Source organism: Saccharopolyspora indica, from assembly GCF_027853965.1.
GTDB lineage: Bacteria > Actinomycetota > Actinomycetes > Mycobacteriales > Pseudonocardiaceae > Saccharopolyspora > Saccharopolyspora indica.
Genome location: NZ_JAQGLB010000001.1, coordinates 1 through 57132 on the forward strand (window position 1 = coordinate 1; position 57132 = coordinate 57132).

Consider the following 57132-nt stretch of genomic DNA (forward strand, 5'->3'; position numbering starts at 1 on the left):
GTCCGGATGTCAAGCCTGAAACCCCGAAGGGGCGGCCGCCAGGCCGGGCTTGACATCCGGACCACAGCCCCCACAATCCACCAAACCACGGGGATGACCCCCACCACAACACAACCGTCAAAAGCCCCAACCACCCCCACCACCACAACACCAGCCACCAAAGCCCAAACCCGCCGATCACGACGAACCCAACCAAAGACCAACCCGAACGACTACGCCCCGGCGCAGGCCGCCCCGACCGGCACCAGAGCCTGCGTGAACGACACCGCCATCTCCGGCCGGAGCTCCAGGTCCGCCCCGCTCACGGGAACCTCGGCGCTGATCAGGATGTTGTAGTGGTTCGGAAAGTGACAGGCGTCGAACCCGAGCACGGTCCCGACGCGCTGGTCACCGACCCAGAACTCGTCGCCGCGGTCGATCACCCCGGCGCAGTCGATCTCGGCGAAGCCGAGGAAGCCGACCCGGTCGATCCGCGCTCCGGGCTCGGTGTCCCGGTGGTCGGTGGTCACCAGCTCGTGCACCTCGCCGCGCCGCACGCAGCGGCTGGCGTGCGGTTCGAGTTCCATGCCGCGCTGGTCGCGGTGGTGCACCAGCACCTTCACCAGCGTGCCGGTCAGCGCCCGCTTGGGGCCGTCCTCTGCCAGGTTCACTTCGTCTCCTCCGCGGTCAGGGCCGGTTCGGGCAGTTCTGCTCGGTATGTGGCGTCGACCAGCTCCAGTGCGGCCAGGCCGCCGGTGGTGGTCGCGGGTGGTGCCGTGATGGTCGCGGCGAAGTCGTCGAGGATGCCGAAGTACTCGTGCCACAGCGAGGACTTGAACTCCTCGTGCCCGGCCAGCATGTCGGCTGAGAGCCGGGTTCCGTCGGTGAAGAGGACCTCGACGTCCTTGGTCTCGCCGGGGTGCGCCCAGTCGAGCTCGACGGTTGCCGGGATGCCGGAGGCCGAGCGCAGCTTGATGGTGGCCTGGCGGTCGGTGCCGTGCGCATCGCGCGCGATGTTCGCGCGAGCCACCTCGACCTCGCCGAGGAACAGCCGGACCAGGTCGAACGCGTTCGGGCCGTTGTCGGCCACGCATCCGCCGCCGCACCGCTGCGGGTCCAGGTACCACGTGTCGCCGCCGATGTGCTCCTCGATGAGTTCGAGGTAGCGGACTCGCAGCGCGATGATGTCGCTGCGGCGCTGCGCCTGCTCGAGCAGGTGCAGCACGTTGTTGTTGTAGCGGCGGTGGAACGCGGTGAACAGCGGCGCTCCCGCGGTCTGGGACAGCCGCACCAGGTCGTGCCCGTCGTCGACCGACACGGCCAGCGGCTTCTCCACGCACACCGGGATTCCCCGGCGCAGCGCGTCGCCGCACACTGCGGCGTGCACGTCGTTGGGCACCGTGACCACCACCGCGTCGAGCTCGGATTCGCTCAGCATCGTGCGGTGGTCCTGGAAGCAAGGCGTGCGGCCGCGGTGCGGGGCGAGTGCGGCGTCGCGGACGTCGCAGACCGCCGCGAGTTCCCAGTCGGGCAGTTCGGTGATGGCGTGCAGGTAGTACTTCGAGATCGCGCCGAGGCCGACGACTCCGACCCGGCGGCTCATCGTCCGGCCACCGGCTGCCGGCCGCGGAGTCCCAGTTCGAGGAGTTCGCGGTGGACGTGCTCGCGGATCGGGACGCCGTTCTGCAGGCGTTCGGCGGCTCGCTCCGCCTCCCACCAGCCGGGGTAGCGGACGTCCTGGCCCGTGGCCGGGCAGTCGAGGAGGGTGCTGAACATCGTCTGCGCGTCGAGGTCGAACCGGCCGGGTTCGCGGAGCAGGTCCGGGGCGATGGCCAGGACGAAGTAGCCGATGTCGTCGTCCCGCCCGTGCGGCCCGCCATCGCCGCTCAGGGCGTCGGGGGCGGGGCCGAACGCGGCTCCGGGCAGCAGCGCGGAGAGGATCTCCACCACGAGCCCGAGGCCGAAGCCCTTGTGGACGCCGTTGTCCGGGGTGCCGCCGAGCCAGCGCAGGTGCGCGTTGCGGCGGTCGAACTCGGCCGGATCGGTCACCGGGTTCCCGGCGTCGTCGGCCAGCCAGCCCTCCGGGATCGGTTCGCCGCTGCTGGCGGCGGTGCGGATCTTCCCGGTGGGCACCACCGTGGTGCTCATGTCGAGGACGAACGGGCGGTCGGGCAGTGCCGGGGCCGCGACGCTGATCGGGTTGGTGCCCAGCATCGTCAGGGCGCCGAACGGCGGGCGGGCGATGCGCTGGCCGCCGCAGTTGCTCGCGATGATGCCGACCATCCCGTGCATGGCCGCGCGAGCGGCGTGGAAGCCCGCGCAGCCGAAGTGGGTGGCGCCGCGGACCGACACCAGGCCGATGCCGTACCGGCCTGCGCGCGCGACGGCGTCGTCCATCGCTTCGGAGGCCGACCACAGGCCCAGCGCCCGGCGCGCGTCCACGACCGCGCACGCCCCGAGGTCGGTCGTGGTCTGCGGCTCGGCGGCGGGATCGACCCGGTCGGTGGCGAAGAGCCGCAGGTACAGGCGGGTCAGGTTGAACACGCCGTGCGAGTCGAACCCGCAGAGGTCGCCGTGGCAGAGCGCGGCGGCCGCGGTGATCGCGCGTTCCAGCGGCACACCTCGTTCGGTGAACAACCGGGTGACGAACGAGTGCAGCTCGTCGTAGGGCACGCGGACGCGTGCATCATGCGGTGACATCGAGATTCCCCTTTCTCGGAGCGGTATCGCGGTGGTGCTCGGCAAATCCGGTGAGCAGTGCGGACACGGCGGCGGCGAAGTCCCGCAGCTCGTCCAGCTCGGCGTGCTCGCCATCGGCGTGCGCGTTGTTGCCGTCCAGCGAGCCGGGCCCCAGCACCGCCGTGTAGGTGTCGGGCTGCCCGGCCATCCAGATGGCGTCGCAGGTGAAGGCGGGTTCGTCGTCGGGCCAGCGGGTCGTGCCCGCGCGGGTGAGCAGTTCCTCGGCCCACGGGTCCGAGTTGTCCAGGCTCGGCAGGCCGCGCTTGAGCCACTCCACCTCGGTGCGGGCGATCGCCTCCGCCGCGGTGCGCCCGAATTCCCTGGTCCCGGTGAACAGTTCGGTGAACCGACGCAGGCCGCCGCGGACGGATTCGTCCAACGCCGCCTCGGCGGCGGCCCCTTCGGCCGGTGAGCAGTAGGAGAGGTTGAGCAGCAGTTCGCCGCTGCCGTACACCCTGTTGTGCAGGTGGCCGGTGTGCAGCCCCGCGACGCAGAGCCTGCCGGGCCGGTCCTGCGGGTCGAGCTCGGCGGCGAGGTGCTGGGCGAGGAAGCCGAGCAGAACCGTGGCGTTGTGCCCGGCGTCGGGCCGGTCGTCGATCGCGCCACGGCCGTCAACCCGCACGCGGGCGGTCATCGACGCGGTGCTGCGGGGCAGGTAGCGCATCCCGGTCGGCTCGCAGAAGATGTTCAGCCGTCCGACGTGACCGGCCTCGACGAGCGGACGCGTGCCGAAGGTGCCCATCGCACCGCCCTCCTCGCCGGACACGGCCTGCACGAGCACCGCCACGTCCCGGCCCACCGCAGGGTCGCGTCGCACTGCGTCCCGGATCCCGGAGAGCAGCGCCACCGCCGGACCCTTCGCATCGATCGCGCCGCGGCCGGTGATCCGCCCTCCGATCAGACCGACGGGCTCCAGCCCGGCGACGGTGTCGAGGTGGACGTTGAACATCACGGTGGCCGAGCGCGGCAGTTCCGGGCCGAGCCGCAGCAGCAGGCTCGGCTGCGCAGCGAGGAATTCCGGGTCCTCGGCGGCGCGGCGCACGGTCAGCGGCACGTCCTCGCGGACCAGGACGTCGGGACTCGGGCTCGCGTGGTGCACCGTTCGGAACCCGATGGCCGCCGCAGCGCGGGCGTAGGCGCGTTGTGCCGTCCAGAGCTGCGGTGGCGGATCGCCTGCGGCGGCTTCCAGCGGGCCGATGGTGGGGGTGGACAGCAGGTGCAGCAGCAGTTCTTCGTCGATGCGCATCAGGAGGCGACCGCTTCCGGACAGGTTCGCAGCAGCTGTTCGAGGCGTTGCCCGGCCTGGACGAACAGCTGCGCCGCCGAGCCGTGCGCGCGCAGGCCTTCGTGCGGGCGGGTCGCGAAGTGCGGCTCGATGGACAGCGGTCCGGTGTACCCGGCGGTCAGCAGTTCCCGCAGGCAGTCGGTGACCCGGGCGTGCCCGTCGCCGGGCAGCACGTACTCGGCGTTGCCGGGCGTCCCGACCGCGTCCTTGACGTGGACGTGCACCACGTGCGGCAGGATCCGCACCAGCAGCTCGTGGGCGTCGTAGCCGTGGTCGATGCCGTTGCCGATGTCGAAGAGCAGCCGGAGCGACGGGCTGTTCACCTCGCTGATCAGGTGGAGCATCCGCTCGGCGTCGTCACCGGCCCACCCCGCGCAGTTCTCGTGCACCAGGACGACACCGTGCCCGGCGGCGCGCTCGGTCAGCCGCGCGATCCGGTCCAGCACCCGGTCGCGCCAGTCGGCTTCGGGCAGACCGTCGTTCGGGTAGGACATGATCCTGATGAGCCGGGTCCCCAGCTCGGCGCACTGCCCGGCGAGCACGTCGAGTTCGCGCAGGTCGTCGGCGAAGGGGGCGGTGATCGGGCGCGCCCAGTTGCCGATCCGGGACGCCAGGCACACCACGTCGAGCCCGGCCGCGCTGAGGGCCGAGCGCATCGCGGCGAACTGCGATGCGTCGAGGTCGCCGAGCGGGACGCCGTCCACGGTCCGCAGTTCGACGGCGGACCAGCCCAGTTCGCGGATCGCGGCGATCTGGCCGCTCAGGCCGACCGCAGCCTCGTCGCCGATCCCGGCGAGCCGGTTGCCCGCGGGTTCACCGCGCATGGCTGGAACTCCTCTCGGCTGCCGCGGCGCAGCTCTGCTTGGCCTCGGCGAGCAGGCGGACGACCTCGCGGTGCACCTGCAGCGTGGGGTGCTCGATCGGGGACGGGTCCTGGAAGTGGTGGTAGGCGCGCAGCACGAACCGGGTCAGCGCGTCGTCGCGGAAGACCTGCCGCTGCCCGTCGACCAGCAGCTGCGCGTGGTCGTCCTGGTCGCTGATCGGATAGTGGCCGGTGACCTCGCCACCGGTGAGCTCCAGCGCGATCCGCCGTTGCTGGACCGGGGCGGTGAGGTCGGACGAGAGCTCGCTGGTGACCCCGCCCGCGTGGCGCAGCACCAGGTGCGCGCTGCCCATGGCGGGCAGCACGGCGTCCGGGCCGTGCATGTCGGTGCACGCAGCGCGCTCCACCTCCGCAGGGCCGGCCAGCTGGAGCACCACGCCGAGCGAGTGCGGCAGCTCGACGTCGAAGGCGGTCGGGTGCCCGTGCGTCGCCGCGGAACGGGTGAACCGGGGCTTGTCCTGGGTGAACCGGATCGACCGGAGGTCGCCGAGTGCGCCGCCGCGGACCAGCGCGGTGATCCGCTCGGTGAGCTCGGCCGCCATCCAGTGCGACACCACCACGAGGTCGAGCCCGTGGCGGCGGCGCAGGTCGTCGATCTCGCGGAGGTCGTCGGTCCCGGTGGCGAGGGGTTTTTCCACGATGGCCCGGCGAAAGCCGTGTTGGGCCAATCGGGTGAGCACGGCGGCGCGGCTCGTCGGCGGTGTGCAGACGTGCACGACGGTGCGCTGCGGGTCCAGCAGTTCCGCTGCGGCTGCGAGGGAATCGGTGGTGATCGCGCCGGGCAGGTCCTGGCGCGCGCCCGGTGCGGGATCGCAGCCGATCACGGGGCCGGGGTGGAAGAGCTCGGGGGCCGTGGCCCGTGCCTTGGTCAGGACCCGCAGGTGCAGGCCGGCGCCCGCGCGGCCGAGGCCGAGCACGAGTGCGTGCAGCATGAACGTCCTTTGTGGAGTGAAGGGGATCGCGATCGTTCGTCTACATAGGACTGATCGTCGTTGATCGCGACCGGAACCTTACCGATCGACGAAACCGGTTCGAAGACTGGGGATAATGTCCGCGACATACGTAACCGGTATGGGTGAAAAAGCGGAGTGATCAACCGATGAGTTGGTGATCCGAGTTGCTCCTCGGCTAGTTTCGTGCCTGTCTCGATCAGTTCAGCACCCAGTCAGGAGTGTGGTCTTCTTGTCCCGCGGGACGCAAACCCCCGGGCTCCGGCAGGAGGGCGCGGCGGATCCGATCCCGTTCTTCTCGCAGGCCCGCACGTTCGACCGGCTCTGGCCGGACATCGGCGCGCGGGTCGAGGGGGTCTTCGACAACGGGAAGTTCTCCCACGGCCGCCAGGTCGCCGAGTTCGAGCGGAGCCTCGCCGACTACACCGGCGCCCGCTTCGCGGTGGGCGTCAACAGCGGAACCGACGCGCTCGTCCTGCTGCTGCGCGCCGCGGGCCTGCGGCCGGGCGACGAGGTGATCGTCCCGGTCTACTCGTTCGTCGCCACCGCGACCTCGGTCGTGCTGGCCGGCGGCCGCCCGGTGTTCGCCGACGTCGACCCGGTCAGCTACGCGCTGGACCCGGCCGAGGTCGACCGCGTCGCCGGGCCGCGCACCCGGTTCGTGCTGCCCGCGCACCTGTTCTGCCAGATGGCCGACATGGCCGCGCTGTCCGAGGTCGCCGAGCGGCGGGGGCTGACCGTGCTGGAGGACAGCGCGGAAGGCATCGGCATGCGGCAGCGCGGCGTCCACGCCGGGCTGCACGGCGCGGGCGGAGTCCTGTCGTTCTTCCCCTCGAAGACGCTGGGCGCGCTGGGCGACGCGGGCGCGGTGCTCACCGACGACCCGCGGATCGCCGAGCTGGTGTCCGGGCTGCGCCACCACGGGCGCTTCGGCCGCACCATCGACAACTTCCCCGGCATCGCCACCGAAACCGGGCTGGCCGGTACCAACAGCAAGATGGACGACATCCAGGCCGCCGTGCTGTCGGCCAAGCTGACCTGCCTGGACGCCGACATCGCCCGCCGCGCCGAGCTGGCCGCGGCCTACCGGCAGCAGCTGGCCGGAGCACCGGGCGTCGTCCGGCTGCCGGAGATCGCCGACACCGCGCCGGATTCCGCCGGGGTCTGGTACGTGTTCCTGATCGAGGTCGAGCACCGCGACGAGCTGGTGGCCCACCTGGACCGGTGCGGGATCGGCACCGAGAGCTACTACCCGGTGCCGTTCCACCTGCAGCCGTGCTTCGCCGGGCACGGCCACCGGCGCGGCGACTTCCCGCGCGCGGAGGCCGCGAGCGAGCGGGCGGTGGCGCTCCCGCTGTACCCGGACCTCACCCTCGGCCAGCTGGACCGGGTGTGCGCGGCGATCAGCGACTTCGGTGCCCGGAGGTGCGCCTGATGGAACCCGGGATCCCCTTCTTCCCACCGGACCTGTTCGAGGGCGACCGCAAGGTCATGCTCGACCTGATCCGCGAGATCGCGACCGCGCCCGAGCAGAAGTTCATCCTCGGTGAGCACACCCGGCGCTTCGAGGAGGTGCTGCGCGATTCGCTCGGCGCTGCCGACGTGGTGGCCTGCGGCAGCGGCACCGCCGCGCTCGGCCTGGTGCTGCGCGCGATGGAGATCGGTCCGGGCGACGAGGTCGTGGTGCCCGCGTTCGGGTGCGCGCCGCTGGCCTCGGCGGTGCTGGAGGTCGGTGCGCAGCCCGCGTTCGCCGACATCGACCGGCGCACCATGGTCGTCGATCCGGATTCCGTCGAGCAGCAGATCAACCACCGCACCAAGGCGATCATGCCGGCGCACATGTTCTCGGTGATGGCCGACATGCCGCGCCTGGCGGCGGTGGCCGAGCGGCACGACGTGCGGCTGCTGGAGGACTCCGCGGTCGCGCAGGGCGCGGTGCTGGACGGCACGCCCGCCGGGATGTGGGGCGAGGCCGGCGTCTTCTCCTTCGTGCAGGTGAAGTCATTCGGCATGCCCGGCGAGGGCGGCGCGGTGGTGACCGGGGACGCCGAGCTCGGGCACCGGGTGCGGGTGCTGCGCAACCACGGCCAGGACGGGCAGCGGTTCGTGCACCAGGTCATCGGCACCAACAGCCGGTTCGACGAGATCCAGGCGGCCTTCCAGCTGCACCGGTTCGCGGGCTTCCCGGAGCGGCTGGAACGCCGGGCCGCGATCGCCGACCACTACACCGCGCGGTTCGCGCCGCTGGCCGACCGCGGCATCGTCGCACCACCGCCGGGCCGCAACGGGCGCTGCTACTACGTGTACTGCCTGCAGGTGGAGCAGCGCGATGAACTGCGCGACCACCTCGCGGAGCGCGGCATCGCCTCGCACGTCTACTACCCGCAGCCCCTCCCGCGCCAATCCGCGTTCGCCCCGCACGCCCCGGCCGACGGGCGCTGGCCGAACGCCGAGCACGCGAGCGCGCGGATCCTGGCGCTGCCGATCTACCCGCACCTCACCGACGCGGACGTGGCGGGCATCGCCGACGCCGTCTGCGAGTTCGGCGACCGACGGAGGAACGCTCACCATGACCAGTGACGTCAACATCGCCCGCGGTGCGGGCCCGCAGACCCGCCAGGAGAGCAAGTTCCGCAGCTACCTCCGGCTGGGCAAGCTCGACGTGTTCGACTACTACATCGGCATCCTGGTGGTCTCCGCCGCGGTGCTGCTGCCGGTCGCCGCGGTGGAGCCCGGGACCGTGCCGATGCTGCTGCTGTTCCTGGCGGGCGAGGTCTGCACCATCGTCGCGATGGTCGCGCTCGACGACGTGACCGGCTACCGCGACGGCAGCGACATCGAGAACTACGGGCCCAACAACCCGCTGCGCAAGAAGCTGCGCAAGCCGCTGGTGGCCGGGACGCTGACCGAGGCGGAGGCGATGCGGTTCGCCTGGATCACCGCCTGCGCCGGAGCGCTGCTGTGGACCGGGGCGATCGCGGTGGCACCGCATCGTCCGATGTGGACCGTGGTGCTCATCGCCGCCACCTACGTGATCTCGCTGCAGTACTCCTACGGGGTGAAGCTGAGCTACCACGGGTTCCAGGAGGCGTTCCTGGTCGCGCTCGGGGTGGCGCTGGTGTTCGGCCCCTACGGCCTGGCGACCGGGGAGTTCTCCGGGTTCCTGCTGGTGCAGGCGGTGCTGTTTGGCATGGGGCCGCTGATGTTCGGGGTGTACTCCAACACCAACGACGTCGAGGGCGACCGCGCGGTCGGGCGGCCGACGGTGGCCGCGCTGACCTCGCCGCGCGGCAACGCGATCTTCATCGGCGCGCTGTCGGCTGGCGAGTTCGTGCTCGTCGCGGCCGCATCGCTGACCGCAGTGGCGCCTGAGTGGTTCGTCGTGCTGATGCTGCCCGCGACGATCCTGCGCGCCCGCCAGTACTACCTGGGCTTCGGCCGCGGCGACATCATGCGCGCCCGCAAGCTCGGCTTCACCGTGCACCGCACGTACGTGGCACTGCTGGTCCTGGCGAACCTGCTGATCGGAACGGGGATCCTCGCGTGAGCCGGGACCTTGACGTCGCGGTCGTCGGTGCCGGTATCGCCGGGCTGACCGCGGCGCACGAGCTGCGGCGCGCTGGTCTGTCGGTGCGGGTCTTCGAAGCGGCACCGCAGGTCGGCGGGCGGATGGCCAGCGCGCGTCACGACGGCTGGACCATCGACACCGGGGCCGAGCAGATCTCGCCGAGCGGCTACCGGGCGACCTGGGAGCTGATCTCCCGGCTCGGGCTGACCGACGACGAGGTGCCGCGCATCGGCCGGCCGCTGGCGGTGTGGCGCGACGGGCGGGCGCACGCCGGTGTCGCCGAGGCACGGGCGCTGCTCAGCGGTGCGGGCCTGTCCCGCCGCGCCCAGCTCGACCTGATCCGCTTCCAGGCGTGGGCGTTCCGGCACCGCGAGGGCTTCGACGACGATCGCCCGGAGCGCAGCCTGCTGGCGGCCGAGACCGTCGCCGACTTCGCCCGCCGCTACCACCCGGACCTGCACGACTACCTCCTCCAGCCGGTCGCCGGGAGCTTCTTCGGCTGGAACACGGAGCGATCGGCCGCAGCGGTCATGGTGAGCCTGCTGCTGTCGGTGGGCAGCGCGGGCACTTGGCGCACCTACCGCGACGGCATGGACACCCCGGCGCGCCTGCTGGCCGCGGAGCTGGACGTCGCGACCGGGCAGCCGGTGCACCAGGTCATCGCCGACGACGGTGGCGCCCGCCTGCAGATCGGCGAGGACGTCGCCACCGCGCGCTCGGTGCTGCTGTGCGTACCCGCGCCCGTCGCCGCCGAGCTGCACGCGAATCCACCGGCGGAGGACGCGGAGTTCCTCGCCGCGTGCACCTTCACCCCGGCGCTGAAGGTGAGCTGCCTGCTGGACGCACCGCTGTCCGCGCCCGGCGGCGACCGGCCGTACGTGCTGCTCACGCCCGCGGTGGAGGAGCAGGTGCTGTCGGCGATCATCCTCGACCACGAGAAGCACCCCGGCCGGGCGCCCGCGGGCAAGGGCCTGCTGACGCTGATGGCCAACGCCGCGACGATCCCGGACCTGCTGTCGGCCCCGGACGCGGAGATCGTCGACCGGCTGACCCGGGCGGTGCCGCGCTACCTCCCGGGTTTCGACGCGGTGAACCGGCGGAACTTCGTGCACCGCCACCGGTTCGGGCTGCCCGAGGCGACACCCGCCGCCTTGCACCGGCGGGCCCGGTTCATGAATCGCCCGGTCGGCCCGGTCGACTACGCGGGCGACTGGGTGATGCTGCGCCCAGCCAGCGAAGGAGCGGTGCGCGCCGGAGCGCTCGCCGCGTCGCGGGTCCTCAGCGGGCTCCGCCCGCTGGTGCGACCGGCGTTCAGCAAGCGACTGCCGATCCGGACCGAGGACCTGGAGAACTCCCGTTGAGACCGCATGACATGGGTGTGCTCTTCGACGAGTGCGCCGCGCGAGGCACCGCCACCACCGCGCACCTGGACCGGCCGTTCGACATCGCCCCGGACGGCGGCGCGGAGTACGGCGCGGCAGCGCTGGCCGGGCTCGTCCGGGACGCCGCCGGCTGGTTGTCGGCCGCCGGTGCGGGACGCGGTGACCGGGTGGCGATCCTGAAGGACAACCACTGGGACTACGACCTGCTCGCCTGCGCCGCGGCGCGGGTCGGCGCGGTTCCGGCGCAGCTGTCCGCCCAGCTGTCCCCGGACTCGCTGGCGATCCTGCTCGAACGGCTCAAGCCCGCGGTGCTGATGACCACCTCCGGTCAGCTGGAGCGGTGCCGCGCGGTGGGGATCGACCTGACGGCCTTCGCCGGTGCCACCGTGACCACGGACGTCACGGCCCCCGGTGCGGTGCACCTCGACCAGCTGCGCGGTGGCCGGGTTCCGGCTCCGCAGCGGCGCGGGGAGGACGAGCCGCTGGTGATCGACCACACCTCCGGCACCACCGGGGTCCCGAAGCTCGTGGTGCACTCGACCCGCACGATCATCGGTGAGCTGGCCCGGTTCGAGGCGCGGCGGATGCCCAAGATCGGCGTCCGCGGCGATGACGTGGTGGCCACGGCCAGCTCCTACGCGCACGGCCGCACCTTCTGCTGGACCGCCGTGGTGATGAGCATGGCGCCCCGCGAGGTCGTGATCCTGACCGGCCAGGACCCGAACCGCGCCGACCCGGTGCTGCGGGCGCACCCGCCCACGATCATGGAGGGACTGCCCGCGTCCTACGTGCGGTTCCGGCCGCTGACCGAACGCCTGGACAACCCCTTCCGCCGGGTCAGGCTCTACATCAGCACCTACGACGCGGTGCACCCGCCGATGATCCGCGCCTACCTGAACGCCAGTCGGCAGCGGAATCCGCTGTGGATGGACGGCTGGGGGCAGACCGAGACCGGGCCGCTCACCTTCCGCTTCCACACCCGCCGGTCGCTGGCCCGCCGCCCGGCGGGGCACGACGTCGGGCGGCCGATCCCGGTCAAGACCAGGCTGCGGCTGGTCGACCCGGACACCTTCCGCCCGGTGCGGCCCGGACAGCCCGGGCTGGTGCTGGCCCGCACCGCGGCTCGCTGCCTGGACTACCTCGGCGAGTCCCGGCGCTGGTCGGACAAGCAGGTGGGGCAGTGGTGGATCACCGGTGACCTCGGCGTCCGCCGGTGGGACGGCAGCGTGCGGCTGCTGGACCGCGAGGTCGACCGCACGCCCGAGGGCAGCTGCCTGGAGGTCGAGGACGTCCTCGAGGACCGGCTGCCGGAGGCGCTGGAGTGCGTGCTGCTCGCCGAACCGGGCAAGCCGCCGCTGCCCGTGATCATCACCGCCGACGGGACTCTTTCGACCGCCGCGTGGCGGCGCGCGTGCCGACGACTGCCGCGGATGCAGGAACCGGTGTCGTTGCGGTGGGACGACGTGCCCCGCACCGGCACCGCCAAGGTGCGCCGCATGGACCTGCGCGAACAGCTGACCGGCAGCACCGCCACGTGCGGCACCGGCCGATGGACTTGAGAGCACTGCCCGTCCGCGATCGTGCTCGGGCCTCCTGCGCAGATCGACCACCGAGCAGGCCATTGACCAACAGGTTCTGAGGGGGAACTGAAGTGACGCACGTCCAGACCGCCCCGGGCGGTTACGTCTTCGACAACCACAACCCGCACAGCGGTGAGCAGCACCGGTGCCTCGCCGCCGCGTATGACCCGCTGACGACCGAGCGGCTCGCCGCCACCGGTGTCGGCGAGGGCTGGCACTGCCTGGAGGTGGGCTGCGGCGGCGGGAGCGTCGCGCGGTGGCTCGCCGACCGCGTCGGGCCGACCGGGAGCGTGCTGGCCACCGACGTGAAGCTGACCGACATCCCGCCGCACCCCCGCATGACCACCGCGGAGCACGACATCACCGCCGAGCCGCTGCCGGAGGACCACTTCGACCTGATCGTGGCCCGGCTCGTCCTGCAGCACCTCGCCGAGCGGGACGCGGTGCTGGCCAAGCTGGTCCGGGCGCTCAAGCCCGGTGGCTGGCTGCAGATCGACGAGTTCGACACCTCCTACGAGCCGGTGCTGCTCGCGCCCGACGACGAATCCGCGCGGCTGTACGAGAAGTTCCTCGCGGCCAAGAGCGAGCTCATGCGCCGCAACGGCGGCGACCCGTCGTGGGGGCGGCAGGTGGCCCGCGCGATGCGCGCCGCCGGGCTCGTCGACGTCGATCCGGTGCCCAGCGCCCGGCCGAGGCACGCGGGCTCGCCGGACATCGGGCTCCAGCTGCACCACACCTACCACCTGTGGGACGGGTTGCTGTCGGTCGGCATGACCGGCGATGAGCTGCACGCGGTCCGGGAGGTGATGCGCGATCCGTCGTTCCGCGCGTCCTCCAGCGTCATCTACTCGGTGCAGGGACGGAAGGATCAGCACCGTTGACCGCGGTGCGGACGGGGCCGGAGGTGGCGGCCCGCGTCGCGGCCGAACAGCTGAGGGCCTTGCCCGGAGATCCCGAACCGCTGGCGTTCGACATCGACTGGGCCGGGCCGGTCGAGCACGAGCTGCCCGATGAGCCTGCCGTGCAGGCCGCGTGCGGGATCATGCACGTCCACGGGCGCGCGGCAGGCCGTCCGCAGCGCCTCGGTGTCGACTACGCCAGCACCTTGGCCGGAGTTCTTGCCGCGCAAGGTGTTCTGGCCGCGTCGCTGGCGCGGGCACGCGGTGCGTGGTTCACCTCCGTGCGGACCTCGGTGGCCGAGGCCGCGCTGCTGTCCGTGCAGCAGTACCTCGCGGTCGCCACCGCCGACGACGACTGGGCGGAGCACTGGCAGTCCGGTGGTCGCCCGCCGTTCACCAGCCGGGACGGCGTCCGCTTCGAGCTGGAAGTGCTGCACGCCGAGGGCTGGCTCCGGTTCTGGGCGGAGCTCGGCGCGGAGTCGGGCGCGGTGGCGGACGGCTGGTGGCCGTTCCAGCAGCGCTTCGCGACCGCCGCGGCGAATCTGCCTGAAGCGCTGCACCGGGCCGTGCGCGAGGTGGACTACGACACCGTGGTGTCGGTGGCCGCACTCGCCGGGGTGAGCGTGCTGCCGGTGCGGGACGATCCGGTGCCGCCTGCCGAAGCGCCCGCGTGCACGTTCCGCGCCCTGCCCGGCACTGCGCGGTTCGCTGAGCGGCGTGGTGTTGCACCGCTGGACGGCATCGTCGTGGTGGAGTCCACCAGGCGGATCCAGGGGCCGCTGGCCGGGCACCTGCTGCGGATGCTGGGAGCCGAGGTCATCCGCGTCGAACCGCCGGGCGGCGATGCGATGCGCGGCGTTGCGCCGATGTCCGGCGACTGCTCGGCGCGGTTCCGGGCGCTCAACGACGGCAAGCGGGCCGTCGAACTCGACGTCAAGAGCGCGAGCGGTCGCCGGGAGCTGTGCGAACTCGTCGCCGACGCGGACGCCTTCGTGCACAACTGGGCGCCGGGCAAGGCCGCGCAGCTGGGTCTCGACGCCGAGGACCTGTCCCGGGTCGCCCCCGGCCTGGTCTACGCGTGGTCGTCGGGCTGGGAACCCCTGCGGTGGCCGGATCCACCGCTGGGCACGGACTTCCTGGTGCAGGCGCACAGCGGGCTGGCCGCCGCGGTGCAGCCCGCGGGCGAGCCGAGTGCGCCGTCGTTGATGACGTTGACCGACGTGCTCGGTGGCGCGGTGAGCGCGATGGGCGTCCTGGCCGCGCTGCTGCACCGGCAGCGCACCGGGGAGGGAGTGCGGGTGGACAGCTCGCTGTTCTCCAGCGCCGGTGTCCTGCCCCGGCCACCGCGACGCCCGGTGCTGGATCAGCCGCTGCGGACTTCGGACGGTTTCGCGGTGCTCTCCGGGACAGCTCCGGAACAGCTCGCCGCCATTCTGGGCGTCGCGCCCGAGGCCGTTGCCGAGCGCATCCGCGAACGGCCCAGCGGCTTCTGGTCGGCGGAGCTCTCCGCCGCGGACGTGGTGGTGACCCCGGTGTGCACCGACCTGCGCGAGCTGGCCGCCGACCCGCGCTTCGCCGCCGTGCTCGGCCGCGGCACCCACGTGTTCCCCCTCGCTCCCTGGGAGTTCTCGTGACCTGGATTTCCCGCAACGGCGTCGAGATCCGCGACCTGGTGCCCGCGGAGCTGCGCCGCCGGTGGGTCGAGCGCGGCGATTGCCCCGACCGCGACCTCTACGCGCTGCTGCGCGAACGCGTTCGCGCCCATCCCGGGCGGGAAGCGGTCATCGACGGCGAACGCGCGCTCGACTACGCCGGACTGGACCGCGAGGTGCGCCGGATCGCCGCCGCACTGTCCCGCGCGGGGCTCGGGCCCGGCGACATCATCGGGATCAGGCTGCCCAACGGCTGGCGCGCGCTGGTGGCCGAACTCGCGGTCGTGGCCATCGGCGCGGTCGCGCTCCCGTACCCGGCGGGGCCGGGCAGCCGCGACACCAGGAGCCTGCTCGGCCGGTCCCGCGCCACCGCGGCGATCTTCGCCGACCGGGCGGACGCTGCGGTGGCCGCCGAACTGCCGCACCTGCGCGAGGTCTTCACCTTCGGCTCGGGCTCGCTGGACGAAGCCCCGGAGGAGCACGGCTGGGAGCCGTCGCCGATCGATCCCGAGGCCCCGGCGCGCATCCTGGTGACCTCCGGCTCGCAGGCGGAGCCGAAGATGATCGCCTACTCGCACAACGCCATGGGCGGCGGCCGGGCGAACTACGTCCGCGCCCTGCACCGCGGCGACGGCCCGATGCGCGGTCTCCTGCTGGTGAAAACCGCCACGTCCTACGGTTCGTGCGCCGTGGTGAGCCTCACCGCGCTCGGCTCGACGCTGATCCTGGCCGACCGCTTCGACGCCGCCGAAACGCTGCGCACGGTCGCGCGGCACCGCCCGTCGCACCTGTTCGGAGTGCCGACCATGCTGCGGCGGCTGGCCGAACACCCCGCAGCACCGGAGGAGGATCTCTCCAGCCTCCAGGCCGTCGTGTCCAGCGGCGCGCCACTGCCCGAGGTGACCGCCGCCGCCTGCCGGCAGCGCTTCGGGTGCCAGGTGATCACCATCTACGGCTCGTCGGACGGCATCAACTGCCACACCGCCAGGACCGGCGAGCTCCCCGGAACCGGCACACCGGATCCGGCGGTCGCCGACATCCGCACCGTCGACGAGCACGGGGCCGACGCGCCGACCGGCGAGATCTGGGCGCGAGGCCCGATGACACCGCTGAGCTACGTCGCCGACGCCGAGCTCGACGCCCGCTACCGCACCGCGGACGGCTGGGTCCGCAGCGGCGACCTCGGCACGTTCGACCAGCACGGCAGGCTGCACGTGCTCGGCAGGCTCAAGCAGGTGGTGTCCCGGGGCGGGTACCAGATCAGCCCGGCGGAGGTCGAACGAGAGCTCAGCGCGCACCCCGCGATCGTGGACGTGGCGTGCGTTGCCGTGCCGGACGCGGATCTGGGGGAGCGGATGTGCGCGTGCATCAGCCAGGCCGCGGCCACGCCCGAGCTCACGCTGACCGACATCACCGACTTCCTGGCGGCCGAACGCGGCCTGGAACGCCGGAAGCTGCCGGAATACCTGCTCAGACTCCCGGAACTGCCGCTCGCTCCGACCGGCAAGGTGTGCCGCCGCACGGTGACCGCGATGGCGGCCGAACTCGAGAAGGAGACCGCACGATGACAGATGTGACCAGCCTCCGGTTCGACATCGGCGGTACGACGCCGACGACGTTCACCGCGCTGCACCAGCTCAGCCGCGACGCCGAGGACCTCGCCCGGCAGTCCGGGCTGGACGCCCGGCTGATCGAGCTGGTGCGGCTGCGCGCCTCGCAGATCAACGGCTGCGGGTACTGCCAGCAGCTGCACTCGAAGCAGGCGCTCGACAGCGGGGAGTCCGAACTCCGGTTGCGCGAGCTGGCGGACTGGGCGGAATCGGAGCACTTCACCGGGGCGGAGCGGGCCGCGCTGCGGCTGGCGGAGTCGATCACCCGGCTCGACGGCGGCGTGCCCGACGCGGACTACCTCCCGGCGACCGAGCACTTCGACCGCACCCAGTTGGTCTGCCTGGTGTGGACGGTCTCGTTGATCAACACCTACAACCGGCTGGCGGTCTCGATGGTGCCCACCGCGTGATGAGAGGGGCTACGCCGGCAGGGTCAGGCAAACCCGGCTGCTGCCCTCGTCCGCGATGAAGGACCAGCTGGGCGTGTGGGGGCAGCTCTCCGAGGCCTCGCGGACGCTGGTGACCAGGAGGGTGCTGCTGTATCCCTCGGGAAGGTCGCTGCCGTCGCACTCGACCGCGTAGTCCTTGCCGTAGTAGAAGGTGTTGTCGCTGTTGAACGTGACCGGGATGCAGTAGCGCGGCACCCAGACCCGGTCCAGGCACAGCGTCGTCGTACCGGAGCTCCCCGTGTAGCTCCACCAGGTGTAGTCGTCCGATGCGGACTCGCAGTCGTCGGCGCTCATGGTGGTGCTCACGACGAGGAAGACCCCGGCGCGGTCGTCGTTGCAGGCGACGGGGTCGGGCGGCGTCGTCGCGGACCACTCCCCGTCGGTGTCCACGTAGATCGGCAGGCACGTGTCGGCCTGGACGGCCTCGAACGCCTCCTCCGTGGGATCGGCCTCCGCGGTGGTCTCCTCCGCCGAGACCGTCTCCTCCTCGCTGGACTCGGATTCGGAGCTGTCGCTGGTGGTCTCCTCCTCGCTGGAGGTGCTTTCCGCGCTCGTACCGGATCCCGCGTCGCTGGAGGACTCGGACTGGCCGAGGCCGATGATGACCGCGATGAGCACGCCGACGGCCAGGACGAGCCCCACCACAGGCGCCATCGAGTACGGCTTCGCCGGGCCGGGTGTCGGTGGTGCGATGTGCTGGACGGGTGGCGGGGGAGGTTCGAGCAGCTCCAGTGCTCGGGCCGCGGTCGGCCGCTGCGACGGATCTTCGGCGAGCAGTCGCGCGATCAGCGACCTGAGCTCACCGACGTCTCCCGCCGCGCTGCCGGGACGCACCGGTGGAGTGCCCGTGAGCGCAAAGTGCAGCGTCGCGCCCAGCGAGAAGAGGTCTCCGTGCTGCCCGTGGTCTCGCTCCGGCGCGAGGTAGTGCTCATCGGCAGGTGCGCCGAAACCGGTGAGCAGGGCCTCGCCGTCGCCGGTCAGCCGCACGGTGGCGGGGGAGAGCGCGCCGTGGACGATCCCGGCTCCGTGCGCGGCGGCCAGCGCCTCGAGGAGATCACGCGCCACCGGTTCGACGCTCTCGGCCGTCATCGGCCCGTAGGCCGACACGTCTTCGGAGAGCGTGCGGCCCTCGACCAGCCGGGTCACCGACCAGAGGACGTCCTCCTCGGCGACGACGTCATCGACGAAGACGAGGTTCGGGCAGGCACGCAGCGCGGCGTCCTGGCGCTGCTCGCGTTCGGTGCGCTCCCGCTCGAACCGCGCGGCGTGCTCGGCCGCTTCCTGCGCCGAGGGCGACCGGGCCCACTCCAGGGACACCTCCGCGCCGGTGTCCTCGGCGCGCGCCTGCCAGCGGCGTCCGGAGCCGAGCACGAGCCGGTAGCGCCCACCGATGAGCTCACCCGCCTGGTGCGCCATGCTGCCCCTTCCCGGTCAGGCCGACAACGAGCTCACGGCGTCCTGCGTGGCCCGCACCGCGGTGGCGAGGTCGCCGACCTGCGTCACGGCCGAGGAGATCTTGCTCAGCAGTCCCAAGACCTTCGACTTGTCGGGACTGCCGTCGTTGACCTCCGCGTCGAGGAGCTCGGCGTCGGCCACCACGTCGTCGCCGTCGAGCCGACCGTCCTCGCTCGCGGTCCGCAGCACCGCGAGCAGCTCGCGCACCTGTTCCCGCAATTCCTGCGAGCTGCCCGCGGAAATGGCCTGCGCCCCTTGGCCGACGGCCACCGACTCGGCCTGGAAGCTGCCCTTGCCGCTGACGTTGATCCCGTAGTTGTCGCCCATCGCTCATCCCTGCCTGCTGTTCGGCGTCGCGTTCCGGACGGCCTGGGCCGTCCTGGCGATGGCGCCCGCGCCCGCGGCCACGCTCATCGCGTTCAGCTTCCCCTGCCCCGTCACGTAAACGCCGTTGTTCAGGATCGTGGTCTGGCGCTCGCTGAGATCGCTGGTGTCGACGTTGTGGTCGGCCAGGAACTGCTCCAGCGTGTCCATCACCCGGCGCTCGGCGAGCTTGGCGTACATCTCCTTGTCCAGCTGCTGGAAGTACCGGTGGTAGCGGTTGTCGGCGGCCGCTTCGCGCAGGCTCATCGCCGCCCCGTAGTTGAAGGTCCGCTCCTGCGTGATCTCGCGCCGCTCGCGCATCGACTTGACGGCCTGCGCCAGCGGTGAACCGAGAATCCCGAAAACGCGCTGCACGCCCTCGAAGACCGCGGGAACGAGCCTGACCAGGCTCAGCACCGCGATCCGGCCCAGCTGCCTGGGGGTCGGGCTGCGCAGCAGCTGGTCGACCTGCTGGTAGCGCCGCTTCACCGGCGGCAGCAGCGAGTAGTTGGCCTCGACGAACAGCAGGTCCTTCTGCGGCGAGAGCACGAACCGCAGGAACATCGTCACCACCAGGTCACCGTTCCAGCCGGTCACGCGCACGGTCAGGTAGGGACGCGCCCGGCACTCGGCGTCCTCGCGCAACCGGGCGAGCAAGGTGTCGTCGACGTGCGAAGCCGGGGCGGCCAGTTCCTCGGGCAGGATCGCCTGGCGCACCGGCGGTTCGAGCTCGTGCAGCAGGTCGAGGCCGCTGACGAACACCCGGTCCTCGACCAGCACGCCGGGCAGGCCGAGTTGGCGGACCGAGCCCGCGATGAAGTCGTGCAACTCCTGCACGGTGAACTCGACGACGTCCTCGCCCTCCACGGCCTTGGCCACGTTGAGGGTGAACGACCAGTTGTCGATGGTGATCCCGTAACCGGCGAACGGCGCGTAGTCGGCGAAGACCGTGAGGTTTCCCCGGTCCTGGTCGGCGACCTCGGCCAGCCGCGCCGCGGCGCGCCGGTTGGCCGGTGCGGGCGCGTTCGCCGGGTCGAAGGCGTTGCGCCGAAGCTGCGAGGAGAGGAGCCCGTAGTGGGTCGACATGGCTTCGACGAACATGACCGCCCACCCGGCGAAGAGCACCAGCGGGAACCACTCCGGCTCCTCGCCGAAGAGGATCCCGAGGCCGATCAGCGCGAGGAGCACGATCAGCACGTCGCGGATCCGCTGCCTCCGCCGGGCGGCCAGCCCGTACTTGAGCACCGTGGCGAGGTCGACGCCGGGGGAGGACACCACCGCCCGGTACTCCTCACCGAGGATGTTCTCGAGGGCCTTGTCGTTGAGCCCCGCATCCAGCTGCAGCGCGGCGCAGAGGTAGCGCGTCGCATCCGTCCCGGGTGCGGCGGCCGGTGCCGTCCCGGGCCCGGCGGCCGTCGGCTGGGCGCCGCCGGAGAGGTCGATGACCCGCTTGTGGCCGCAGTGCGCGCACAGCAGGAAGTTGGCGTCGTTGTCGCCGCCGCAGCGATGGCACTTCACCTGGGCACCTCCGTGTCGGGGACTTGCGGCGCGTGCTGCTGCACGTCGCGGCCGGGCGGTGGTTCCTCGGTGGCGGGCAGCCGCGCGGCGATCGACACGACGGCCGCGGCGGCCACGCAGAGCGATGCCGCGCCGAGCAGCACGGCGGAGCGGTCCCAGCTGGTCATCGGCATCAGTCCATGTACTCGACGGGAATGGACCGGTATCCCTCGGCCACCACCGGGATCTGCATCTCCTCGCTGCGCGAGGAGGCCACCAGCGAGTTCAGCAGGCTGTTGATCGCCTGGCCGAGGGCTTCGTCGTTGCGCGTGCCCGGCTCGGCGTAGAAGGCGGCCTTGGTGGCGACCTTGCTCAGCACCTCGCTCTGCACCGAGCCGAACCCGTAGGTGATCACGTGCGGATGCCGCTTCCAGCCGGGGTCCACGAGCTCGCGGAAGGCGGCCTCCCAGCCCGGTTCGGTGGGCTGGCCGTCGGTGAGGAAGAACATCGCGGGCCGCAGCACCGCCTTGCCCTGCGCGTTGAGCGCGGGGACGTCCACCTCGATCCGCTCCCGCACCAGGTCGAACGCCGCGCGGTAGTCGGTCTTGCCGTTGCACACCACGTCGGGCATGACCGGGATCCGCTCCATGTCGGTCATCTCGATCACGACCTGAGCCGACGTGGAGAACGCGATGATCGACATCAGCGCGAACTCGGACACCCGGGGGCTGCCCGCCAGCTTCCGGTGCAGCTGCGCGAGCGTCTGGTTCAGGGTGTCCTGGTACGGGGTCATCGAGTAGGAGGCGTCGACCACGACGTAGGTCGGCAGGCACTTCTGCTTCATCGTGCGGGGGCCATCGGCCATGGACGTCTCCTCCTACGCGTTGTTCGCGATGATCACGACCAGGAGCACCAGCACCACCACGCCGAAGAAGATCCCGATGAGCGCGGTTTCCCGCTGGGGTGTGCCGCTGCTCGGGCTCGACGTCGTGGCGGGGGTCTTCCAGTCGACGTTCGTTCCAGGGGCAGCGCTCGCGACGGTGACCGGGGGCGCCGGCGCGGGCCGGTCCGGGATCTGGCTCCGCGCTGGAGGAGCGCCGAAGCGGGCGTAGAGACCGCCTGCGAGGACGGTGCCGAGCTCGGCCAGCGAGGGCCGCCGCGCGCGATCCTCGCTGAGCAGCATGTCGAGCAGGACCTCCCGCAGCCCGCGGTTGCCCAGACCGTCCGACTCGGCCAGATCGTTGAGCGCGACGGTCAGATCCCGTTGCCCGGTGAGGCAGCGGGTGACGAGCAGCGCGACGCGGAACCGGTCGGTGCAGGCGTCGGCGTCCTCCGGCCGCGGGGTGAGCGGGTCGTCCCAGTTGGGCTGGGCGATGTTCGGGACCGAGCCGGTGCCGCAGCCGTCGATGTCGATCACGAACACCGATGCGTCGGCGTGGCACCAGAAGGCGTTGGAGTAGGACCAGTCGGAGTAGACGAGCTCGTGGCGCTCCAGCACCTCGGCCACGCGCACCAGGTTCCGGCAGACCCGGAGCCGGTCCGCTCTGCTCGGCGTCCGGAGGCCGTGCCGCGCGAACGACTCGGCGGTCCTGGCCAGCGTGTCGATCTCGCGGAAGTCCTGGTCGCCGTCCTGGCGGAATCTGTCCGGGGCGGCCGGGATCACGCAACCGCGCACGAGGTCGTCGCCGTCGGTGATGCGGGCCACCGGCCACGACGTGCTGGTGCTCAGCGTCGCGGAGTCCTCGGCGCCGATGGTTCCGGGCAGCGCGATCAGCTCGTCGAGCCGGGTCGCCTCGCTGCGGTCGCCGGGAGTTCGGTAGAGCTTGGCCAGCCAGCCGGGGTGGTCGCCGATGGGGTGGATTCCCGTGCTCTGGCCCGCTCCGTCGCTGATCGTCCGCTGCAGCGGTGCCAGCTCGTCGAGGCCCACCACGGTGGACAGCGGCCAGGAGCTCGTCATCGCGCCTCCCGGATGCCCACCCAGACCGCCACCGCGGTGCGGTCGTCGATGAACCGCTCCGCGTCGTAGCCGACGTCGTCGGCGAACGCGGTCGCCGGCGGCGGAGCGGCCCACCTCCTCGCGAAGTGCTCGTTCGCCTCGCCGAGCGTGGCCAGCGCGTCGCCGACACCGTCGGTCATCAGGCCCACCACGTCGCCGTTGCGCAGCCGGATCCTCCTGCTGGTGACCGTCATCGGGTCGTCCGGCAGGACGTGCGCCACCGCGTTGGACTCCACGCCGTCGGTGGTGCGCTTGTCGTCGCCCGCAGCGAAGGACCACGCGCCGTCCCGGAGCGTCCACACCGAGGAGTCACCGACCCACGCGACCCACATCTCCCGCTCACCGGGTGCCGGTCGAGCCGGGATCACGGCGATCACCAGGGCGGCGCAGATGTCGGAGCCGCGCAGGTTCCGGGACGCGGCGGTGTCCGCCATCTGCGCGGCCACCCCGCTGAAGATCTCCGTCGCGGCCAGGGCTTCAGGACCCGGCGCGGTGTTCAGCCGCTCGCGCAGGATCGTGATGGCCGTGCTGACCGCCACGGTCGCGCCCAGCTCCGCGGACCGGCTGCTGGACACCCCGTCGGCGACCGCGGCGATGAGGTACCGGCCGTCGTCGTCCCGGCCGAGCCGGTAGGCGTCCTGGCGGGGCACCACGGGCTCTTCGCAGCGGTGCCCCGGGCCGACGACGGAGGCCGCGCGCACCGCGAGGTCGCCGAGCTGGGCCTCGTCCGCGGCGATCCCGGGGTACACCGCGTGCGCGGGCAGCAACCACGGCAGTGCCTGGGCCTTCGAACCCCTGCCGAACCTCGGCGGCCCCGGCTCGCCGGGGAACCGCGCCGGTGGCGGCTCGCGCACCGGGACGGGCGGTGCCGGGGGAATCCGCTCGGGCACCACGATCTCCCGGGCCTTCGCCGGACTGCCCCGCAGGGCCAGCCCGCCCATGACCGCCCCGGCCAGGGCCAGCACGGCGACGACCAGCCGGGAGAGCCACTGCTCCGGGAGGAAGTACAGTTCCAGGAAGGCCGCACCGATCACCAGCACCGCCGACCAGGTGCGAGACCTTCTGATGGCTCGGCCCATTCTCGCCCCAGCCCGCATCGTGAACCCCACGAGATGAAGATCACATGGTAGTGGACGATCGGCGGCGGTCGGCCACGTCTTCCCCGATGTTCCTTCATTCGGCCCAACCGGTTCGGCTCCGGCGCACCGAGTTCCGGCGCCGGGACGTGTCCACTGTGGGGAGCGGGTGACGAGGACGTCTTCTGCGATGTGATGGATCGAGGTGCGGCTGCGGGGGCAGACCGGTTGGTCCGTTCGGGCAGACCGGTTGGGCCGCCGCGTGCTGCCCGTTCGCTCTGCGGATCGGGCGGAGCAGGGGAAACGGTGGCGCACCGGCTGCCGGATCGTGCTCGAGATCGACCGCGTCGCCCCGATACTCGGCGAGGAGCACACCCTTCCCGCCGGATGCGTCCGGTCGACGACGAAAGGTGCGGACCGTGACATCCTTCCCCTCGCGGAGCGAGGCGCCGAACGAGGCTCCTGGCGTCGGCGACCGCCTCGAACGGCTGCCCTTCACGGGCTACCAGAAGAAGCTGGTCCGGGTCCTCGCGCTGTGCTACCTGGTGGACGCCGTCGACCTCAGCATGCAGTCGTTCCTGCTCGCGCCGGTGAGCCAGGACCTGGGGCTGACCGGGGCGCAGGCAGGTCTCGTGGCCAGTTCGGTGTTCGTGGGCATGGCGATCGGGGCCACCGCGGCGGGCGCGATCGCCGACCGGATCGGTCGGCGGACGGTGCTGGTCAGCAGCATGTTCGTCTGGGGCGTTGCGAGCCTGCTGACGGCTTTCGCCTGGGACCTGGAGTCCTTCGCGGTGCTGCGGCTGATCACCGGCATCGGGCTGGGCGCCGAGCTGCCGGTGGCCTTCACGCTGCTCGCCGAGTTCGTCCCGGCGGCGCGCCGGGCCCGCGCGAACAGCCAGCTGGTCGTCCTCGGCGCGTTCGGGGTGGTGGTGTCGAACTTCATCGCGTGGGGCGTGGTGTCGGTGGCCGGGCCGAGCCTGGGGTGGCGGCTCATGTTCGGCGTCATGTTCGCCGTCGCCGGGCTGGCCCTCTACGTGCGCCGGAGCTTCCCGGAATCGCCGCGCTGGTACGAAAGCCGCGGCGAGCACGCGCAGGCCGATGCCGTCATGAGCCGGTTCGAGCAGCAGGTCGAAGCCGCGCACGGGGCGCCGCTGCCCGTCCCCGAACCTCGTGTCGCCGAAAGGCAGGCCCTACCCGCCCAGCCGGGGTTGGGAGCGCTGTTCGCGCGGGAGAACCTGCGCCGCACCGCATTCGGGTGGGCCATGTGGCTGATGGTGATGTTCCCGTTCTTCGGCATCAGCACCTGGGTGGGCAAGCTGCTGGTGGACCGCGGGATGAGCGTCGCGAGCTCGATCGCGGCCGGTGCGCTGATGGGCCTGGCCGCGCTGCCGTCGATCTACCTGGCGGGCCGCCTCATGGACCGAATCGGGCGCAAGCTCACGCTCGCCGCCGCGCTGGTCCTGGTGACGGTCGGCGCGCTCGCTTACGGCTACGCCACCGGTTTCTGGGTGGTCGTCGGCTTCGGCGCGGTGATGCAGATGGGTCTGCAGAGCATCGCGACGGCGCTGAACACCTACACGCCCGAGCTCTTCCCGACCCAGGTCCGCGCGACCGGCGTCGGCACCGCGCAGACGCTGGGCCGGGCCGCGGCGGTCGTGGCGCCCATCTCGGTGCCGCTGATCGTCGGACTGTGGGGCTACACGGGCACTTTCGTGACCTTCGCCGGGCTGTTCGCGATCGCCGCGGTGATCGTCCTGGTCTTCGGCCCGGAGAGCAGAGCCCGCTCGCTGGAAGAACTCACTCAGCCGATCGACGAGCGACGCTGACGAGCCCTGACTCGTAGGCGCTGATCACCAGCTGCGCGCGGTCCCGCGCCCGCAGCTTGCTCAGCAGGCGGCCGATGTAGGTCTTGACGGTGCCGTTGCTGAGGTGGAGGTAGTCGGCGATGCCGGCATTGGAGAGGCCGCGCGCCACGAGCACCAGAACCTCGCGCTCACGATCCGTGAGGCCCTCCAGCGAGGTGCCCGGCGCGCGGGGAAGCCGGGCGAACTCGGCGATCAGGCGCCGGGTCACCGAAGGGGCGAGGAGGGACTCCCCGGCGGCGACGGTGCGGATGCCTGCGAGCAGCACCTCGGGAGTGGCGTCCTTGAGCAGGAATCCCGCTGCCCCGGCGCGCAACGCGCCGTACACGTACTCGTCGAGGTCGAAGGTGGTGAGGATGAGCACGCGCGTCCCGGCAGTTCCGGCGATGCGCCGCGTCGCCTCGATGCCGTCCATGCCGGGCATCCTGATGTCCATCAGCACCACGTCCGGGCGGAGCAGCTGCGCGCTCTCGACGGCTTCGGCACCGGTGCCTGCCTCGCCCACCGCGGTCAGCCCGGGAGCGGTGTCGATGAGCACCCGGAAGCTGCCCCGGAGCAGGGACTGGTCGTCGGCGACGAGCACCCGGATCGGTTCGCTCATGCGGTTCTCTCCTTCCGGCCCGGGGCCGTGCCGCGAGGTTCGGGCGGGAGGCGGGCCGACACCGCGAACCCGCCGCCGGGCCGCGGCCCGGCGGCCAACGTCCCGTCGTACATCATCACGCGCTCGCGCATCCCGACCAGCCCGTGCCCGCCCCTGAGTCCCGCCTGGTCGGGCGCCGCTGCACCGTCATCCACCACTTCGACGTGCGCTTCTCCTCGCGAGTCGACCGTGATCGTCACCTGGCAACGCGTTCCGCCGCCGGCGTGCTTGACCACGTTCGTCAGGGCCTCCTGCACGATCCGGTAGACGGTCAGCGCCGTCCCCGCGGGGAGGTCGGCGGCCAGCCGGGTGCGGAGCTCGGTGCGAACTCCGGCCCGCTCGGCGCGCTGGACGAGAGCGGACAGGTCGTCCATCCCGGGCGGCGGCGCCGTCTCCGCCGAGACGGGTTCGCCAGTGGCTTCGCCGCGCAGGACTCCCAGGGCACGGCGCATCTCGGTGAGCGCTTCCCGGCCGGTCTGCTCGATCGCCTGGACGGCATCGCGCGTCTCCTGGGGGCGTGCCTCGGCCACGTGGTTGGCGACCGCTGCCTTGACGACGATCACGCTGAGGCTGTGCGAGACGACGTCGTGCAGTTCTCTGGCGATGCGCAGGCGTTCTTCGGTCAGGGCCTCCTCCGCGAGGCGGCGCTCCCTGCGGGCCGCTCGGGATCTTCGTTCCCGGACGAGACGGCCCGCGGCCCAGGCGGTCCCGATGAGCAGCCAGACGAGGACGGCAGTTGCGGCGGCTTCCGCCCACGGGCCGGATGGCGTCAGCGCCGCTTCGCCGGTGATGACCGCGGCCGCCGAGACGACCAAGGTCAGGGCGAGCGCCGCCGAAGCCCGGCGTGCCGACTCGATGAGCGCCACCGCGTAGACGGCCAGCGCTGCGGCGATGTAGGGGTCGCGGGTGATGTCGAGCAGCGTCGCCGTCACCGAAGCGCCGAGAACCACGGCCAGGGCGGGCAGCGGCCACAGGCGCCGAACGGCCAGCGGCATCCCGGCGCAGACGGCCACCAGCCAGCCCAGCCACCACGGACCGGAGAACCGGGGCAGACCGTCTGCGACGTCCTGCTCGGCCATTGCCGCATGACCGGCTGTCACGACGGCCGCCAGACAGACGTCGACAGCCAGCAGGTGCGCGCCGATCCGCAGGTGCTGCCCCGTTCCGCGCATCGCCCGACGATACCGGTGGCCGCTCATCCGGCCTGACCGAAGAGGAACATCGCGGTGCCCGCGGCGATCAGCAGGAGAAGCCGTCCGGCGACCGCGGCCGCCCGCGGGTTCGGCCCGCTGCGCACTGCGGCCACGCCCAGCGGGACGAGCGCGAGGCACAGTCCCGCAGCGGCGACGACCGAGAGCGGGGTCGTTCCTTTCAGCACCCCCAGCGGCATCGCCGACGCCAGGGCCAGGCCCACCGCGCGAACCGGGCCGAGGATTCGGGAGCGGTATGCGCCAATGGCCAGCAGGAGCCAGCCGCCCATGATGGCCGCGTTCAACGTGCTGAAGACGTGGAACGCGCCGTAGGTCTCGCTCACCGTTCGCGTCGCCGATTCCGCTCCCCGGACGGCCACCAGCTGAAAGGCCAGGTGATCCACACCGGCGTGGAACGTGCGAGCGAACAGGCCGAGAACCGTGAGCGCACCGCCCCACAGCGCGAGTTCCCGGAACCTCTCGCCGATCCTGGCGGCGAGCAGCACGACTCCCGGCCAGAGCAGCACCCACCCGGCGGACGCGAAGCTGTACGAGACCGTCATGAGGTCCGGGTGGTGCTGGTGGGCGTTCAGCTGCGCGGGGAAGAAGAAGTCGAAGGGCAGGCGCAGCAGGACGCCGGTGAGCAGCAGCAGGGGGCCGAGGACGAGGGAGGCGCCGCCCACCCAGCGTCCCGGGAAGACGGGGTCGGCAACGGCGATCGACGGAGTCGTGACGGTCATGGCTGTCCCGCCTCTCCGCGATTTTCAGCGGTGGTTGCGTTTGGCGTTGTTCTCGCGTTTTGCGGTTTCTTGTGGCTGGGTTGCATCACGGTCCCCTGAGGTGCGGTTGAGCAGGACTCCTGCCCCTTGTTGACACAAGGGGTGTCATGGCGCAACGATGCCGCCGCCGCACGGGCCGCGTCGTCGGAGCAGGGACCACACCTGCACATCGGACCGTGGTCGTACCGCTCGCCTCCGGTCCAGCCCGACGTCCCGCGCGCTGCGGAAATCCGGGCCGGATCGAGGATTCGGGCAGCCGCTCGGAGCACTTCGGGCAATTAGCTGGATATTAGCCCCCGATTGCTCTTGACGTGCGGAAACGCCGGGCGGCAGGGTGCTCGCTGATCCGCATCCAGAGCCGGGTGCCGCACCGCACCGGCTAATGCGCATTAGTCAGGAGTGGCGATGGCATCCAGCGCGGGACGGCGGGGCAGGCCGCGGCAAACGGAGGTCGCCCGGCTGGCCGGGGTGTCGCAGACGACGGTGTCGCTGGTGCTCGGCGGGAACAAGCAGGGCATCGCGCTGCACGAGGACACCCGGGCCAGGGTGCTCGCCGCCGCTCGCGAGCTCGGCTACGTGCCCGACCCGGCGGCGCGGCGGATGGCCAGGGCCCGCAACAACCTGCTCGGCGTGTTCAGCTTCACCTCGACCTTCCCGGTCGACGTCGAGCACTCGTACTACCCGATCCTGGTCGGCGTCGAGCGCGAGGCGGTGGCCCGCGGCTACGACCTGGTGCTGTTCACCGGCGCCAGTTCGAAGGCCGCGCAACCCGGTGCGCCGCAACGGGTCCGGATGGCCGACGGATGCCTGTTCCTCGGTCGGCACATCCCCGAGGACGAGCTGCGCCGCCTGGTGGCCGACGGGTACCCGGCCGTCCACATCGGACGGCGCGACGAGCTCGACGGCCTGGCCTGGGTGGGCGTCGACTACGTCAGCGCCAGCGCCGAGGTCGTGCGGCACCTCGCCGGTCTCGGGCACCGGCGGATCGTGCTGGTCCGCGAGGCCGATGACGCGCCGGCCTCCGACGACCGCGAACGCGGGTTCCGGATGGCCGGGCTGGGCGTCGCGGACGTCGCGGCGGTCGTGCGCACCTCGCGGCCGGCTGCCGAGATCACGCCGGACTGGGTGCGCGCCCAGGTGGCCGGTGGGATCACCGCGTTCGTCGCCGAGGAGACCGACACCGGCGCGGCGTGGCGGCAGCTGCTGGCCGCCGTCGACGGCGCCGGGCTCGACGTGCCGGGCGAGATCTCCCTGGCACTGCTCGGTTCTCCGCCCGCCGACCTGGCCGGGCGGCCGCAACCCACCGGCTTCGACGTCCCCCGGGCCGAACTCGGATCGGCCGCGGTCCGGATGGCCACCGCGCTGCTGACCGGGGACGACGCCACCGAACCCCTGGTGCCCTGCACCTTCCGCCCGGGCCGCACGGCAGGCCCGGCTCGTTCCCGAACCCACTGAGGAGGCCGACCAGATGACCACTCGCACTCCCGGGGAGACCGAGGTCCTGATCGTGGGCGGCGGGCTCGGCGGCGTGGCCGCCGCGCTGGCCGCCTGCCGGGCGGGGCGCTCCGTCGTGCTGACCGAGGAGACCGACTGGCTCGGCGGGCAGCTCACCTCGCAGGCCGTTCCGCCGGACGAGCACCCGTGGGTCGAGCAGTTCGGCGTCACCGCCTCCTACCGGGCGCTGCGCGAGGGCATCCGCGCCCACTACCGCCAGTGGTACCCGCTGCGGGCGCAGGCCGGGGAGCTGGTGAACCTCAACCCGGGCGCAGGCCGGGTCAGCAAGCTGTGCCACGAGCCGCGCGTGGCGCTGGCCGTGATCGAGGCGATGCTCGCGCAGCACCGCTCCGCCGGGCGCCTGACCGTGCTCACCGAGCAGCGGCCGGTCGCCGCGGAGACCGACGGCGACCTGGTCCGGGCGGTCACCGTCGAGGACGTCCGGGACGGCACCCGGCGGACCATCGCGGCCCGGTACGTCATCGACGCCACCGAGACCGGTGAGCTGCTGGAGCTGGCCGGTGTCGAGCACGCGACCGGTGCCGAGGCGCGCGACGAGCACGACGAGCCGCACGCCCCCGAGATCGCCGATCCGCTCAACCAGCAGGGCATCACCTTCTGCTTCGCGCTCTCGCACCACGACGGCGAGGACCACACCACCGACCGGCCCGCCGACTACGACTTCTGGCGCTCCTACCGGCCGGACTTCTGGCCCGGCCCGCTGATCGGCTTCCTCGCCCCGGACCCGCGCACGCTCGAAGCGGTGCCGCGCACGTTCGAGCCGAACCCGGACGTCGACCCGCTCGCCGTGGACGCCGACCAGAGCGCGGACGCGGGGGACAAGGAGCTGTGGGGGTTCCGGCGCATCCTGGCGCGGAACCTGCACCGGCGCGGCGCTTTCGACTCCGACATCACCCTGGTCAACTGGCCGCTCAACGACTACTGGCTCAAACCGCTGATCGGCGCGGGCGAGGAGACCGCCCGGGACGCGCTGGCCGAAGCCCGGCAGCTGTCCCTGTCCGTCCTGCACTGGTTGCAGACCGAGGCGCCGCGTTCCGACGGGGGCACGGGCTTCCCGGGCTTGAAGCTGCGGCCCGACATCACCGGTACCGCGGACGGGCTGGCCAAAGCCGCCTACATCCGCGAATCCCGCCGCATCAAGGCCGTCACCACGGTCACCGAGCGCGACGTGGCCATCGATCTGGTCGGACCGCGCGGCGGCACCCGCTACGCCGATTCCGTCGGCGTCGGCAGCTACCGCATCGACCTGCACCCCTCCACCGGCGGCGACAACTACGTCGACATCGGTTCGGTGCCCTTCGAGATCCCGCTGGGCGCGCTGCTGCCGCGCCGCGTCGGGAACCTGCTGCCCGCGGGCAAGAACATCGGCACCACCCACATCACCAACGGCTGCTACCGCCTGCACCCCGTGGAGTGGAACGTCGGCGAGGTGGCGGGCGCGCTCGCCGCGCACTGCCTGGCGGAGAACGTGCCGCCGCACCAGGTGCGGGAAGACGGCAAGCGGTTCGAGGAGTTCGCCCGGCTGCTCGACCGGACAGGTGTCCAGCGCCACTGGCCGGACGTCCGCGGCTACTGAACGGGAGGTGCCCCATGACCAGGATCCGCGTCGGCATCGACGTGGGCGGGACCTTCACCGACGCGGTGGCGGTCGACCCGGCCACGCTGGAGCTGCTCGCCCAGGTGAAGGTCCCCACCACGCACCACCACGCCGACGGGGTCGCGCACGGCATCGTGACGGCGCTGAACCGGCTGCTCGACGAGGTCGGCTGCGCCGCCGAGGACGTCGCCTTCCTCGCGCACGGCACGACCCAGGCCACCAACGCCCTGCTCGAAGGCGATGTGGCCCCGGTGGGGCTGATCGGCATCGGCAGCGGGCCGGGAGCCGTCGCGACGAAGCGGCTCGCCGGGCTCGGGAACCTCGAACTCGCGCCGGGCAAACGGCTTCCGCTGCACTACGCGCACGTCGATGACCCCGGCGATCCTGCCGGTGTCCGCGCCGCCGTCGACCAGGTCACCGCCGCTGGAGCCGAGGTGCTGGTCGCCAGCGAGCCGTTCAGCGTCGACCTGCCCGACGGCGAGCAGGCGGTGCTGGCCGCGGCCGGTGCTCGCGGGCTGCCCACGACCGCCGCGCACGAGATCACCTCGCTGTACGGCCTGCGCAAGCGCACCCGCACCGCGGTGGTCAACGCCGCGATCCTGCCGAAGATGCTGGCCACCGCGAACCTGGTGGAATCGAGCATCACCGCATCCGGGATGACCGCGCCGCTGATGGTGATGCGGTGCGACGGCGGGGTGATGTCGCTGACGGAGATGCGACGGCGCCCGCTGCTGACCGTGCTGTCGGGCCCGGCCGCGGGCGTGGCGGGCGCGCTGATGCAGGAGCGGGTCAGCGATGGCGTGTTCCTGGAGACCGGCGGCACCTCCACCGACATCAGCGTGATCCGCCGCGGCAAGGTCGCGGTCCGGCACGCCACCATCCTGGGCAAGTCCTCGTACCTGTCGGCACTGGACGTGCGCACCGTCGGTGTCGGCGGCGGCTCGATGATCCGGCTCGGCGACGGTGCGGTGCGCGGTGTCGGACCGCGCAGCGCCCACATCGCCGGATTGCCCTACGCCTGCTTCGCGAATCCGGCGGAGCTGCGGGAGGCGAAGCTCGTCGCCACCAGTCCGCTGGCGGGCGACCCTGGTGACTACGCGGCCGTCGACGCCGCCGGTGGTCGCTTCGCCATCACCATGACCTGCGCCGCCAACGCGCTGGGCCGGGTTCCCGAAGGGGACTTCGCCGCGGGCGAACCGGAATCGGCCCGGATCGCGCTGGCCCTGCTCGCCGAGGCGCTGAACACCGACGTGGCCGGTGCCGCGAGGCGGGTCCTGGACGCCGGTGTCAAGCAGGTCCGCGCCGTCGTGGACGCGATGATCCGCGACTACCGGCTCGACCGCGACACCGTCGTGCTCGTCGGCGGGGGAGGCGGCGCGGCTTCGGTCACGCCGCACCTGGCCGGCAGCACCGGGCTGACCGGCCGGATCGCCGAGCACAGCGAGGTGATCAGCCCGCTGGGCGTGGCGCTCGCGCTGGTCCGCGAGCAGGTCGAGCGGATCATCCCCGGCGCCACCCAGGAGCACGTCCTCGGCGTGCGCAACGAAGCCGAAGCGGCCGTCGTCGCGCAGGGTGCCGCGCCCGGCGCGGTGGAAGTGGAGGTGACGGTCGATCCGCAGACCAACACCGTGCGTGCCATCGCGACTGGAGCCACCGAACTGCGCACCCAGGACCGCGCCCGCCGCGTCGACGACACCGAACTCCGCACCGCGGCCGCGGAGAGCCTCAAGACCGATCCGCAGCGGGTCCGGGTGCTCGCCACCACCGACGCGCACACCGTCTTCGGCGCCGAGAAGCGCCGCCGCTTCCGCAAACCGCACCACCCGGTGCGCGTCCTGGACGCCGACGGCGTCGTGCGCCTGCACGCCGCGAACGCCCGCGTCGCCACCACCACGGCGGGCCAGGCGCCGGAGGTGCTGGCGGAGCTGATCCGCGAGAGCACCACCTACGGGGACGGTGGTGTCCGCGCTCCGTCGCTGCGCCTGCTGCTCGGCTCCCGGATCGCCGACCTCTCCGGCGTGCTGGAGGCGGGCCCGCTGCTGGCCCTGGCCCGCAGCGAACTGCGCTCGCGCGCGGCGGACGAGCCGGTGGTGGCGGTGCTGGAGGCGCGCTCATGACCGCCACGACCTCGCGGCTGACCGCCGCACGCCGGGACGAGCTGGTCGCGGAGTGCGAACGACTGGCCGCGCTCACCGATGTCGAGCTCGCCACCCGCCTGCTGGCGAGCACGCCGACTCACGAAGCGCGGGACCCGGCGCTGCTGGCCCGCTGGGCGGAGCTGGCCACCGGGTACGGTGCCGGACTCGCTCGCGGTGGAGCGGCGGACGGGATTTCGCCCGCAGCGGTCGAATGCGAAGGCGGGATTGAACGAGGACTGCTGGCCCGCTACCTATCCCGACCTGTGTCCACTGTGGAGCTCTACGTCGACGCGATCGAGCTCGGCGAGGAGTTGAGCGCGTTCCTCGGCTGGCAGGAGTGGTTTCCGCCCGGTTCGCTGCGCGCGGCCGCGCTCGCCCACGAGCAGGCGCACGCGCGCCTGCACGACACCGGAGCGCGCCGAGCGCTCCGCCACCGCCTCGGGCACGTCTCGCTGAGCCTCGGCCGCTTCCGGTTCTTCGGGCACGTCGCGGGCGCCGACGAGGTCGCCGCGCACGGCTACGCGGGCGCCGCCGTCGGCCTGGGCCGCACCCCGATCCTGCTCACCGCCGCGCTGACCAGCGCGGTCCTGGCCCTCAGAGAGGGGTGAAGCCCACGTGGGAATCGCCATCCTCGTGCTCATGCTCGCCGGCGTCGGGCTGATGCTCGCCCGCAAGCTGCCCACCGCCTTCGCGCTCGTCCTGCTCGGGATCGGCATCGCGATCCTCGCGGGCGCGCCGCTCACCGGCGAGGAGAGCATCATCGACACCGTGCTCCAGGAAGGAGCGCCCGCGCTGGCCACCACCATGCTCGCGGTGCTGATCGGTTCCTGGCTGGGCAAGCTCATGGAGGAGACCGGCATCGCCGCCACCCTCGTCCGCAAGATCGTCGAGTTCGGCGGCGACCGCCCGACCACCGTCGCGCTCGGCGTGCTGGTCGTCTCCGCGCTGGTCGGCACGGTCACCGGCTCGGCACCCGCCGCGATGATGGCGGGCATCATCGGCATCCCGGCGATGATCGCGGTCGGCGTGCCCAAGACGACCGCGGCCGGGACGATCCTGATGGGCATCGCCGTCGGCGTGCCCTTCGAACTGCCGATCTGGCAGTTCTTCTCCACCGCGCTGGAACTGCCGGTCGGCACCGTGCGCGGCTTCATGCTCAAGCTGTTCCCGTTCGCCCTGGTCTTCGCGGTGCTGTTCGTGTTCGTGGAGACCCGCCGCAGGGGTGTCGAGCACACCTGGTCGCTGACCTCGGCCCCGGGGCGCGTGCGCGCCCGTCGCCTGGGGGACGCGCCCTGGTACGCACTGCTGGCACCCGCCGTCCCGCTGGTCCTGGCGCTGGGCTTCGAGGTCGCGATCATCCCGGCGATGCTCGCCGGTGTGCTCTACGCGCTGGTGACCACGACGCGACCGGCCGAGATGAACCAGCGGATGCTGCGCACCCTCTACGCCTCCTTCGACATCGCCGCGCCGCCCATCGTGCTGTTCGTCGCCATCGGCATCCTGCTGGAGGCGGTCAAGCTGCCCGGTGCGATCGAGGCGCTCAACCCGCTGGTCGGGGCCGTGGCCCCGGAGCACCCGGTCGTCTTCGTGCTGGTCTTCACCCTGCTGGTGCCGCTGTGCCTGTACCGGGGGCCGCTCAACGTCTACGGCCTCGGTGCCGGGATCGCGGGCGTGCTGATCGCGGCGGGCATCTACCCGGCCGTGGCGGTGCTGGGCCTGACCGCGTCGTACAACCAGGTCTTCGGCGTGTCCGACCCGACGAGCACCCAGACGGTGTGGGCCGCCCAGTACGCCGGTATCAGCCCGCAGCGAGTGATGCTGCGCACCCTGCCCTACGTGTGGTGCGTCGCGCTCGGCGGCTTGTGCGTCACCGCCGCCACCACCTTGTGATCCACCGTCCGAAGTGGAGGAACCTTCCGTGGAACTGGATCGTCGCAGTCTTCTCGGCGCCGCGATGGCAGGCGGTGCGCTGTTCGCCGTCGGCGGGTTCGGCACCCGTCAGGCGGCCGCCGCCCCCGGCGGCTTCCCCGACTACCGCCACCTGAGCACCCTGCTCCGGCCCGAGCAGCTCAAGTACAACCCGACCGGCGAGATCATCTTCCCGTGCGTGCGCGGCGTCTACGACCGGTTGAGCGACCCGCTCGGCCGCTACTACCTCTACTACGCCCCGCACGACAAGCCGGGCGGAATCTGCCTGGCGTACGGGGATTCGCTGGAGGGACCGTTCACCGAGCACCCGCACAACCCGATCGTCTCCAACGTGTGGAAGCCGCACTACGAGGTCAGCCACGTCTCGTCCCCGCACGTGATGTGGCACGCCGAGTCGAAGGAGCTGTGGCTGTACTTCCACGGGGAGAACACCACCACCCGCCTCGCGCGCTCGAAGGACGGCATCCGCTTCAGCTACGACAAGGTCGTGCTGAACGCCTCGATGATGCCGGAGGGGACCACCGAGACCAGCTACGCCAGGGTGTTCCGGCACGACCTGCCCGCGCGCGAGGCCCGCTTCGTGATGCTCTTCATGCACAACACCACGGCCAACCACCGCGACATCTGCTGGGGGTGGTCGCCCGACGGCCGCGACTGGACCTTCGACCCGGAACCGCTGATCGACCACGCCGCGGTCGGAGCGCAGGACGTCGGCGGGGGACACCTGCTGCACCGCAACGACAGCACCTACGTCGTCTACCACACCGACAAGGGCAGCGGCGGCAACGTGCTCATCACCGAGGTGGGCAACGACTTCTCCCGGCGCGAGCACCTCGGGATCTTCTACGACTCCTCCGCCGCGCAACCGGAGAACGGGCGTGCGGCGGCACCGGCCTTCGGCACGGATCGGGGAGTGCCGTACATGGTCTACGAAGCCGGGGAGCGGCTGGCAGGCGTCATCGCCGTGGCCCGCGGCTGACCGCGTGACGGCCGTCCGGTCCGGCTACCGGGCGGCCTGGCCGCGCAGCCACGACGCGGTCACCTCGACGACTTCGCCTGCCGCGCCCCGGAAACCGTGCCCGCCACCGCGAACGCGGTGCCAGTCGGTGCCGTCCCGCAGGCTCGCCGTCTCGCGCGCGACGTCGTAGGAGACGTGCTCATCGGCATCGCCGTGCACGACGAGCGCCGGGATGCCGCTGGCGAGGAACGCGGCGCGCGGGTCGAGCTCGGCGAACTCCTCGAAGAGCCGCGCACCCAGCTCGAACCGGCCTTCGACGTCGAGAAAACCCTTCTCCTGCAACGAGCTCAGATCGCCGTAGAGCTGCCGCCCGCGCGGCAGCTCCGGTCGCAGGAACGTCCGGCGCAGGTCGAGAACCGGCTGCCACAGCACGACCGACTCGATGGGCAGCTCGCTCAGCGAGAGCGCGGTGCTCACCGCGCCGAAGCTCGACGCCACCACCGACACCGGGCGCCCCGCCGATTCCACCGCCGCCCGCAGGTCCAGCAGTTCGCCCGCGATCGTCATCTCGCGCGGCAGGCCCGCGCTGGTGCCGTGCCCGCGGAAGGAGAACCGCAGCACCGAGAAACCCGCCGCGACGAGCCGGTCGGCGAGCGCCGGGAAGAGGCCCTGCTCGTCCAGATCGCCGGTGATCCCGTGCGCCAGCACCACGGTGTCGGCACCGGACCGGTGCCACTGCGCGTCGAGGCGGATTCCGTCAGATGTGGTGATCACCGAATGAACCTCGGTCCGGTCCGGACGCCGCGACGGCCGTCGTGCGAGCAGAGCTCCGATCCTCTCCGGCGAAGCCGGGTGCGGTCAAGGCAGCGCGCGATCGGTCCACTGTGCTCAGTTGCCGGTCCAGCGCGGCGGCCGCTTCGCCAGGAAGGCGGCGACGCCTTCGGCCGCGTCGGCCGACGACCTGGCGCCTTCCTTGGCGGCGGCGGTGTCGATCCAGCGGCTGTCGTCGTTGGCGGGATAGGCGGCCTCGACCGCGCGCAGGGTTTCCCGGACCGCGATCGGGGCGTGCCCGGCGATCCGCTCGGCGATGGCGAGGGCTTCCGCGACGGCCGAACCCGGTTCGGTCAGGCGGTTGACCAGGCCCAGGTCGTAGGCGCGCTGGGCGGGCAGCCGCTCACCGGTGAGGAGCATCTCCCTGGCCACGTTCAGCGGCAGCGCTCGCGGGGCCCGGAACAGGCCGCCGCACTCGGCGACCAGGCCGAGCCCGACCTCCGGGAGCGAGAAGTGCGCCGTCCGCGAGGCGACGATCATCGTGCTGGCCAGCGCGATCTCGAACCCGCCGCCGACCGCGGCACCTTCCACCGCGGCGATCAGCGGCTTGCACAGCCGGCGCTTGGCGATCCCGTACGGGCCGCCGCGCTCGGTGGGCTCACCGGCCCAGACGCGGACGTCGGTGCCCGCGGAGAAGAAGTCCGGGCCGCCGGTGAGGACCGCCGCCCGCACCGAGTCGTCGTCCTCGAACTCGTTCAACGCCGCGTCGAGGGCCTGGGTCATCGCGCCGTCGAAGGCGTTGCGCCGCTCCGGCCGGTCCATGGTGAGGACCTGGACCGCGCCCTCCCGTTCCACTCGCACTGCCACGATCTCGCTCCTCGGCTCGGCGCTGTCGGTCACCGCAGGCGGTCAAGCCGGGATTCTAGGTGCTGCCGGGATCAGCAGAAGCCGACGGCGTCCCCGGTTCGTTCACCCAGTCGAGTGCCGACGTGGCCGGGCGCGTCCTCCAGGGCGTCCAGCCTGCGGCGGATCTCGGCCTGGACGACGAGCGCTTCGCGGCGGTGCCGCCGCACCAGGTCCCAGCGCTGCTGTTCGAGCGCGTGGTTCATGCAGAGCTCGGCGAGCTTGGCGCGGCGGTCGAGCTCGTCCAGGAGGCAGGACACCAGCGGTGCTTCGGGCTCTTGCTGCAGAGGGAACATGGTCACGACCCCGATCCGTCGAATGCCTTGTGAGCTGCCTCCACTGTGACGGGCGCCACTGGTCCGGCGGGCGGGCTGAACTACTCAATCACGCGGCTCCGGTCCCCTGAGTAGTCCCGGGGGCGCGGGCGGGACCCACGTCCCCGGGACGTTCTTCAGCCTTCGTGGTCGAGCAGCCAGCGCTTGACGTCGAGCCCCCAGCTGTACCCGCCGAGGCTCCCGTCGCTGCGGTGCACCCGGTGGCAGGGCACGAACAGCCCGATCCGGTTGATCGCGCACGCCCGCCCAGCCGCCCGCGGCGCTCCCGGTGAGAGCTCGCGGTAGGTCAGCGGCGCGCCCGCTGGCTGGGCCCGCAGCCGTTGCCAGGTCTCCTGCATGAGCGGAGTGCCGGGCTGGCGCACTTCGACGGTGTCGATGGCGGTGAGCTCACCGCCGAAGTACGCCCGCACCGAGGCCAGCGCAGTGCTCTCCTGTTCCCTCGGCGCGGTCGGGGCCGCCGCCAGCCCCAGCGAGGCGAAGAGCGCCGCGCTGGTGTCGGCGAACCCGCAGGCGACGACCACGCCGTCCTCGTCGGTGACGAGCGACAACGGGCCGACGGGCGTGTCCAGGGACTCGGCACCCAGCGTCATCTCACCGGCTCCGCGGCCAGCCGCCGGTAGTCGCGACCGGCGAAGACCAGCGGATCGTTCGCGCCGCCGGTGCTGTGGACGTGGCGGACGGCGCCGAGGAGCAGGGTGTGGTCCGCTGCCTCGATCCGCCGGTCGATCCGGCAGTCGATGCTGACCGGGCTGCCCGTCAGCACCGGGTCGCCGGTGACGGGGGAGGGGTACCAGTCCAGGCCGCCGAACTCGCCCACCGCCCGCCGCCCGGCGAAGTGCGCGGCCAGCGCGCGCTGCCCGGCTCCGAGGACGTTCACGGTGAACGACTCGGCGTGCGCCAGCAGGCCGTGCGTGCGGGTGCGGTGCCCGATCGCCACGAGCAGGGTCGGCGGATCCAGCGAGACCGACAGCGCGGAGTTGATCGTCATGCCGTGCGGTCCGCGGGTGGTGAGGACGGCGACGCCGGTGGGCAGGCGGCGCATCGCCTGCCGGAACACCTCCGCGGTGGGCTGCGGTGTCACCAGACCGGGTCCTTCGGTGCGGGCGCGGCCAGCGCCGGGAAGTGCGGCACGACGTCCTCGGCGAGCTGCGCGACGGCTTCCGCCGCGGGCCGCCTGCCGTGCTGGACGCCGAGCGCCGCGTGGTTGATGCCCGCGTCCTGCCAGCGGTGCAGCAGCTCCAGCAGACCTTCGGTGCCGGTGCGCAGCACGAAGCCGCCGCGCAGCGGGGTCGGCGGGTGCTTCGGGTCCTCGACCAGGTCGATCCACTCGTTGGTGGCCACCGGTTTGAACCGCCCGCCGGGGATGAGCTCGCGCCAGGCGGCGGCCCGCTGGCCCAGCGCGGTCGTGCCCTCGGCGTTGACCGTCACGCCCGGGTAGACCAGCCAGCCGTCGGAGTGCTCGGCGATCCACTCCGGTGTCTGCCGGGAGGAGCCCGTGACCAGCAGCGGGATCCGCCCGCTGACGGGCTTGGGCAGCAGGTCGACGCCCTGCATCCTGCCCAGCGGCGAGGAGATGGTGGGCTTGGTCGACTCCAGCAGCGCCCGGAACATCTGCACCGCCTCGCGGTAGCGCTCACCTCGCGACTCGAAGTCGACGCCGTAGGCGGGGAACTCGGCCGGGCGGTCGCCGGAGGCGATGCCCAGCACCAGCCTGCCGCCGGAGAGGTGGTCCAGGGACGCCGCCTGCTTGGCCAGGTCCACCGGGTGGCGCAGCGAGAAGATGGCGCTGCCCGCGGCCAGCGCGGCCTTGCGGGTGTGCGCGGCGAGCCAGGCCAGGTAGGTCCAGGGGTCGTAGACCTGCCCGACGTCGCCGAAACCGGGGTCGAACAGCGGGACGTCGCGCACCCAGATGGCCGCGAACCCGGCATCGTCGGCCTGCCGGATCGCCTCGCCCTGCCCGGCCATCCCGGCCATGTCCCCGGTGTAGGGCCACAGCGGCAGGAACAGTCCGACCGTCAGCCTGCCGGGCGCGAACATGGTCCGGAACCCGGGGTGCTCGGCCAGCAAGTCTGCTTCAGGCATGGGAAACCTCCACTTGAACGAACGCTCAACCGGGAGCCTAGCGGGCTCTTGAACGAACGTTCAACCGGGATGCTTCTGGAATGAACGTTCACTCGAGTAGGCTGGCCGGGTGCGAGCGCAGGCGAAGAAGACCGAGGCGGCCGAGGTCGTCGACACCCGGACCCGGATCGTGCGTGCCACCGCCCTGTTCCTGCAGCGCCAGGGCTACGAGGGCACCTCGATCAAGCGCATCGGCGCGGAAGCCGGGGTCACGCCCGGCTCGGTGTACCACTTCTTCCCCGGCGGCAAGGAGCAGCTCGCCGCCGAGGCCCTGCGCTACGGAGCCGAGGAGTTCACCGAGCTGCTGCGATCCGGCCTGGACAGCACGCCGGATCCCGCCGATGCGGTAGCGGCCTGCGCCCTGCTGCTCGCCGACAGCCTGCGCGAGTCGGAGTGGACCGACGGCTGCCCCGTCGCGGCTGCGGCGCTGGAGACCATCGGCGCGTCGCCGGAGATCCAGCGCGCCTCCGACGAGTCGCTGCAGCACTGGCAGAACCTGCTCGCGAACAAGCTCACGGCGGGCGGCATCGCCGAAGCGGCGGCCCGCGCGCTGGCGTGCACGATCATCAGCACGATGGAAGGCGCCGAGCTGCTGTGCCGGGTGTCGGCCACCGATCAGCCGCTGCGCACCGCCGCTGAGCACCTGGCCCAGCTCGTGCGCCTGCAGGAGCGCTCGGCCGACCCGGAGTGAACCGGTCCGATGTGGACACGATGACCGCCGGTCCGTGAGGTTGTCACACCTGGCCGACCTCCTTCGTCTGCTCTCCGACAGGCGAGGGGAGAGGAACGGCTATGAACTTGGCCCACGGGCTCGGCGAGCGATCGGATCTGCCGGTGCCGCTCTGGCTGGCGCTCTACGCCGGAGCAGCGGCGGTGCTGATCGCCTTCTTCGCGGTCTCCGCGCTGAGGCCCAAGCCGCGCGCCGGGCGTGAGGTGCCGCTTCCGCTGGCGGGACTGGCGGACGCGCGGATCACTCGCGCGCTGCTGAGAGCCGGAGGCCTGATCGCATTCGGCGTGCTGCTGGCGGTGGCGTGGTTCGGCGCCGACGATTCGCACAACCCGGCGCCGGTCTGGTTCTACGTGTGGTTCTGGGTCGGCCTGATCCCGGCCTCGCTGCTCTTCGGGCCGTTCTGGCGGTTGGTGAACCCGGTGCGGCCGCTGGCCGCGATCGTCCGCAGCTGCCTCCCGCGCGGCGTGCGGCGCGAGTTGCGCTCCGATGGTGCGGGAAACGTGGTGGCGGTCGGTGGGATGATCGCGTTCCTGTGGCTGGAGCTGGCCTCCCCGCACCCGGATTCGCCGCGTGCCGTCGCGGTTTTCGTGACGATCTACGCCGCGGTGCACGCGATCGGCGGCGCGCTGTTCGGGCCGCGGTGGTTCGCGCAGGCGGACACCTTCGAGGTGTACTCCGGGCTGATCGCCGCGATGTCGCCGTTCGGCCGCGGTGCCGACGGGCGGCTGGTGCTGGTGGTGCTGGGCGGGGCGATGTTCGACGGCTTCAGCGGGCTGCCCCTGTGGACCGATCTCACCGGCCTGATCCGGCAACCGGTCACCTCGCTGCTGGCCACCGCGGCGCTGGCGGTGCTGCTCGTGCTGAACGTCCGCGCCTACCGCGAGGCGATCAGGACGACCAGCGCGTACCTCCGGCCAGGTGTGTCCACTGTGGATGACGAGTTCACCTGCCCGATGGTGCCGATCATGGTCGGGTACGGCGTGGCGCACTACTTCTCGTTCGCCGTCTTCGAGGGGCAGCTGGGCTGGCTGCTGGCCACCGACCCGTTCGGCCGGGGCTGGGACCTGCTCGGCGTCGGCGGGGCCTCGGTCGACTACGCGGTGCCGGGACCTGCGGTGATCTCCGCGGTGCAGGTCGGCGCGATCGTGCTCGGGCACGTGATGGGCGTGGTGTCCGCGCACGACCGCGCGTTGCGCGTGGTGCGCGCGGACGACCTGCGCTCCGGGCAGTACCCGATGGTCACGCTCATGGTGGTCTACACCGGGATCGCCATCGTGCTGGTCTCAGCCGGCTGATCCGTTCAGCCGCGCCGCGAGGCGTTCGGCGAGCGGATGCGTTCCGAGGCCGTCCTGCAGCCACTGCTCGACGACAGTCGCGTAGAGCGCCCTCGGCGCCTCGGACCACTCCAGCCCGCCGTGCGGCGGTTCCGGGTCGTACTCGATGCCGAACTGCACCGACCGCGCGGCCTCCGCGCCGGCCAGTTCCTCGACCAGGTGCAGCGCCATGTCGATGCCCGCCGAGACACCGGCAGCGGTGAGCACCGGCCCGTCCTGCACCCAGCGCTCGCCGACCGGGGTGGCGCCGAACTCGGCCAGCACGTCGAGCACCGACCAGTGCGTGGTGGCCCGGCGCCCTTCCAGCAGCCCGGCGGCCCCCAAGATCAGCGCGCCGGTGCACACCGATGTCATCAGATCGGCACCAGGTGCGACGCCGCGCAGGTAGGCGAGCAGGGGCTCGTGGATCACCGCGCGCAGCGTCGGCGTGCCACCGCCCGGCACCACCACCACGTCCGGTGCGGGCACGTCGGCGAAGGTGCGGTCGGCGCGCACCTGCAGCGGGGTGTCGGTGTCGTAGGTCGCCAGCTCTTCGGCGACCACGACCACCCGGAACTCCGGGCGCATCGCGGAGAACATCGACAGCACCTGCAGCGGCCCCACCAGATCGAGGATGGTGCAGCCGGGGTAGAGCACGAACGCGATCGTCTTCTCATCAGCCATGCGCTCATCGTGAACCGCACGCCCGGCCGCCGCCGCGGCCGTGGCCGAAATCCTGCGATGCGCGTCACCGCTGTCACAGGTCCGTCCGCCGGTTCGTCCTATCGGCGAACACACCCTCGGGAAGGGAAGCAGGAGATGATGGACGGCCACAGCCGGCCCGCCAAGCTGCTCGTCCGCTTGGCGACCGTGGTGAGCGCTCTGATGATGCTGGTCTTCGGGATGTGGATGCGGATCGATCCACCGGGCTTCGCGGAGTTCGCGCAATTCCCCAACCACACGCACTTCCTGCACGACGCCGGGGTCTTCCAGATCGGCATCGGCCTGATGATGCTCTCCGCCCTGGTGTGGCGCGACGTGCTGTCGATCGTGCTGGGCGGCTTCATCGTCACCAACACGCTGCACGCGATCAACCACGCCACCGATCTCGAACTCGGCGGCAGCCCGGACACCTGGTGGCAGCTCGGGCTCGTCTCGCTGCTCGCGCTGGCCGGGCTCGTGGCGCACCGCAGGCAGCTGAAAGCGGTGCGGGCACGCGAGACCGCGCGAATCTGAAGGGAAAAGCACGACATGAGGGTTCTGCTCGCCGGTGCCACCGGCGCCATCGGGAAACCACTGCTGACCGCGCTGGCCGGTGCCGGGCACGAGGTGACCGCGATCATCCGGAACCAAGCCAACCGCGACGTGGTGCGCCAGCGCGGCGCCGTCCCGGTGGTCGCGGACGTGATGGATCGCGAAGGCCTGCTGCGGGCCGTGGACGGCATGCGGCTGGACGTGGTGATGCACCAGGCCACGGCCATGCGCGACGCCGGGCTGCGGATCCGCGAGGACGATCCGACGAAGGCGCTGCGCGGTCCGGGCACGGAGCACCTGCTGGCCGCGGCGCGGCTGGTCGGTGCGCGGCGGTTCGTCACCCAGTCGCTGATCACCGGCTACGGCTACCACGACTTCAGCGACCGGGTGCTCACCGAGGACGACGAGTTCGGCCGGATGTTCGGCAACGCGGGCGATCCCGTGGTGGAGACCAGCGTGGCCACCGAGCGCCAGACGTTCAACGCCGAGGGCATCGAGGGAATCGCCTTGCGCTACGGGCTCTTCTACGGTCCGGAGGCGTTCAGCGACATGTTCGCCGACCTGCTCCGCAAGCGGGTTCCGCTGCTGCCGAGGGGGAAGACCGGCGGCACCTGCCTGATCCACGTGCAGGACGCCGCGGAGGCGGCGGTCGCGGCGATGGAGCACGGCGAGCCGGGCAACGCCTACAACATCGTGGACGACGCGCCCATCGGGTGGCGGGACTTCATCGGCACCGTGGCCGAGGCGCACGGCACGCCGCGGCCGATCTCGTTGCCCGCCTGGGTGTTCCGGCGCCTCGTGCCCTACCTCGGCTGCCAGATGATCGACACGACGCTGCGGGTCTCCCACGAGAAGGCGACCCGCGAACTCGGCTGGACGCCGCGGATCCCGGACCTGCGCAGCGGGCTCGGGCTGGCCTGAGCCACCGGGGCATCCCGGCCGCGGCCGGGATGCCCCGCTCCGGTTCACGCAGCGGCGGCCTTGCGGGCCACGGCGCGCAGCATGACCCGGCGGATCAACCCGCTGAACGGCCGGATCAACCGCCAGTAGGACAGCATCTTCCGGCGGGCCGCGGTTCCGGCGGTGATCCGGGTCTCGGTGCGCAGCAGGGTGCCGCCGCCGATCGGGATCAGCTCGAACACCGACGCCGACTTGGCGAAACCGGGCTCGTCGTGGTCGCGGAACTGCTCGGCAGGGCAGGTGCGGCGGAAGTCCCCGGGCCGCAGCCGCCAGAACTGGCTGATCGAGCCGAGCACGACGTACCGCTGCGGCACGGTGGCCAGCTCGAACCAGCCCCGCTGGAGCATCGTCCCGATCATGCTCGACGAACCGGCGGTCGCCGCACCCGCGTCCGGCAGCGACCGGATGCCCATGAGCAGCCGAACCACTGGGAGGTCACCGGGTGAGAAGGTGTTCAGCGCTCTCCACACGGCTTCCGGGCTCTGCCGGATGTGCAGCTCGTGGCGCTCGGCGCCCAGCGGCTGCGGTACGAACTTCTCCAGGACCTCTGACATCGGCACATCCCCATCGGTTGGTCGGCGACAGCCACCGTCGCTCGTGTTCACTCATCGGACGAAGCAGCGGCCGCGGACGTGACAGCCCCGTCCCGCACGGGCAGCAACCGCACCGCCAGCACCCCGGCGCCGACGAGCGCCGCGGCCGCGGCCATCGCGACCGGATAGCCGACGGCACCGGCGACGGCCAGGGCGGCGCTGCCCGCGCCGAAGGCGATCACCGCGCCGACGCTGGACATGGCGCTGTAGTCCGCGCCCGCGGTGGCCGGTCTGGACAGCCGCATCGTCACCGTTGCGATCACCGTCGCCGATGCCGCGTAGGCGATCTTGAACAGCAGGATGGCCACGCCCGTCGCCACCGGCGGACCGGAGCCGGTGGCCAGCGGCAGCAGCGCGAGCACGGTGCCCAGCATGACGAGCCCGAGCAGGACCAGGCATGCACGAGTGCCGAGCCGCGCCACGAGAGTTCCGGCGAGCACCGCGCCCAGCATCGCCAAGGTGTCGCCGAGCAGGTTGACGACCAGCCCGATGCTGGACAGCGACCAGCCCGCGTCCACCAGCATCGGAGCGACCAGCGCGTACGCCGCGAAGATCCCGGCGAAGAAGCACGGCTGCACCACCAGCGTCCAGCGCGCCTTCGAGCGCTCGGTCAGCACGCCGAGCAGCGCGGCGTAGCGGTGCCGCAGGCGCGGCCGCGCGATCTGCTCGGCGGGCTCGGCGAGCCAGAGCAGTTGCACGGCGGGCAGAGCGCTCAGCACCGCCAGCGCGAGCACCGCCGGGGCCCAGCCGAACTCGTCGTAGACGAGCAGCGAGACACCGCCCCCGATGAGGCTGCCGACGTAGCCGCCCGCGACCTGGATCCCGTTGGCGATCCCGTGCTGCTCGGGGCGCAACAACCGGACCGTGAGCGCGTCGACGGCGATGTCCTGGGTGGCGGAGAGGACTCCGGTGGCGAGCGCGGCGAACAGCACGAGCCCGAGGTCGGCGACCGGATCGAGCACGAGCAGGCTCAGCAGCGCCAGCGCGAGCGCCGGCTGCAGGACGAGCAACCACGACCGGTAGTGCCCGCGCCGGGCGGAACCGAAGCGGTCCACCAGCGGCGCCCACAGCACCCGCATCGCCGAGAGCATCGAAACCACTTGCAGCAGGCCGAGCTGCTCCAGCCCCACGCCGCGGTCGCGCAGGATGGACGCGAGCGCGGTGGCGAAGAACGCGGTGCCGAGGAACTGCGCGGTGTAGAGCGTCGCCAGCAACCGGTAGCCGACCGGCGGCGCTCCGCTTCCCTTGTCTACCGCTGTCATGCGGCCCACTCTGCGCGAGACCGCGCCGCCGGGGCCGAAAGACGTCCGCAATCCTGTGCGACATGTCCTTCCGGGAGGAACTGGTCAGATGAGCACTGCAGACCGCCGCGTCGTCATCGTCGGCTACCCCGACGTCGAGCTGCTGGACGTGGCCTGTCCGGGCGACGCGTTCGCCTCGGCCAACCGGGCCGGTGCCGCACCGGCCTACTCGGTGGAGCTGGCGACCTCGCGCGGCGCGACGATCCGGAGTTCGTGCGGTATCGCGCTGGTCGCGCAGCGAGCGCTGGAACAGGTCGCGGGACCGGTGGACACGCTGATCGTCGCGGGCGGGCACGGGCACTTCGCCGCCAGCGAGGACCGGCGGATCGTGGCGCAGATCAGCCGGATAGCCAGGGACAGCAGGAGAATCGTGTCGATCTGCACCGGTGTCTCGCTGCTCGCCGCCGCGGGTCTGGTCGACGGCAAGCGGGTGGCCACGCACTGGCAGCACGCCGCCCGGATCGCGGCCAGGTTCCCGGCCGTCGTGGTGGATCCGGTGCCGCTGTACATCTCGGACGGTCGCCTGCACACCTCGGCCGGGGTGACCAGCGCGCTGGACCTGAGCCTGAGCCTGATCGCCGACGACCACGGCCCGACGCTGGCCCGGAAAGTGGCTCAGACCCTGGTGACCTACCTGCACCGCCGCGGCGACCAGGCGCAGATCAGCATGTTCCTGGCCGCGCGGCCGCCCGGTGACCGGGTGGTGCGGGACCTCCTCGGCTACATCGCGGGCAACCTCGCGGCGGACCTCTCGGCCCCGGCGCTGGCGGCCCGCGCGGGCATCAGCGTCCGCCACCTGCGCAGGCTGTTCGTCAACCAGCTGGACACCACGCCGGGCCGCTACGTCCGAGCGGCCCGAACCGAAGCGGTGGCCCACCTGCTGACCTCCAGCGACCTGCCGCTGGACACGATCGCCCGCCGCTGCGGCTTCGGCACGACGGAAACGCTCCGCCAAGCCTTCCGGGACCGCTACGGAGCGAGCCCCACCCGGCAACGCCTGGCGGCGACCGCGCCGGGAGCGAAGAATGCGAGCGATAATAGTATTCACGAAATGGGCGGGAATTCTGATCTGTGACGGGATGGCGCGGTTCCCCGCCGCTGTTTCGGATCGCAGTTCATTCCGGTTCTGCGCGGCGGTCCGATCGGGTTAGGTCTCGCGGGTGAACCGGGAATCCTCGCCTGGCCCCCTTTGCGGGGTGGCGTTACCTTCGATTCCAGCGGATTCGGCCGGCTCATCTGGTTTCTGCTCCGGCTGGAAATTGATTGCCCCATTTCCGGGAGGACAGGTGCGGGTCAAAGTCAGCCCATTCGACGTCGCCGTCGGCGTTCAGCAGGACAAGCTCACCGCTGCCGTCGAAAAGCTGTACGGGAAGCTGTACCCGATCACCGATGGGAATATCTTCAAAGGAACTCGCAATTTCCAGGGCACGAAGGTCGAATGGGACGTCAGGAAACCTCCCGGGTTTCAGCTGGAGGCGCCCACGCTGGAAACGTGGAAGACCTGCATCGATCGCAAGGGGAACAGTCTCAGCGGTGCCACCTCGGTTCCTTCCGGAGCGGTGTTCTCGGTCATCCTCCCCGAATTCTTCGGCCAGTTCACGAGAGAGGGCGGAGACCCGATCGGCGGCGCCACGAAGGTGATCGCCTACGGGAAGGCCGAGGTCGCGGCCAAAGCGCTGACCATCAAGACGCTGGCCCTGTGGCTCGACCAGTCGCACTGGAACCAGTGGGACAAGACGATCGTCAACCAGGTCATCGTGCCGCAAGTCCTGGACATGGTCGACTCGGTGCTGGCGGGCCTGAAGCTCCCGGTCCTCGAACCGGTGCCCGAGATCAAGCTGGACCTGGAACTGGGCGAAGTGCTGATCGCCGACAAGCGACTGCTGATCACCGCCGTGCAGAAGTCCGGTCGCGGTGATTCCCGAATCGACCTCACCATTCCGCAGAAGGACGTCTTCGCGCTGCTGGGCAAGGACCTGGCCGGGCGGTTGATCAGCGGGAAGATCCAGAAGATGTCGGCGAAGGAGCGGCAGCTCTGGGACTGGCGGGAGGACTACAAGTACCTGAAGCCGCGGGCGACCGTGTGGCTGGACAAGGTGCTCGACATCTCGTTCCCGGGAACGTCGGATCCGGCGCGGATCAAGGCCCGGCCGGTGATCACCGCGGTGGCATCGGTGGATCCGGGCTCGATGTCGGAGAAGAAGTGCTCGGTGGAACGCGGCGGGAACAAGCTCTGACCAGCTCCGAGGAGATGATCTCGTGGACAACGACTTCGCCGTGTGCGTCGATCAGGAGACGCTGAACAGCTCCCTCCGCGTGCTGCACGGGCGGCCCGACCTCAAGAACTTCCGGGAGGGCAAGCAGCAGGTCACGATCAGCGGGAACAGCGAGTGGGTGGAGTGGAAGATCGAGGACCCGCCTTACCTGACCTTGCAGGCGCCGAGCGATGATCTGTGGCGGGACGCGATCAAGGAGAACGAGGGAGCGCCCAAACCGACGACCAACGCGTTCGTGCTGGCCGTCCCCAAGTTCTGGTTCAAGCGGGAAGGGCACGACGGCAGGACCACCTCGATCGAGGCGATCTGCACGCTGACCGCGCAGGACGGCAGGTGCACCTTCACCCCGCACGGGGCCAAGGTCGACCTGACCGGGTTCGTGGAAGCCGACCGGATCATCTACCGCCAGATCATCGTGCCCAGACTGCTGCGCGAGGCGGGCAAGCTGCTCGCCGGGCTGGCGGTGCCGAACATCGACGTCTACGGGCTCGGCTTCGGCCCCATCGCCGCCGCAGTCGGCGACGAGCGGGTCATCACCGTGGCGAACCTCAGAGGCCGGCCGAACGCCACACCGCCGTCCACCACCGCGCTGCCCAAGCGCGGGAACTACGTGCTGCTCAGCAAGAACACGATGGAGAAGGGCGCGCAGCTGGCGGCTGCGCTGATCAAGGGCTACGCCTTGCGACGCGGTGGCGGCGTCGAGTACTGGGGAGGCTGGTACCAGTACGCAGCGGGGTTCCAGGTCAACGACGTCAAGGTCCACGCCAGCGGCCCGAAGACCTTCTCCGTCTACCCGGATCTCGGCGGCTGGGCATCCGTCGACGGGCGGCACTGGCTCGTCTGGTACCACCTCGGGTACAAGTTCGTCTCCCACCCCAATCCGGTCGAGGCGGTCGTCGATCTGAACGTCGCGGAGGACAAGGTCTCCCTGAAGCTCACCGATCTCAAGGACTTCTGGGTAGAAGCGGTCAGCGACGGGCACTGGTTGTCCTGGATCTGCAAGCCGATCGTGCAGGCGATCGTCGACAACTGCGTCCCCAAGGGACGCGAGTACCTGATCGGGAAGTCGGCTCACATCTTCACCGTGTCCGCGATCCCGCTGGACATCGCCGGGGTGAAGGTGACGCTGACGCTCCGGAACCTCGAACTCGACGAGTACGACGGGATGGCGCGGCTGACCGCCACGCCGTCGCTGTCCTGACCGGGACCCGAGCCCAGCCGGAGGAATCCGCGTGAGCATCATCAAGTACGACGTCGACATCGATTCGAAGCCGTACCTGACCGTCACGGCGCAGCTCGACGGCCAGCACCAGCTGAAGATCAAGGCCAGCGAACTGGACGCCGTCCACCTCAAACCCGCTCTCGCCCCGAACCAGTCGTGGGTGACCACCGGTATCTCCGGAGTCGCCTATCCGGTGATCCTGTTCGTCTGCGAGGCGATGAGCGACCACGTGGTGAACGGCCAGATCAAGGAACGGCGGATCGGCGGCGTGATCATGAAGCTCGTCGACTTCACGCTCAAGCCCAAGCTGGAGTTCGACTTCAAGGTCAAGACCGAAGCGGTCAACGTCTCCTTCAAGGACCCCGGCGTCGCCACGCACGAGGACATGCTGCTGCTCAGCGCTTCGGAGATCACCATCACCTGACCGGCCCGGCCCGAGGAGGTCGTCGCAATGACCAGCCAATCCGGTTCCGGACGGGGAGCGGCCCACCCGGTGCGGGAGTTCGCCGTCACCGAGGACCTGGAGTTCCCGCTGGCCCGCACCGTCGAAATGCCACCGGAGGTCGGCTATCCGACCGGCGCGCTCAACTTCCGGTTGAGCTCGCTGGTCATCGCGTTGGACGGCGGGGCGGCAGCGGAGTCCGCTCCGGGGCAGGCGCGGCGCGTCCTGCGGCTCCCGCCGTTGGAACTGAGCGGGGAGTGCTCGCTGACCGCGTTCCCCGACCCGATCGTCGACATCGACACGGCGGGCGACCTGTCCGAACTGCCGCCGCACGCGCTCCGGCCCACCGTCGGTGGCGCGACCGAGGCCGAACGGAGCTCGGACGACGACAAGAAGAAGGCGTGGTGGGTCGCCCAGGCGAAGGGGGAGCGGGAGAAGCTCCAGGAACTGGAGAAGAAGGGCAAGCCCGCGCCGAAGAAGATGCTCGCGGACTTCGGCCAGCACAACGAGGCGTTCGACAAGGCCTTCCAGGAGGACCGGGGTTTGCAGGACATCTGGAAGGACAAGGACGCCACCAAGATGATGGCCGAGGACACCTCCAAGGCCGTCGCCGATGGCAAGACCAAGGTCAACGACCAGCGGAAGTACCCGTCCAGCGCCTCGGGAGACCTGAGCTACAACGGCAGCGCGTTCGTCCGGCAGGGCGTGCTGTTCGACGCCCTCAGCGAGCTGGCCAGGACCTATCCCAAGGAGGAGAAGAAGTACAAGGACGCGGCGAAAGCCGTTGCGGACTTCAGCGGTACGGTCCAGAAGGACACCGGGAACACGTCCGAGGCGACGAAAGCGATGACCGCGACCGAGGTGTACCAGGTCGTGGAGAAGCACTCCGGGAAGTCGGTCTCCAAGTCGTTCGACGAGTGGCAGGCGTTGTACAGCGCCGAGCCGGGAACCGGTGGCGCAGCCGCCACCGCCGAGGGTGCGGTACCCGGCCAGCTCTCCGCGCCCGTGCGAGCGGCTCTGGCGCAGGCCCGCCGGGCCAGGGCGCTGCAACGGGCACGCGAACGTTCCGAGCAGCGCACCACGCTGCACCGCAGCGCGTGCACCGCGCGCATCGACGGTGCTCGGGTGATCTTGGACTACGGGCCGGACGAGGAGCCGCTGATCGAAGTGGAACTCCCGGTCTTCGACCTGGAGATCGATGATTCGCGGTGGCAGGGCGCGGTCGGCGCCGTGGCGCGGGAACGGCTCGCGCGCACGCACTTCGTGCAGAGCCTGGTGCGCGACGCCGTGGCCGACCGCCTCCGGCGCGCAGTGCTGGACGGCTCGCTCGTGCCATCCGGGGGCATCGCCGGATGACCGAACTGGACGAGAATCAGGGCCGGACGGCGCTGCGCCTCCCGGGCTGCGCCGCAGCGCGCGATCCGGTGCGGGCGGCGTGGGACGAGCTGCTGCCGGACGCCCATCGCCGCTACCAGGAGACCTTGACCGACCGGCTGGAACCGCAACGCGGCTACCTCACCGCCACCGAGTACGCGATCTACCACGGCGGCAAGAGGCTGCGGCCGCTGTTGCTGCTGCTCAGCGCCCACCTCGTGCTCGGCCCGCGCCCGGCGCCGCAGAAGGTCGTGGACGGGGCGGTCGCGCTGGAGATGCTGCACGTGGCGACGCTGATCCACGACGACGTGGTGGACGACTCGCTGCTGCGGCGCGGTATGGCCTCGGTGAACGCCGCCCGGGGCGCGGAGACCGCGATCATCGTCGGCGACATGCAGTTCGTGCAGGCGGTGCGCGGGTTCATCGACGTCATCGACCACGAGCGGGACATGGACCTGGTGAAGATGGTGCTGGACACCGCGTTCCGGGTGTGCTGCGGCGAACTCGACGAGCTCCAGGTGGACCCGTCGTGGGACACCGGCCTCCTGCTCGCCCGGTACTGGGAGACGATCGACCGCAAGACCGCGGTGCTGTTCGGCCTGGCCTGCGAAGCCGGGGTGGTGCTGGCCGGTGGCCGATCCGCCGACGCCCGGCGCGCGGGGTTCTTCGGCAGGCGAGTCGGCCGGGCCTTCCAGGTGATGGACGACCTGCTCGACCTGGTGCAGGACGAGGAGAAGTCGGGAAAACCCCGGGGGATGGACCTGGCGCGCTGCCGCGCCTCGCTGCCGATCATCTACGCGCTGGACGAGCTGGGCCCGGATCACGCCGTCACCCGCGCGTTCCGGGGTGGCGAACCGGTCGGCGGTGAGCACGCCGTGAACGAGGTGCGCCGCACACGCGGATTCGCCCGCGCCTACGCCGATGCGCGGGCCCAGGCCCTGGACGCGCTGGAGTACCTGCGTCCTTTCCGGCCCGGTCCGCACCGCGCCGCGCTGGCCGATCTGGCGCTGCACGTCGTGGACCGGGCGCCGTAACCGCAGTCGACAGTGCAAGGAGTTGGACATGAGCGTGGAACCGTTCCGCTTCGTCGCCAATGTTTTGCGCGCGGGAGCGAACAAGAAGGGTTCGAAGCTGTGGCTCCCGGACCTCCTCGGAACCCTCAAGGACGACAAGGGAAATCTCGTACTGCCGATCAAGGCCGACAAGTGGACCATTCCGAAGATCGACGGTGACCCGGGCAAGACCGCGCAGGCGCGGGCCATCACGGCCGGCGACCGCGAACTGGTCAGGCTCCTGAAGGCGAAGAACCTCCCGCACGACTTCAAGCTGTTCGTGCACCCGAACCGGCCGTGGCCGGCGATCGACCTGCTGACGGTGCAGGTGGACGGGCTGCCCAACGCCCACGTCGGCGACATCGCCGTCTCCCAGCACTCGGCGACCGCGCTGCGCTGCGTGGTGCCGGTGACCTTCGGCCACTACCAGGACGAGGTGAAGCTCGCGAAGAAGGTGGGGATCGCCGGGAAGTACTCCGTCCGCCTGGACCTCGGGATCTCCGACAAGGAGAAGAACCCGCCGGAGCTCACCCAGCGGACCCTCAGCACCACCGTTCCGGAACTGCCGCACTGGCCGGAGCTGAAGCTCAACGTCACGGGCGGGTTCGCGCTGCGGTTCAACGCCCTCCAGGGGCAGATCACCTGCGACATCTCGGTGTCCGGATCCGGTACCCAGCGCAAGCTCGCGCTGTCCGTCGTCGAGGTGAAGTGCTGGAGCGACCAGAGCAACCCCGTCGAGTTCGACAACGAGAGGTTCACGGTCGACAAGGGCAACACCAAGTTCGACGCGGACTGGATCGAGGGCAACAGGAAGATGTTCCTGAACCTGCTCAACAGCGAGCCGGCCGCCAAGACCTTCTTCGCCAGCGTGAACACCGAGCTGAGCAAGGAGAACAACCGCACCGCGCTGTCCGCGGAGCTGACCAGGCGGTTCCGCCAGTTGATCGACGACGCGCTCGGTGCGGTCCCCAACAGCGGCCTCCACGACGGGACCGTCGAGCGGCTGCACCCGGTCACCCAGTACCTCTTCGACCGGCTGCGCACCGCGCTGAACAACAAGGACAGCGCGTTCTTCCCGCCCGCGACCATCCTGTCGCTGACCGACCCGGCGCTGGACCCGTACAAGCTGCCCGCCGACGTCAAGCTGCCCGACCTGTGGATCCCGACGGAGAAGGTGAAGGTGCACAGCATCTACCTCAAGGAAGGCTCCAAGCTCACCGGCGGTTCGAACGCGCTGTTCCCGGCCGCGGACATGAAGGCGATCGCCGGCGGTATCAGCGCGGTGCTGAAACTGGGCGAGATCACCACCGAGACGAAGGTGAAGACGCGCGACGGCACGTTGAAGGTGGTGCCGCTGCCGCCGATCACGCTGGCCGGGGACCTCACCGCCAAGATCGGCACCGACCCCGGCACGCTCAAGGCGACCTACTCCGTTGCGATCAAGAAGGCGTCCATGGCCATCGAGGCCGCCGTGACGGGCAAGGACGCCGCCGACCTCACCGTGAAGTTCGGCAAGCTGGTTCCGTCGATCGCGCTCGCCGACCTGACCATCGCGGTCAAGACCGGTGGGACCTTCGACAAGGAGATCAACCGGGAGCTGAACAAGGACGAGCCGAAGCAGGCCGTGGTGGACGGCATCAAGGCGGAAGTGGAGAAGAACCGGGAGTCGATCGGCAACCGGGTCACCGAGGACGCGCGCAAGCTCATCAAGAAGAACACCGACACCTGAGCGGCGGACCCGGGAGCCGGCATGCGCATCGATGAGGTCGAGCGGATCCTCACCCAGCACACCGAGCACGACAAGCTGACCCTGCCCTCGACCGCGTTCGGCGCCGGTGACGTGGCCGACCTGGTCCGCCGGTGGCTGGGCGGGAACCTGGTGGTGACCGGGGCGAGAACGAAGAAGTCCGGTGACGTCATCAAGGTCGACGGCACCGTGTCGATGATCGGCGCGAAGGACCGCGCGGTGCGGGGGATCGAGTTCGGGCTCGTCGACTCCGCCGGGAACCCGACCAGCGACGGAACCCCGGCGCTGTACATCCCGCTCACGCTGCCCCGCGAGTGGACCTTCGCCGCGGCCTTCCCGGCCATTAAGAACACCGCGCTCGACGGGCTCGGCTTCGTCAGCGGGCCCGTCCTGCACCTGACGTCGGTGGCGCGCGAGGCCGGGAACGGCGCCGCAGCGCTCAGCAAGGGCGTCACCTTCGAGGCGCCCAAGGTGAAGAAGACCGGTCTGCTGCACGACTTCGCGGCGCTGCTGGAGGCCGGTGGCCAGGTGACGTTGTCCGGGCAGATCGAGATCGGTTCCGGCGACATGTCGGACTCCAAGAAGTTCCAGCCCAAGTTCGTCCTGCGGTCCACCTGGTCGGCCGCCGGTTCGATGGGCGCGAAGTTCCGGCTGGAAGTGGTCACCGAGCTCGGACCGCCGATCAAGCACCGCGTCCGCGTGGCCGCCGAGGTCACCATCGGCACCGCCGCTCCCATCGTGCTCACCGCGGATCTGGACACCGGGGCGAAGACCTTGGTGCTCACCGGAACGTTCACCCCGCGCACCCAGTCCACGGCGGTGCTGTCCACCTGGGCGGGCGGCTCGCTCGCCGGCACCGTGACCAAGAACTTCAAGCTCGGCAGCGCGGTCTCCCTGCAACAACTGGTGATCCGGCTGCGTTCCGGGAAGTCCCCGGCGGAGATCGTCGCCGAGGTGAGCGTCCAGCTCGGGCTCACCACGACCTGGGAGGTGGTCGAGAACCACTTCACCGTTCGCGACATCGCCGCCGGTTTCACCATCACCAACCCCTTCGACGGGGCGACCCGGACGATCACCGCCACCGCGCGCGGCAAGGCCACGCTGGTCGACGGGATCGAGCTGGTCGCCGACGCGGTGTTCTTCCGGGACTCCGCCGGGGTGACCGCGACCTTCGGCCTGAGCACGGCCAGCCCGGTGGACCTCGTGTCGCTGCTGACCAGGCTGGGACTGCCGCTGCCGGACGCCCCGGAGCTGACGCTGCGCAACCTGGAGATCACGGCGGTCGCCCCGGCCGGGGAGTTCACCCTGACCGCCGCGGTCAGCAGCGGCTGGCAGCTCGCGCTCGGCGCGGTGTCGGTCAAGCTCACCCAGGCCTCGGTGCTGCTCGACTACGGCGGCAAGAAGCTGACCGGTGAGATCAGCGCCGAGGCGGAACTGCTGCCCCCGTCGGGAAAGGCCCCGCTGGCCCGGTTCAACGCCCGCTGGGACATCCCGGGGAAGTTCACCCTCGAAGGACGGCTGCCGAAGGCCGACCTCACCGCGCTGGTCAGGACCTTCGACAAGACCCTGGGCTACCCCGACGGCCTTCCCGCGGTCGAGCTCACCGCGGTCGTCGTCCGGCTCACCGTTGCGGGGAACCAGGGCCTGAACACCCGCGTCGGCACCGAGTACGTCCTCGGTGTGAGCGGCACGGTCAGCGTCGACACCAGCCAGGTCTCGTTCCTCGCCCTCGCGCGCAAGCCCGGCAGCGGGCCGACGGAGTTCATCGCCGCCGTCTGGACCTCCGGGTGGACCTGGTACCCGGACGTGCTGCGCTGGATCGAGGACTGCATCACGGTCAAGGCGTCCGGCCTCGCGCTGTCCACCCGCGACGGCGTCTCGCTGCCCGCCGACCCGAAACCGCCGCCCAACCTGCCCGCCAAGCTCGGCCGCGGCGTCACCTTCTTCACCACCGTCGAGCTCAAGGGAGTGCTGGGGGACGCGCTCAAGCCGGTGTTCGGCGGGGCGGTCGACCTGCAGCTGACCGGACTGCTCGCCAAGCCGCTGAACAGGTCCGAACTCGCCATCGCCCTGGCGAACCGGGTGAAGGACGGCGAGAGCGGGATCGTGGGGGTGCGGTTCACCGGCATCCAGATCCGGATCGTGCCGAAGCTCGCCCAGTTCGACCTCCGCGCGGCCTTCGACCTGACGTTCTGGGACCTGAACAAGCAGAAGGTCACGCTGAACCTCGCACTCGGCGGCGTGGTCAGCCTGAAGGGCAAGCTGGCGGTCTACTTCGTGCTCGCCGCGGACCAGGGCGACCAGTGGCAGAAGAAGCTGCAGGGCAGCACGACGCCGCCCACGAACACTCCGACCTGGAAGGAACCGTTCGGGCTCAAGGGCGTGGAGGTCGCGAACTTCTTCGGCCTGATCGCCGTGGAACCCGTGTCAGCGGCGGTGTCCCTCGGCGCCGGTGGCGCGCTCACGCTGCGCTCGGGGAAGAACGCCGTGCAGCTCGACTTGGCCGCAGTGGGCGGGTTCAGGGGCGAGGTGCCCTACCTGGACGCGTTCACGCTGGTGCTGGCCAAGGGCGACGAGCAGAAGGAGATCGTGCTCGGCGACCTGATCCGCCAGTTCACCGATCAGAACAGCGAACTGGTCAAGCTCACCGACGAGATCAAGTTCCGGAAGTTCGCCCTCGCGATCGTGCTCGCCCCCAACGGCTTCACCGATCCCCGGACCAACAAGCACTGGCCGTTCGGGTTCCGCGCGGCCGGTGACGTGACGC

General features: G+C 71.3%; 53 protein-coding genes (1 of these 53 only partly in view). 28 read left to right on the forward strand and 25 right to left on the reverse strand.

The genetic code is table 11. The features are described 5' to 3' along the window. Window positions 1–212: 212 nt before the first annotated feature. From OU416_RS00005 to OU416_RS00030, 6 genes are read right to left on the reverse strand one after another with little or no spacing between them, the layout of a single operon-like run. Window positions 213–650: a DUF6917 domain-containing protein gene (locus OU416_RS00005; protein WP_270924660.1), complete on the reverse strand. Its 438-nt coding sequence runs from the start codon at window positions 648–650 to the stop codon at window positions 213–215. Beyond that, window positions 647–1582, reverse strand: a complete 936-nt coding sequence (locus tag OU416_RS00010) for a Gfo/Idh/MocA family protein (RefSeq protein WP_270924661.1) — start codon at window positions 1580–1582, stop codon at window positions 647–649. Before OU416_RS00010 ends, OU416_RS00005 begins: the two co-directional genes overlap by 4 nt. Beyond that, window positions 1579–2679 carry an Ldh family oxidoreductase gene (locus OU416_RS00015; RefSeq protein ID WP_270924662.1) on the reverse strand — a complete coding sequence of 367 codons (1101 nt, stop codon included), beginning with the start codon at window positions 2677–2679 and terminating at the stop codon, window positions 1579–1581. The genes OU416_RS00010 and OU416_RS00015 overlap by 4 nt, the downstream gene beginning before the upstream one ends. After that, window positions 2666–3964 (reverse strand): M20/M25/M40 family metallo-hydrolase, encoded by a 1299-nt coding sequence (locus tag OU416_RS00020; protein ID WP_270924663.1) that lies wholly within the window; start codon window positions 3962–3964, stop codon window positions 2666–2668. Before OU416_RS00020 ends, OU416_RS00015 begins: the two co-directional genes overlap by 14 nt. Next, a complete protein-coding gene (locus OU416_RS00025; RefSeq protein ID WP_270924664.1) occupies window positions 3964–4827 on the reverse strand; it encodes a sugar phosphate isomerase/epimerase family protein in 864 nt (287 codons plus the stop codon). Before OU416_RS00025 ends, OU416_RS00020 begins: the two co-directional genes overlap by 1 nt. Beyond that, complete coding sequence (locus OU416_RS00030) at window positions 4817–5818, reverse strand: Gfo/Idh/MocA family protein (RefSeq protein WP_270924665.1); 1002 nt, start codon at window positions 5816–5818, stop codon at window positions 4817–4819. The genes OU416_RS00025 and OU416_RS00030 overlap by 11 nt, the downstream gene beginning before the upstream one ends. Before the next feature lie 241 nt (window positions 5819–6059). Between OU416_RS00030 and OU416_RS00035 the strand changes: the two genes are divergently transcribed. The 9 genes from OU416_RS00035 to OU416_RS00075 all read left to right on the forward strand — a co-directional run bounded on the left by OU416_RS00035 (window position 6060) and on the right by OU416_RS00075 (window position 16937). Further along, window positions 6060–7271, forward strand: a complete 1212-nt coding sequence (locus OU416_RS00035; protein WP_372907211.1) for a DegT/DnrJ/EryC1/StrS family aminotransferase — start codon at window positions 6060–6062, stop codon at window positions 7269–7271. Continuing rightward, window positions 7271–8416, forward strand: coding sequence for a DegT/DnrJ/EryC1/StrS family aminotransferase (locus OU416_RS00040; protein ID WP_270924667.1), 1146 nt, complete (start codon window positions 7271–7273; stop codon window positions 8414–8416). The genes OU416_RS00035 and OU416_RS00040 overlap by 1 nt, the downstream gene beginning before the upstream one ends. Further along, window positions 8406–9383, forward strand: coding sequence for a UbiA family prenyltransferase (locus tag OU416_RS00045; RefSeq protein ID WP_270924668.1), 978 nt, complete (start codon window positions 8406–8408; stop codon window positions 9381–9383). Before OU416_RS00040 ends, OU416_RS00045 begins: the two co-directional genes overlap by 11 nt. Further along, the gene (locus OU416_RS00050) at window positions 9380–10765 is read left to right on the forward strand and encodes a protoporphyrinogen/coproporphyrinogen oxidase (RefSeq protein WP_270924669.1); all 1386 of its coding nucleotides are present in this window, start codon (window positions 9380–9382) and stop codon (window positions 10763–10765) included. The genes OU416_RS00045 and OU416_RS00050 overlap by 4 nt, the downstream gene beginning before the upstream one ends. Further along, complete coding sequence (locus OU416_RS00055; protein ID WP_333779610.1) at window positions 10762–12345, forward strand: class I adenylate-forming enzyme family protein; 1584 nt, start codon at window positions 10762–10764, stop codon at window positions 12343–12345. The genes OU416_RS00050 and OU416_RS00055 overlap by 4 nt, the downstream gene beginning before the upstream one ends. A 92-nt stretch (window positions 12346–12437) precedes the next feature. Continuing rightward, the gene (locus OU416_RS00060; protein WP_270924670.1) at window positions 12438–13247 is read left to right on the forward strand and encodes a class I SAM-dependent methyltransferase; all 810 of its coding nucleotides are present in this window, start codon (window positions 12438–12440) and stop codon (window positions 13245–13247) included. Between the two features lie 5 nt (window positions 13248–13252). Further along, on the forward strand, window positions 13253–14899 hold the full coding sequence (locus OU416_RS00065) for a CoA transferase (protein ID WP_270925388.1): 1647 nt from the start codon (window positions 13253–13255) through the stop codon (window positions 14897–14899). Then, entirely contained in the window at window positions 14896–16485 is a 1590-nt protein-coding gene (locus OU416_RS00070) for a class I adenylate-forming enzyme family protein (protein ID WP_270924671.1), read from the forward strand. Before OU416_RS00065 ends, OU416_RS00070 begins: the two co-directional genes overlap by 4 nt. Beyond that, on the forward strand, window positions 16482–16937 hold the full coding sequence (locus OU416_RS00075) for a carboxymuconolactone decarboxylase family protein (RefSeq protein WP_270924672.1): 456 nt from the start codon (window positions 16482–16484) through the stop codon (window positions 16935–16937). Before OU416_RS00070 ends, OU416_RS00075 begins: the two co-directional genes overlap by 4 nt. Before the next feature lie 9 nt (window positions 16938–16946). On the opposite strand, the gene OU416_RS00080 is transcribed toward OU416_RS00075, so the two are convergent. Genes OU416_RS00080 through OU416_RS00110 form a run of 7 tightly spaced genes read right to left on the reverse strand, consistent with a single transcriptional unit; the run spans window position 16947 to window position 23366 of the window. Further along, entirely contained in the window at window positions 16947–18392 is a 1446-nt protein-coding gene (locus OU416_RS00080; RefSeq protein ID WP_270924673.1) for a protein kinase domain-containing protein, read from the reverse strand. Window positions 18393–18407: 15 nt separating this feature from the next. Beyond that, window positions 18408–18758, reverse strand: a complete 351-nt coding sequence (locus OU416_RS00085; protein ID WP_270924674.1) for a hypothetical protein — start codon at window positions 18756–18758, stop codon at window positions 18408–18410. A gap of 3 nt (window positions 18759–18761) precedes the next feature. Beyond that, window positions 18762–20312: a hypothetical protein gene (locus OU416_RS00090; protein WP_270924675.1), complete on the reverse strand. Its 1551-nt coding sequence runs from the start codon at window positions 20310–20312 to the stop codon at window positions 18762–18764. Further along, a complete protein-coding gene (locus tag OU416_RS00095) occupies window positions 20309–20479 on the reverse strand; it encodes a hypothetical protein (RefSeq protein WP_270924676.1) in 171 nt (56 codons plus the stop codon). Before OU416_RS00095 ends, OU416_RS00090 begins: the two co-directional genes overlap by 4 nt. Before the next feature lie 5 nt (window positions 20480–20484). Further along, on the reverse strand, window positions 20485–21156 hold the full coding sequence (locus tag OU416_RS00100; protein ID WP_270924677.1) for a vWA domain-containing protein: 672 nt from the start codon (window positions 21154–21156) through the stop codon (window positions 20485–20487). A 12-nt stretch (window positions 21157–21168) separates the two neighbouring features. Beyond that, window positions 21169–22248: a hypothetical protein gene (locus OU416_RS00105; protein WP_270924678.1), complete on the reverse strand. Its 1080-nt coding sequence runs from the start codon at window positions 22246–22248 to the stop codon at window positions 21169–21171. After that, window positions 22245–23366 carry a protein phosphatase 2C domain-containing protein gene (locus tag OU416_RS00110; RefSeq protein ID WP_270924679.1) on the reverse strand — a complete coding sequence of 374 codons (1122 nt, stop codon included), beginning with the start codon at window positions 23364–23366 and terminating at the stop codon, window positions 22245–22247. The genes OU416_RS00105 and OU416_RS00110 overlap by 4 nt, the downstream gene beginning before the upstream one ends. A gap of 416 nt (window positions 23367–23782) precedes the next feature. On the opposite strand from OU416_RS00110, the gene OU416_RS00115 reads away from it, so the two are divergent. Continuing rightward, window positions 23783–25189 carry an MFS transporter gene (locus OU416_RS00115; protein WP_270924680.1) on the forward strand — a complete coding sequence of 469 codons (1407 nt, stop codon included), beginning with the start codon at window positions 23783–23785 and terminating at the stop codon, window positions 25187–25189. Here the strand turns inward: OU416_RS00115 and OU416_RS00120 are convergent. The 3 genes from OU416_RS00120 to OU416_RS00130 are packed head-to-tail and all read right to left on the reverse strand — an operon-like array spanning window position 25161 to window position 27795. Continuing rightward, window positions 25161–25826 (reverse strand): response regulator, encoded by a 666-nt coding sequence (locus tag OU416_RS00120; protein WP_270924681.1) that lies wholly within the window; start codon window positions 25824–25826, stop codon window positions 25161–25163. The two genes, OU416_RS00115 and OU416_RS00120, sit on opposite strands and share 29 nt — an antisense overlap. Then, a complete protein-coding gene (locus tag OU416_RS00125; protein ID WP_270924682.1) occupies window positions 25823–27037 on the reverse strand; it encodes a sensor histidine kinase in 1215 nt (404 codons plus the stop codon). The genes OU416_RS00120 and OU416_RS00125 overlap by 4 nt, the downstream gene beginning before the upstream one ends. Window positions 27038–27060: 23 nt before the next feature. Continuing rightward, entirely contained in the window at window positions 27061–27795 is a 735-nt protein-coding gene (locus OU416_RS00130; protein ID WP_270924683.1) for a hypothetical protein, read from the reverse strand. Window positions 27796–28239: 444 nt separating this feature from the next. Here OU416_RS00130 and OU416_RS00135 point away from each other — a divergent pair, with 444 nt between their 5' ends. From OU416_RS00135 to OU416_RS00160, 6 genes are read left to right on the forward strand one after another with little or no spacing between them, the layout of a single operon-like run. Beyond that, on the forward strand, window positions 28240–29289 hold the full coding sequence (locus OU416_RS00135; RefSeq protein ID WP_270924684.1) for a LacI family DNA-binding transcriptional regulator: 1050 nt from the start codon (window positions 28240–28242) through the stop codon (window positions 29287–29289). 13 nt (window positions 29290–29302) lie between these two features. Then, a complete protein-coding gene (locus tag OU416_RS00140) occupies window positions 29303–30925 on the forward strand; it encodes an FAD-dependent oxidoreductase (protein ID WP_270924685.1) in 1623 nt (540 codons plus the stop codon). A gap of 14 nt (window positions 30926–30939) precedes the next feature. Beyond that, window positions 30940–33063 (forward strand): hydantoinase/oxoprolinase family protein, encoded by a 2124-nt coding sequence (locus OU416_RS00145; protein ID WP_270924686.1) that lies wholly within the window; start codon window positions 30940–30942, stop codon window positions 33061–33063. Next, entirely contained in the window at window positions 33060–33692 is a 633-nt protein-coding gene (locus OU416_RS00150) for a hypothetical protein (RefSeq protein WP_270924687.1), read from the forward strand. The genes OU416_RS00145 and OU416_RS00150 overlap by 4 nt, the downstream gene beginning before the upstream one ends. Before the next feature lie 7 nt (window positions 33693–33699). Continuing rightward, on the forward strand, window positions 33700–34974 hold the full coding sequence (locus OU416_RS00155) for a TRAP transporter large permease subunit (RefSeq protein ID WP_270924688.1): 1275 nt from the start codon (window positions 33700–33702) through the stop codon (window positions 34972–34974). 28 nt (window positions 34975–35002) lie between these two features. Beyond that, window positions 35003–35992, forward strand: a complete 990-nt coding sequence (locus OU416_RS00160; RefSeq protein WP_270924689.1) for a glycoside hydrolase family protein — start codon at window positions 35003–35005, stop codon at window positions 35990–35992. A gap of 24 nt (window positions 35993–36016) precedes the next feature. On the opposite strand, the gene OU416_RS00165 is transcribed toward OU416_RS00160, so the two are convergent. From OU416_RS00165 to OU416_RS00190, 6 genes are all read right to left on the reverse strand, one after another. Further along, entirely contained in the window at window positions 36017–36745 is a 729-nt protein-coding gene (locus OU416_RS00165; RefSeq protein ID WP_270924690.1) for an alpha/beta fold hydrolase, read from the reverse strand. A gap of 114 nt (window positions 36746–36859) precedes the next feature. Beyond that, window positions 36860–37609 carry an enoyl-CoA hydratase-related protein gene (locus tag OU416_RS00170; protein WP_270924691.1) on the reverse strand — a complete coding sequence of 250 codons (750 nt, stop codon included), beginning with the start codon at window positions 37607–37609 and terminating at the stop codon, window positions 36860–36862. 71 nt (window positions 37610–37680) lie between these two features. Beyond that, a complete protein-coding gene (locus tag OU416_RS00175; RefSeq protein ID WP_270924692.1) occupies window positions 37681–37947 on the reverse strand; it encodes a hypothetical protein in 267 nt (88 codons plus the stop codon). A 149-nt stretch (window positions 37948–38096) separates the two neighbouring features. Further along, window positions 38097–38570, reverse strand: a complete 474-nt coding sequence (locus OU416_RS00180) for a methylated-DNA--[protein]-cysteine S-methyltransferase (RefSeq protein ID WP_270924693.1) — start codon at window positions 38568–38570, stop codon at window positions 38097–38099. Beyond that, window positions 38567–39061, reverse strand: a complete 495-nt coding sequence (locus OU416_RS00185; protein WP_270924694.1) for a flavin reductase family protein — start codon at window positions 39059–39061, stop codon at window positions 38567–38569. Before OU416_RS00185 ends, OU416_RS00180 begins: the two co-directional genes overlap by 4 nt. Next, entirely contained in the window at window positions 39058–40062 is a 1005-nt protein-coding gene (locus tag OU416_RS00190) for an LLM class oxidoreductase (protein WP_270924695.1), read from the reverse strand. The genes OU416_RS00185 and OU416_RS00190 overlap by 4 nt, the downstream gene beginning before the upstream one ends. 109 nt (window positions 40063–40171) lie before the next feature. Here OU416_RS00190 and OU416_RS00195 point away from each other — a divergent pair, with 109 nt between their 5' ends. Next, window positions 40172–40792: a TetR/AcrR family transcriptional regulator gene (locus tag OU416_RS00195; protein ID WP_270924696.1), complete on the forward strand. Its 621-nt coding sequence runs from the start codon at window positions 40172–40174 to the stop codon at window positions 40790–40792. Window positions 40793–40893: 101 nt separating this feature from the next. Further along, window positions 40894–42126, forward strand: a complete 1233-nt coding sequence (locus tag OU416_RS00200) for a hypothetical protein (protein WP_270924697.1) — start codon at window positions 40894–40896, stop codon at window positions 42124–42126. On the opposite strand, the gene OU416_RS00205 is transcribed toward OU416_RS00200, so the two are convergent. Beyond that, window positions 42115–42828, reverse strand: coding sequence for a DJ-1/PfpI family protein (locus OU416_RS00205; protein WP_270924698.1), 714 nt, complete (start codon window positions 42826–42828; stop codon window positions 42115–42117). The genes OU416_RS00200 and OU416_RS00205 overlap by 12 nt on opposite strands. A 138-nt stretch (window positions 42829–42966) precedes the next feature. On the opposite strand from OU416_RS00205, the gene OU416_RS00210 reads away from it, so the two are divergent. Then, the gene (locus OU416_RS00210; protein WP_270924699.1) at window positions 42967–43380 is read left to right on the forward strand and encodes a hypothetical protein; all 414 of its coding nucleotides are present in this window, start codon (window positions 42967–42969) and stop codon (window positions 43378–43380) included. Window positions 43381–43395: 15 nt separating this feature from the next. Further along, window positions 43396–44319, forward strand: coding sequence for an NAD-dependent epimerase/dehydratase family protein (locus OU416_RS00215; protein ID WP_270924700.1), 924 nt, complete (start codon window positions 43396–43398; stop codon window positions 44317–44319). A 44-nt stretch (window positions 44320–44363) separates the two neighbouring features. Here the strand turns inward: OU416_RS00215 and OU416_RS00220 are convergent, their stop codons facing one another. Both OU416_RS00220 and OU416_RS00225 read right to left on the reverse strand, forming a co-directional pair. Further along, entirely contained in the window at window positions 44364–44912 is a 549-nt protein-coding gene (locus tag OU416_RS00220; RefSeq protein ID WP_270924701.1) for a hypothetical protein, read from the reverse strand. A 47-nt stretch (window positions 44913–44959) separates the two neighbouring features. Further along, window positions 44960–46213, reverse strand: a complete 1254-nt coding sequence (locus OU416_RS00225; RefSeq protein ID WP_270924702.1) for an MFS transporter — start codon at window positions 46211–46213, stop codon at window positions 44960–44962. A gap of 88 nt (window positions 46214–46301) precedes the next feature. Here OU416_RS00225 and OU416_RS00230 point away from each other — a divergent pair, with 88 nt between their 5' ends. From OU416_RS00230 to OU416_RS00265, 8 genes are all read left to right on the forward strand, one after another. Continuing rightward, window positions 46302–47327, forward strand: a complete 1026-nt coding sequence (locus OU416_RS00230; RefSeq protein ID WP_270924703.1) for a GlxA family transcriptional regulator — start codon at window positions 46302–46304, stop codon at window positions 47325–47327. A gap of 85 nt (window positions 47328–47412) precedes the next feature. Beyond that, a complete protein-coding gene (locus OU416_RS00235; protein ID WP_270924704.1) occupies window positions 47413–48489 on the forward strand; it encodes a hypothetical protein in 1077 nt (358 codons plus the stop codon). Between the two features lie 22 nt (window positions 48490–48511). Further along, window positions 48512–49729 carry a hypothetical protein gene (locus tag OU416_RS00240; protein WP_270924705.1) on the forward strand — a complete coding sequence of 406 codons (1218 nt, stop codon included), beginning with the start codon at window positions 48512–48514 and terminating at the stop codon, window positions 49727–49729. 31 nt (window positions 49730–49760) lie between these two features. After that, window positions 49761–50174, forward strand: coding sequence for a hypothetical protein (locus tag OU416_RS00245; RefSeq protein ID WP_270924706.1), 414 nt, complete (start codon window positions 49761–49763; stop codon window positions 50172–50174). 27 nt (window positions 50175–50201) lie between these two features. After that, window positions 50202–51548, forward strand: a complete 1347-nt coding sequence (locus tag OU416_RS00250) for a hypothetical protein (RefSeq protein ID WP_270924707.1) — start codon at window positions 50202–50204, stop codon at window positions 51546–51548. Then, on the forward strand, window positions 51545–52600 hold the full coding sequence (locus tag OU416_RS00255; RefSeq protein ID WP_270924708.1) for a polyprenyl synthetase family protein: 1056 nt from the start codon (window positions 51545–51547) through the stop codon (window positions 52598–52600). Before OU416_RS00250 ends, OU416_RS00255 begins: the two co-directional genes overlap by 4 nt. A gap of 28 nt (window positions 52601–52628) precedes the next feature. Next, complete coding sequence (locus tag OU416_RS00260; RefSeq protein WP_270924709.1) at window positions 52629–54347, forward strand: hypothetical protein; 1719 nt, start codon at window positions 52629–52631, stop codon at window positions 54345–54347. A gap of 21 nt (window positions 54348–54368) precedes the next feature. Continuing rightward, window positions 54369–57132 carry the 5' portion of a hypothetical protein gene (locus OU416_RS00265; RefSeq protein WP_270924710.1) on the forward strand. Its footprint extends 941 nt past the window's final position, so only the first 2764 of its 3705 coding nucleotides appear in the window; the start codon lies at window positions 54369–54371; the stop codon falls past the right edge of the window.

Coding starts and splice junctions, on each gene's coding strand:
- OU416_RS00010 (WP_270924661.1), bottom strand. CDS start 1,582: ATGAGCCGCCGGGTCGGAGTCGTCGGCCTCGGCGCGATCTCGAAGTAC.
- OU416_RS00015 (WP_270924662.1), bottom strand. CDS start 2,679: ATGTCACCGCATGATGCACGCGTCCGCGTGCCCTACGACGAGCTGCAC.
- OU416_RS00020 (WP_270924663.1), bottom strand. CDS start 3,964: ATGCGCATCGACGAAGAACTGCTGCTGCACCTGCTGTCCACCCCCACC.
- OU416_RS00025 (WP_270924664.1), bottom strand. CDS start 4,827: ATGCGCGGTGAACCCGCGGGCAACCGGCTCGCCGGGATCGGCGACGAG.
- OU416_RS00030 (WP_270924665.1), bottom strand. CDS start 5,818: ATGCTGCACGCACTCGTGCTCGGCCTCGGCCGCGCGGGCGCCGGCCTG.
- OU416_RS00040 (WP_270924667.1), top strand. CDS start 7,271: ATGGAACCCGGGATCCCCTTCTTCCCACCGGACCTGTTCGAGGGCGAC.
- OU416_RS00045 (WP_270924668.1), top strand. CDS start 8,406: ATGACCAGTGACGTCAACATCGCCCGCGGTGCGGGCCCGCAGACCCGC.
- OU416_RS00075 (WP_270924672.1), top strand. CDS start 16,482: ATGACAGATGTGACCAGCCTCCGGTTCGACATCGGCGGTACGACGCCG.
- OU416_RS00080 (WP_270924673.1), bottom strand. CDS start 18,392: ATGGCGCACCAGGCGGGTGAGCTCATCGGTGGGCGCTACCGGCTCGTG.
- OU416_RS00085 (WP_270924674.1), bottom strand. CDS start 18,758: ATGGGCGACAACTACGGGATCAACGTCAGCGGCAAGGGCAGCTTCCAG.
- OU416_RS00095 (WP_270924676.1), bottom strand. CDS start 20,479: ATGACCAGCTGGGACCGCTCCGCCGTGCTGCTCGGCGCGGCATCGCTC.
- OU416_RS00100 (WP_270924677.1), bottom strand. CDS start 21,156: ATGGCCGATGGCCCCCGCACGATGAAGCAGAAGTGCCTGCCGACCTAC.
- OU416_RS00105 (WP_270924678.1), bottom strand. CDS start 22,248: ATGACGAGCTCCTGGCCGCTGTCCACCGTGGTGGGCCTCGACGAGCTG.
- OU416_RS00110 (WP_270924679.1), bottom strand. CDS start 23,366: ATGGGCCGAGCCATCAGAAGGTCTCGCACCTGGTCGGCGGTGCTGGTG.
- OU416_RS00120 (WP_270924681.1), bottom strand. CDS start 25,826: ATGAGCGAACCGATCCGGGTGCTCGTCGCCGACGACCAGTCCCTGCTC.
- OU416_RS00125 (WP_270924682.1), bottom strand. CDS start 27,037: ATGCGCGGAACGGGGCAGCACCTGCGGATCGGCGCGCACCTGCTGGCT.
- OU416_RS00130 (WP_270924683.1), bottom strand. CDS start 27,795: ATGACCGTCACGACTCCGTCGATCGCCGTTGCCGACCCCGTCTTCCCG.
- OU416_RS00135 (WP_270924684.1), top strand. CDS start 28,240: ATGGCATCCAGCGCGGGACGGCGGGGCAGGCCGCGGCAAACGGAGGTC.
- OU416_RS00140 (WP_270924685.1), top strand. CDS start 29,303: ATGACCACTCGCACTCCCGGGGAGACCGAGGTCCTGATCGTGGGCGGC.
- OU416_RS00145 (WP_270924686.1), top strand. CDS start 30,940: ATGACCAGGATCCGCGTCGGCATCGACGTGGGCGGGACCTTCACCGAC.
- OU416_RS00150 (WP_270924687.1), top strand. CDS start 33,060: ATGACCGCCACGACCTCGCGGCTGACCGCCGCACGCCGGGACGAGCTG.
- OU416_RS00180 (WP_270924693.1), bottom strand. CDS start 38,570: ATGACGCTGGGTGCCGAGTCCCTGGACACGCCCGTCGGCCCGTTGTCG.
- OU416_RS00190 (WP_270924695.1), bottom strand. CDS start 40,062: ATGCCTGAAGCAGACTTGCTGGCCGAGCACCCCGGGTTCCGGACCATG.
- OU416_RS00200 (WP_270924697.1), top strand. CDS start 40,894: ATGAACTTGGCCCACGGGCTCGGCGAGCGATCGGATCTGCCGGTGCCG.
- OU416_RS00205 (WP_270924698.1), bottom strand. CDS start 42,828: ATGGCTGATGAGAAGACGATCGCGTTCGTGCTCTACCCCGGCTGCACC.
- OU416_RS00210 (WP_270924699.1), top strand. CDS start 42,967: ATGGACGGCCACAGCCGGCCCGCCAAGCTGCTCGTCCGCTTGGCGACC.
- OU416_RS00215 (WP_270924700.1), top strand. CDS start 43,396: ATGAGGGTTCTGCTCGCCGGTGCCACCGGCGCCATCGGGAAACCACTG.
- OU416_RS00220 (WP_270924701.1), bottom strand. CDS start 44,912: ATGTCAGAGGTCCTGGAGAAGTTCGTACCGCAGCCGCTGGGCGCCGAG.
- OU416_RS00225 (WP_270924702.1), bottom strand. CDS start 46,213: ATGACAGCGGTAGACAAGGGAAGCGGAGCGCCGCCGGTCGGCTACCGG.
- OU416_RS00230 (WP_270924703.1), top strand. CDS start 46,302: ATGAGCACTGCAGACCGCCGCGTCGTCATCGTCGGCTACCCCGACGTC.
- OU416_RS00250 (WP_270924707.1), top strand. CDS start 50,202: ATGACCAGCCAATCCGGTTCCGGACGGGGAGCGGCCCACCCGGTGCGG.
- OU416_RS00255 (WP_270924708.1), top strand. CDS start 51,545: ATGACCGAACTGGACGAGAATCAGGGCCGGACGGCGCTGCGCCTCCCG.
- OU416_RS00260 (WP_270924709.1), top strand. CDS start 52,629: ATGAGCGTGGAACCGTTCCGCTTCGTCGCCAATGTTTTGCGCGCGGGA.